Source organism: Streptomyces sp. NPDC048441, assembly GCF_043200235.1.
Classification (GTDB): domain Bacteria; phylum Actinomycetota; class Actinomycetes; order Streptomycetales; family Streptomycetaceae; genus Streptomyces.
This window is the reverse complement of record NZ_JBICXM010000024.1, coordinates 1-55,701: the sequence shown is the minus strand read 5'-3', so window position 1 is coordinate 55,701 and position 55,701 is coordinate 1. Positions and strand designations below refer to the sequence as shown.

The following is a 55,701-nucleotide window of genomic DNA, read 5'->3' as shown; positions in this document are numbered from 1 at the left end:
CCGGGTCACCGACCGGCTGGGGGAGCCCCGCGGCCGCGATCAGGTCCTCGTCGCACTCGATCAGATCGGCACGGTACAGCGGCCAGCGCGGATGCGCGTTCGGCAGGAACATCTGCCGTCCGAAGAACGTGTTGTGCATACCCCACCGAGCCGTCAGGAAGTGCTCGAAATCGTCGGGCTCCTCGACCCGCTCACCCACCCGGACGACGATGCGGCTGGCCACGCCCCGCGGGCCCGGCCAGCGTCTGGCACTCGTATACGTCACTGTGTCGCCGCTGCCGCTGTCGTCGCTGTGCCGGATGCTCATGCGCGACCACTGGTACGGCAGCCGGAAGGCGCCGCGCGCGACCGCGACCGGTATCAGGCGCGAGGCGTCGAGGGAGCGGAAGACGACACCGCGGCGACCGTGGGCGTCCACCGAGTAGAGGCGGACGTTGGTCTCGGGAAACGTACCCAGATAGGGGATGCCGGGGAGGCGGAACCAGCCGACCCGGTGCATACGGAACGCGACGAGGCCCACATAGGTCGCCCCGTCGTGAAGGTCGGGAACCGTCCCCGCCGGAAGGAGCGGCGCCACGTCCGCGGGATCGACCGCCCAGTGCAGGAAGGCGAGGTCCAGCCACGACTGCGTGAGCAGCGGATTCTCGGCGGACGTGGGCGGATCGGCGCTTATGGGTTCCGGGACGGACGGCGTGAGGACCACGGAATCAGGATCGCAGGACCCTTGGCCGGGCCGGGCATGGGGGTACGACGGGCGCAGGGCATGGCTGAGCCCCCGGTCACTGACAGGGTCAGCGATCGAGGGCTCAGGTCCGGGCGAGGTCAGGAACGCGGTCGGCGGTCCTGCTCCTGCTCGGCTCGCTCCGCGTTCTTCTCCTTGATGCGTACCGCTTCCTTGCGGACATCGGCCTGGGTGGCGCGTTCCTTCTGCAGCCACTCGGGGTTGTCCGTCTTCAGCGCGTCGATCTGCTCCGTGGTGAGGGCCTCGGTGACCCCGCCGCGCGCGAGACCGGCGATGGAGACGCCGAGCTTCGCCGCGACCACAGGCCGGGGGTGCGGGCCGGTGCGTCGAAGCTCCTGCAGCCACTCGGGCGGCTCGGTCTGAAGGGCGTTCAGCTCGGTGCGCGAGACGACACCCTCCTGGAACTCGGCGGGGGTGGCCTCGAGGTACACACCCAGCTTCTTCGCCGCGGTCGCGGGCTTCATGGTCTGGGCGGTCTGGTGCGACGTCATGGTCCCCAGGGTATCGAGCATGTGAGCTACCGCTGACCACGACCGGTAACCTGGCGAAGTGACAGACTCGCAAGAAACCCCTTCGTTCAGACTCGCGTACGTTCCGGGGGTGACCCCCACCAAATGGGTGCGGATCTGGAACGAACGGCGGCCGGACGTACCGCTGACCCTCGTCGCGGTGTCCCCGGGCGGAGCTTTCGGGCTGCTGCGGGGCGGCGACGCCGACGCGGGATTCGTACGCCTCCCGGTCGACCGTACGGACCTCAGTGCGATCCCCCTCTACACCGAGACGACGGTGGTCGTGGTCCCCAAGGACCACGCGGTAGCGGCGGTCGACGAGGTGTCCGCCGATGACCTGTCCGACGAGATCGTGCTGCATCCCCTCGACGACACCCTCGACTGGGAGAGCCTGCCGGGGTGCCCCGCGAACGAGCGCCCCGAGACGACGGAGGACGCCATCGAACTGGTCGCGGCGGGAGTGGGCGTCCTCGCCGTCCCCCAGTCGCTCGCCCGTCTGCACCACCGCAAGGACCTTACGTACCGGCCGCTCTCAGGAGCCCCCGAGTCGCGCGTCGCGCTGTCGTGGCCGGAGGACGCGACCACCGACCTGGTGGAGGACTTCATCGGCATCGTCCGAGGCCGCACCGTCAACAGCTCGCGAGGCCGCGCCCAGACTCCGGCGCAGACCCCGGCCTCGGACCAGCCGAAGCGCAAGCGCCCCGACGCGGGCGGCGGCGCACGGCGTAAACCGGCAGCCGGAGGAAAGCCGACCGGGAAGACCGGGAAGACCGGGAAGACCGCGAAAACCGGGAAGCCCGGCAAGAGCGCGCGGAGCGGTTCCGGCGGCGCCTCGAAGGGCGGCGGCAAGAAGGGCAAGCCCCGCCGTCGGCCGTAGCCACACGACCCTGCCCGCCGTCACACTGAGTAATGCTTGAGCAGGCGTGTTCAGTCTCTCCGACCTACGGTTGGCGAGGCAGGAGACCCCAGCTGAAACAAGGGAGTGACCATGGGTAACGACGGCGGCATGGACAAGCTCAAAGGCAAGGCCAAGGAGATGGCAGGAAAGGCCACCGGCAACGACCGTCGCGAGGCCGAGGGCAAGACGGACCAGGCCAAGGGCGAGGCCAAGAGCGCGATGGACTCCGCTCGCGACAAGGCCGAGGGCATGAAGGACTCCATGAAGGACTCCATGAAGCGCGACGGCTCCTGACGTTCGGCTCTCCAACGCCCCCGCCTGGTGCGGGGGCGTTTGTGCGTCACCTATGGGGCAGGCCGTGCCTTTGCGGACGGGAGGGAGTTGACCCCGATATGAAGAAGCGAAGCGTACTTGCCGTTGCCTCTCTGGCCGCCGGAGCCGTCATCGCCGTGATCAGTCCGCCCCAGGGAGCGGACACGGCGGAAACGAGGGAACCTGCCCAATCCGTGGGGATGCTGAGCGATTCCGGCGACGTCGACCCGCAGGTCGACAGTACGGTGCGGACGCCTGACACCGGCTTCGGTGTAAGCACCCCTGATGTCTCCGGTGACCGGACGCTCTGAGGTGACGGCGACGGTGACGGCGATGACTTGGAGGACCCGAATGCCCCGTACGCGACAAGCCCGGAAGAGAGCGGCCAGGCTCGCCGCAGTGCTGACACTGAGTCTGCTGACCATCCCGATGCTGGGCGGCACCGCCGCAGCCGGTGGTACGTGCTTCGCCACCCACGCCGATGCTCCGATCTACGCCGGGGACAACCCGTGGACGGAGATTGTCGGCTATCTCGATCCCGGCATCCCGGTGAACGGCACCCGCCAGGGCGCGGACGCCCTGTGGCAGGTCTCGGGCACCGACAACCACCAGCAGCTCGGCTTCATGAGGCCCGCCGACCTCACCTGCGACGGCGGCTGAGCGCGGCCGCATTTTCCGTCGACACCGGTGTGTGGATCTTCGGATCGAGAGCCGCTGTCGGGGCGTCAGTCGGCGAAGACCTGGGAGTCGTCGGCGAACGCCTTGAACTCCAGGGCGTTGCCCGCCGGGTCGTGGAGGAACATCGTCCACTGCTCCCCGGTTTCGCCTTCGAAGCGGACGTAGGGCTCTATGGCGAAGGCGGTGCCCGCGTCGCGGAGCCGGTGGGCGAGTTGGTGGAAGGCGGGGACGGCCAGGATCAGCCCGAAGTGCGGTACGGGAACGTCGTGGCCGTCGACCGGATTGTGGATGCGCCGGGGGCGGTCCGGCGCGAGATGGGTGACGAACTGGTGGCCATGGAGGTTCCAGTCCACCCAGGTGTCGGCGCTGCGGCCTTGTTCCAGGCCCAGGACTTCACCGTAGAAGTGCCGGGCGGCAGCCAGGTCGTCGACCGGCATGGCCAGGTGGAAGCGGGGGATCGACGAGTTGAGAACCGTCACGAGGGTCTCCTTCATCGGCGCGTGCTGTGTCGTCCTACGGTGACCGCCGCCTCAAGGGCTGGTCGTCGCTCCTGAGTTGGTCGCGCTGCAGCTGGTGGGCGAGTGTGCGGCGTACGGAGGGGGATGCCGGGGCGGGGGTGCTGATGGCGGCCTTGGCGGGGATGTCGAGAGCGCGGCCGATCTCGTCGTAGGCGCCCTGGTAGTCGGCGGGCAACTGGGTCCGGTGGAGCCTCAGGTCCTCTTCGAGGAGGCGTCGCAACGCGTCGACGTGCTCGGGTGCGAAGCGTTTCTTCCCCCGGGCGAGGGCGTGCACGTACCGAGTGCAGTGGGCGGTGTCGTCGAGGCGCTCGGAGACTTCCTCGGCCAGGCCCCACAGGCGTCCTTCGAGCCAAGGCGTGTCGTACTGGTGCAGGGAGAGCCCCATAGGGGGCTGCTGGTGCTGGTCGTCCGATCTGTACTTCGTCACCTGCTTCGACACGGCGGGCTGACTCATGTCGGTGAGCCTGGCGATTCTCTCCTGGGTCCAGCCGAAACCGACGAACAGTTTGATCATTTCGGCGCGCAGCTTGCGCATCTCGTCGCCCGCGCGGATGACGTCGTTCATGCCGGCGAGCATTCGCGCGGCCTGTTCCTCGGTCAGCGTCTCGGGGCTGCGGGGCATGCTCTCCTCATCAGCCATAACGCGGTTATATCTCGGAGCGGCCCGCCACCGCAACCAGTCCAAGGCGTGCCATAACCAAGTTGTATAACCTGGTTGTAAAGAAGGGTGGTGGCTGGCAAGATCCCCGCCATGCCTACCTTCTCCGCTCCTGACGGAACCCGGCTCGCCTACCGCACCCACGGTGCAGGCGACCCGCTCATCTGCATTCCCGGCGGCCCCGCGGACTCCGCCTACCTCGGCGACCTGGGCGGCCTTTCCGCGCATCGCCGGATGATCGTTCTGGACCTTCGCGGCACCGGCCGCTCCGCGCTGCCCGACGACACGTCCTCCTACCGCTGCGATCGACTTGTCGACGATGTCGAAGCCCTGCGCCACCACCTCGGACTCTCGCGCATGGACCTGCTCGCCCACTCCGCCGGCGCGAACATCGCGACGCAGTACGCGGCCCGACACCCCGGCAACATCGGCAGACTCGTCCTGATCACTCCCAGCACACGGTCAGTCGGCGTCGACATCACCGGACAGATGCGAAACGAGCTCGCCCAGCTACGAAGGGACGAGCAGTGGTTCCCGGCGGCGTCCGCCGCGCTGGAGGAGATCGCCCAGGGCACGGGCGGTGACTGGGAGGCCATCGCTCCCTTCTTCTACGGCCGATGGGACGCCGAGGCGCGTCGCCACCACGCGGCCGGGCAGCCGGACAACCAGGAAGCGGTCGCTCTCTTCGCGGCCGAAGGCGCCTTCACCCCGGACTCCACGCGTGCCGGGCTCGCCGCCTTCAAGGCCCCGGTGCTGCTGCTCGCGGGGGAGTGGGACCTGAACAGCCCTCCGCGAGCGTTGGCCGAGGTGGCGGGCCTGCTCCCTGCTGCCGCACTCGACGTGCAGCCGGGGGCAGGCCACTATCCCTGGCTCGACGACGCCGACCGGTTCGTGGCGAGCGTCGCCGCGTTCCTGGCGGAGGCGTAAGGAAGCTCAGCGCACCAGGCAGGGCCGCTTGTTGTCGAACTGCCAGTCCGGGATGAGGTAGCGCATCCCGGCCGCGTCGTCGCGCGCTCCCAGGGACTTCTGCCGGTACAGGTCGTGGGCCGCGAGAAGGCGGTCCATGTCGAGCTCGACACCCAGGCCGGGGGAGTCGGGGATCGCGATCTCCCCTCCGACGATGCGGGGCGGGTCGGTGGTGAGGCGTTCCAGGCCTTCCTGCCAGATCCAGTGCGTGTCCAGGGCGTTGTAGTCGCCGGGGGCCGCGGCCCCGCAGTGGGCGACCATGGCCAGGGAGATGTCGAAGTGGTTGTTGGAGTGGCAACCCCAGGTGAGACCCATCGCATTGCAGAGCTGCGCCACCCGTACGGAACCCTGCATGGTCCAGAAGTGCGGGTCGGCGAGGGGGATGGAGACCGACTGGAGGGCCAGGGCGTGGGTCAGCTGCCGCCAGTCGGTGGCGACCATGTTGGTGGCGGTCGGCAGCCCCGTGGCGCGGCGGAACTCGGCCAGGATCTCGCGGCCCGAGTAGCCTCCTTCCGCCCCGCAGGGGTCCTCGGCGTAGGCGAGCGTGTCGGTCAGGGGCGTGCACAGCTCGATCGCCTCGCGCAGGGACCACGCACCGTTGGGGTCGAGGGTGATGCGGGCCTGGGGGAAACGCTCCTTCAGCGCCCGTACGGCCGCGACTTCCTCGGCGCCCTCCAGGACACCGCCCTTGAGCTTGAAGTCCCGGAATCCGTAACGGTCGTACGCGGCTTCGGCCTGCCGGACGATCGCCTCGGGGGACAAGGCCTCTTCGTGCCGAATACGGTGCCAGTCGACAGGGGAGTCGGGTTCGCGGGCGTACTCCAGATCGGTGCGGTCGGGGTCACCGACGTAGAAGAGGTAGCCGAGTACGCGGACGGAGTCGCGTTGCTTGCCGTCGCCGAGCAGGGCCGCGACAGGAACGTCGAGATGCTGTCCCAGGAGGTCGAGCAGCGCCGATTCGACGGCGGTGACGGCGTGGACGGCGGTGCGCAGGTCGAAGGTCTGGGCGCCTCGGCCGCCCGCGTCGCGGTCGGCGAAACGGTCGCCGATCTCGCGCAGGACCCGCTTGTAGTCACCGACTCGGGCGCCGACGACGAGGGACTCGGCATCGCGCAGGGTCTGGGTGATCTTCTCGCCGCCCGGTACTTCGCCAACACCTGTACGGCCTTCGGAGTCCTGGATGACCACGATGTTGCGGGTGAAGTAGGGGCTGTGCGCGCCGGAGAGGTTCAGCTCCATGCAGTCCCGGCCTGCGACCGGGTAGACGGTGAACGCGGTGACGGTCGGCTGCCGTTTCATGATCACAGGTTCCTCAGATAGGGGAGGGCGGTAGGGAGGGGAAGGCGAGTGCTTCAGAGGCTGAGGACGTCCAGGGCCCATTCGACCGCGAGTACGCCGCCGAGGCCGAGGAGTGCGAGCACCGTCGTATACGTGGTGCGGACCTTGATCGCCTCGATGACCGAGAGGTTGAAGTACTCCTTGAACAGCCAGAATCCGGGGTCGTTGACGTGGGAGAACGCGATCGAGCCGCAGGACACGGCGAGCACCAGGATCTCGGGGTGGACGCCGCTGCCCGCCAGGAGGGGGAGCACCACACCTGAGGCAGTGACGACGGCGACCGTGGCGGAGCCGAGGGCGATGCGGAGGATGACCGCGATGAGCCAGGCGAGGATCAGCGGTGAGATGGTCCAGCCGTGGGTGACGTCCTTGATGTAGTCGGAGATGCCGCCTTCGACGAGTACGTTCTTGAAGGCGCCGCCCGCTCCGATCACCAGCAGGATCATCGCCATGGCCTGGGCCGCCGATGCGCAGGAGGCGCTGACGTCGGACAGGCTGCGGCCGATGCGCGGTCCGAACGCCCAGATCGCCAGGAGAAGCGTCAGCATCAGCGCGATCGGTGCCGAGCCGATGAAGGCGATGAAGTGGAGGAACGGGCTCTCTCCGGAGGTGACCATCTCGGTCACCGAAGCACCGGCGATCAGTACGACGGGGAAGAGGGTCACGGTGAGGGCCCAGCCCATGCCGGGCAGCTCCGCGTCGGCGAACTCGCGCTCGCTGACCAGGCCTTTGGGGATGGAGGGGTGCATCGCCTTGATGAACGGAAGACGCGGCCACACCAGGGCGATCAGCGCACCGGCCGGGATCGCGATGAACAGGCCGTAGAGCAGCGTCAGGCCGACGGATGCGTGGAATGTCGCGGCCACGGCGGTGGGGCCCGGGTGCGGCGGCAGGAAGCTGTGCATCGTGGAGAGGGTGATGGACATCGGGAGGCCGATCCACAGGAGGTTCGCCCCTGTGACGCGTACGAGGGTGAACGCGATCGGCACAATGATGATGAAGGCGACCTCGTAGAACATGGTGACGCCGATCAGCATGGACGTGACCACCATCGCCACCTGGACCCACCGTGGTCCGAAGGCGTCCAGCATCTTGTTGGCTATGCGCTGTGCGGCACCGGAGTCCCCCATGACGCGGCCGACCATGGCACCGAGCCCGATGGTCAGCATCGTGTCGCCGATCTGGTCGCCGATGCCTCCCGAGAGGACGTCCGGGATCGTCGCCACCGGAATCCCCTGTACCAGGGCGACACCGACCGCCACGAGCAGAAGAGCGGCGAAACCGTTCAGTTTCAGCCTGGTCATGAGGAACAAAAGGATCAAGACGCTGATCCCGACTACGACGAGCGGCATTTCAGTTCCCCTTTGAACTGTGGATCAAGTCGTCGGCGGACTCCGCCGGATCAAGCAGGGGGGACTCCGGGGCGAAGGCCCCTGGCGGCCGGTCAGACGGTGCGACGCAGGTCTGCGACCAGGTCAAGACCGGTGTGCAGCACCTTCTCGAGTACGGCGATGTCGGCCGGTCCGGGGTCGGTGAGGGGCGCGCGCACCGGTCCTACCGGCAGACCGCGCAGCCGGGCGGCGGCCTTGACCAGCGAGACGGCATAACCGGGCACGCGGTCGCGCAACTCGACCAGTGGGACGTAGAACTCCCGGAGCCAGGTGTCCACCGCCGCGTCGTCCCGCTCCCGCAGAGCGGTGAAGAAGGCGTGGGCGATCTCGGGGGCGAAGGCATGGACGGCCGATGAGTAGGCCGGGACGCCGACCGTGGCGTAGGCGCGGGCCTGGATCTCCGCGGTGGAGGCACCGTTGAAGAAGAGGAAGCCGTCGGGGGCGGCGAGCGTGAGGCGCTGAAGCCGGTCGAGGTCGCTGTGCCCGTCCTTGAGGCCGATGACGGTGGGGATCTCGGCGATCCGGCGCAGGGCGGCGGCGTCGAAAGTGACCTGGCCGCGCTGGTACGCGATGAGAGGCAGCCGGGTGCCGGCGGCGATCCGGCGCACCTGTTCCACCAGGCCGTCCTGCGGCGCCTCCACCAAGTAGTGGGGCATCACCAACAGGGCGTCCGCGCCCGCCTCTTCCGCGATCCGGGCGAACCGCACCGCCTGGGCCCAGCCGTACCCCACGCCCGCCACCACCGGCAGACGGCCGTCGGCGACCTCGACCGCGACGCCGACGACCGCGCGATACTCCTCCTCGTCGAGCGAGAAGAACTCGCCGGTGCCGCACGCGGGGAACACCGCGCCAGGCTCCGCCGCCAACTGCGCTGTCATATATGCCCGGTAGGACTCCAGGTCGAGGCTGCCGTCGCTCCGCAGACTCGTGAGCGGGAAGGACAGCACTCCACGTGCCATGCCCTCACGCAGCCGCTGGGCGATGTCCTCGGCCCTCGGCCTCGTACTGAACTTGTTCATGAATCTCATCTCTATATGCAGATGGCGTCCACGTATGAGAATGGAGGCTAGATTGATGAACCACCGGGGTCAATGGACAAAGTGCCGCGGATCTACGATGGGCCCATGGCGGAGAGCGGAAAGGACCGCGGGACCGGCTCGGGCGTCCGCGGGGTGAAGTCGGCGCTCCGCACAGTGGCGTTGCTGGAGCTGCTCGCGGCGCGTGGCGACCGGCCTGCCCGCCTGGACGAGCTCGCCGAAGAGTTGGATGTGCCGCGCAGCAGCATGTATCAACTGCTGCAGACGCTCGTCGACTGCGGCTGGGTGCGCGGCGACACCACCGGATCGCTCTACGGCATCGGTATTCGCACACTGCTCACGGGTACGAGCTACCTCGACAGTGACGTGAGCGTACGTACGGTCCGCCCGTACCTCGACGAGGCGTCCGATGCCCTCGGCGAGACGATCCACCTGGCACGGCTCGACGGCCCGCACGTCGTCTACCTCGCGACCCGCGAATCCCACGAGTACGCGCGCACCATCAGCCGGGTCGGCCGCCGCGTTCCCGCGCACGCCGGGGCCCTGGGCAAGGCGCTGCTCGCTGAGCGCCCGGACGCTGAACTTCCGCTACCGGACGGCCCGTTGGCCGCCTTCACGCCGAACACGCACACTGATGTCGCCGCGCTGCTAGCCGATCTCGAGGGGGTTCGTGAGCGCGGCTACGCCATCGACCGCGAGGAGACGGTGACCGGCCTCGCGGGCTTCGGCTTCGCCCTGCGGCATGAGGCACCGGCCACCGACGCCATCAGCTGCTCGGTTCCCGTGGCCAGGCTCACCGAAGAACACCAGGGCCGCGTCGTGTCCGTCATGCGGGAGATCCAGGCGAAGATCGAGACGCTTCTGTCACGCGCTTCGGGTGCGCCCGACTGGCGTTGACGGCGAGAACTCTTCCAGTTCCGCCGCGAACAGCAGGGCGGGGTCGAAACCCATGCCGGTGAAGTGTCCCGCGAGTTCCAGGGACAGGACGCCGTGCAGCCGGGTCCAGAAGGTCAGGGCACTGCGGAGGGTGGCGGGCGGGGCGGGATGGTCGCCTGCCCACTGTCGGTGGTCCTCGAGGTGCGCGTCGAGCGGCGTCACCGCGCTGTCCGGGGGCGTCACGGGGCAGGCGTCGAGCAAGGTCGCCATGATCTGCTGCGCGATGGCGGTGATGTCGTCGGGTGCGTGATAGCCGGGGACGGGCGTGCCGTAGATGAGGAAGTACCGCTGCGGATCATCCAGGGCCCAGCCCCGCAGGGCGTGCGCCAGCGTGGTCAGGTCCGGGCCTGGCGCGGAGCTTGCGCCGGCCTTGGACGCGTCGGAGGCCTCGGAAGCCTGGCGAAAAGTGTCGGCGAGGCTGCGGTAGGCATCCTTGATGAGCCCGGTGATCAGCTCGTCGCGGCCGGCGTAGTACCGGTAGAGGGCGGGCCCGCTCAGGCCCATCCGCTTGGCGATGGCATTGAGCGACAGTGCGGAGGCTCCGGCGGTGGCGATCTGCTCCCAGGCGTGGTCCTTGATCTCCGTGCGCACCTGGGCGCGGTAGCGCTCGCGCGGGGTGGTCGCGCCGGACTCCGCCATGGCGTGCCTCTTTCGAATCTTGTCAGCTACAGACTCAAGGTATAGTTAGAAGCTATCACGCAGCTCTTTGCGTTGCCTATTCGCGAGCATGAGGGCTTCATTAGGGCTTCTAACTAACGGCAAGACCATTAAGTATCGAGCTGGCGCTGTGTCATCGGTGGCCCAGCACATTGACCACCTTGCCGTTGGGGTCGCGGACGAAGAACCGGCGTACGCCCCACTCCTCGTCCTGCAAGGGGTGCACGATCTCCGCGCCGCTCGCTCGCATCACCGCGTAGGCCGCGTCCACGTCGTCCACCTCGACGCTCATGTCGGGCATGACTCGGCCGATGGAAATGAGCAACTCCTGACGACAGCATGACGGATGGGCGGAAGAACGGAAGGGCGGAAGGCGACGGGATGAGACGGGATGGCCGAGGTGTGAGTCAGGTGGTGGCCAGCACGAGGTCCTCCCCGGTCGACGGGCGGAGGCCGTCCGCCCGATGCGCGAAGTAGCGTTCGGCCAGTGCGGATCCCGATACGTGCTCGGCCTCCTTGAACCCCGCGTCACGAGCCAGTGCCACCATCTCCTGCGGCGTGTAGAAGCTGATGAACGGTGTTCCGGCTGCTTCCGCCTGTGGCTTGGTGGCCTCGAGTGCGGGACGGTCGGCGTCATCGAGGAGTTCTGCCGGAAGCATGAACGTCATGGCGAGCGTCGAGCCGGAAGCGAGCCCGGCGAGCCGCCGCAGGGTCGCCGTGGTGGCGTCTTTGGTGAGGTACATGGTGACGCCGGTGCAGACGACGACCGCGGGCCGGTCGGGATCGAAACCGGCGTCGGTCAGCTGCTTCCACCAGTCCCCGCCCGCCTCGAAGTCGACGGGCACCAGGCGCAGCCAGTCGGGGACGCCGTAGCCGAGCTCGATCAGCCGTCGGCGTTTCCAGGCCTGGGTGTCCGGCTGGTCGATCTCGAACACCCGCAGGTGGGAGGCGAACTCGGGCCTGCGCTGGGCGAAGGTGTCAAGTCCTGCCCCCAGGAGGACGTACTGGGCGACCCCGTGGCCGACCTGCTCGGCAACCAGATCCTCGACGAAACGAGCACGGGCGACAATGGCCGCCCGGAACCCGCTGGTGGTGCGGGGTTCCATGTCCGGGCGTCTCCGCCATCCCTCGCCAGGGGCCGCGAGCAGCAGGCCGATCTCGTCCTCGATCACGTGCGGCGGCGGGTCGGCCTGCACATGCAGTGCCCGCCAGAGGGCGACCCGCACCGCGGTGCTGTCCGGCACCTCGTTCCGCTCGCGGTTCTGCTCGTCCGCCACGATGTCCCCTCTCCTCACGGTCAGTTCTTGCTCGGAGCCTAGGGCCTGGCAGGCCCCCGTCGGGGCCATGAACACGGACACGGACACCGGCACGGACAGAGTCAGGGCGGGGGTCGCACCAGAGCCCTGACCGGTAGGCGAAGGCGACCAGTTGGTCGCGGGCGCGGGCACCGACCACCGGGCCCATGCGTTTGATCGTGTGCAGGCCGACGATGCGGTCGGTGACGGTCAGCGTGGGGAGGCGGGCGCAGAGCGCGGTCTCGCGGCGCTGGATGTCGGCGATGTCGTGCACCCAGAGAGTGGCGAGCACATTGGCGGTGCCGGTGACCCCCGCCACCAGCCGGCATTCGGAGAGTGCGGCGAGAGTTCGGTGGACGGCGCCCAGGTCGCGGGCCGGGGCCTGGGCGAGCAGGGTGACCGGGACCGGGTGGCCTGCCAGCGGGGCGGCGAGGTCGCAGCGGAAGGTGAGCACCCCCGAGTCCGTGAGGCGGCTCAGCCTGCGGCGGACGGTGGCGGAGCTGGTGCCGGTACGGTCGGCAAGATCGGTCAGAGCGAGGCGGCCGTCGTGGACCAACGCGTCGAGCAGGGAGCGGTCGACGGCGTCGAGACCGAGCGTGCGGACCTGATCGGCCACCGCGGAGGCGGAGTTGCCCAGGGCGGACAGCTGGGCGGGGTCCAGGGAGCGAAGCCGCCATCGGCTCCCCTCGACGTACAGCGAAGTGGCGATGAGGTACTGGACCGAGGTGATGCCGGGCAGCCGGTCCAGCGTCTCGGTCACGAAGCGACCGAGCGAGGCGAGGTCGGGGACAAGGACGTCGAGGAACAGGTCGGCGCTGCCGGGTGCGGTCACCTCGATGGTGGCGGCCTCCGGGAGCGCGCTGAGCGCGTCGGTCAGCCGGGACCGCGCTCCGGTTCGCCAGCAACTGCCGCCCGGCGCGCTGGTACACGGCATCGTCACGGAGGGCGGCCAGGCCGTGAACGTCATCCCGGCCCGCGCCCGCGCCCGTTACGAAGTCCGGGCCCCTTCCATGGAGTTGCTGTCCGACGTACGCGCGAGGGTGCGGGCCTGCTTCGAAGCAGGCGCCCTGGCCAGCGGCGCCGAACTCGAACTGAGCCGCCACGGGCAGGACTTCGCCGAGCTGCGCCAGGACCCGTACATGACGGAGGCGTACGTCGAGGCTGCCCGCACCCTTGGCCGTACGGTGACGTCCCGGCAGGGCGAGACCCTGGCCTCCACGGACATGGGCAACGTCTCGCGCCTGCTGCGGCGTGGCTCAGACGTCGCAGGCAGCACCTGATCGGTCATACTGACGCGCGGTATCCAACAGAAGGAGTGCGTGCGGCGTATGGCGTTCGGAGTTGGCTCAAGGCAGCCGGACAAGGACCAGTCCCGTTCGCAGGACGTCCTGTCCGGCGACCACCGCTCCGCGCACCTCCTCGCCGAGAACCTGCACTGCGTGCTCGGCGACCGGCTGGTGCTGCGCGATGTCTCGCTGAAGGTGTCCCGGGGCGAGCGGGTGGGCTTGATCGGCGAGAACGGCCGCGGCAAGTCGACGCTGCTGCGCGCCCTCGCCGGTGAACTGCCGCCGCAGCGCGGTGAGGTCGTGCGCGCGGTCGCGGGCCAGGTGGGGTTCCTGCCGCAGCAGCCTGACTTCCCGGCCGGTACGACGATCGAGGATGTGCTCGCGCGGGCGACCGCGGAGTTCGGCGAACTGGCCGAACGGATGCGTGCGGCCGAGGAGTTGATGTCGTCCGGCAAGGATGACGGCCACGATCTGAGCGAGGTGCTCGGCGAGTACGGTCGTCTCCAGGACGAGTTCGCCCGACGCGGCGGCTGGGAACTCGACGCCCGCGTCGGCGAGGTGCTCACGGTCTTCGGCCTCGGCGGTGTGGACCGGCTCCGGCCCACGCAGACGCTGTCCGGTGGTGAGCTGTCCCGCCTGGCACTCGCCGCGCTGGTCCTCACCGAACCCGCCGGGCTGCTGCTCGACGAGCCGACGAATCACCTGGACGACCGTGCGGTGGACTGGCTCGTCCAGTGGCTGACCCGGTATCAGGGACCTTGCCTCATCGCGTCGCACGATCGTGCGCTCCTCGACACCGCAGTCACCGCCATCGTCGATCTGGACGGCTCCCGCGGCTCCACCGTGCGTTACGGCGGCGGCTACCGCGACTATCTCGACGCACGCGCCGCGGCGCAAGCACGTTGGTGGCAGCAGTACCGCGACTGGCGCCAGGACCTCGCGGAGACCCGGCGGCGGATCGACAAGGCCGGTAGCTCCGGCCGCATCTTCAGCGGGATGCAGGACAGCGACAAGATGTCGTACAACCTCGCCGGTGGCGCTGCCCAGGCCGCCGCCGCCCGCGCCACTCGCGCGGCCCGGCAGCACCTGGGGCGGCTGCTCGACGAGGAAGTACTGCGCCCGCCCGAGCCGCTGGCCTTCCAGCCGCCGGAGAGCGCGGAGCTGCCCGACGGTGTGCTGATCAGGGCCGAGGGCCTGGTCGTTGGCGACGTGGTGCGCGGCGTGGACCTGGAACTCTCTCCCGGCTCGCTTTATGTGATCACCGGGCCGAACGGCGCGGGCAAGTCCACGCTGCTGTCCGTACTGGCGGGCAGACGGGAGCCTGACGCGGGTGTCGTCGTACGCGAACCGGGGCTACGCATCGGCTATCTGCCGCAGGAGAGTCACTTCTCCGAGGAGCGGCGCGGCGTCCTCGACGCCTTCGCCGCGCACCGCGCGGCCTACGTGGACGACGCGGCGAGGGAACTGACCAGGTTCGGCCTGTTCGGCACGGCGGAATTCAATGTGCCGGTGAACCGCCTTTCGGTAGGCCAGCTGCGACGACTCGAGCTCGCGATGCTCTTCTCGCAGCGCCCCCACCTGCTGCTGCTCGACGAGCCGAGCAACCATCTCAGCCTGAGCCTGGTCGAGCAGTTGCAGGAGGCGGTGGAGCGTTTCACCGGCCCGGTCGTGATGGTTACCCACGACCGCGCGCTGCGCGAACACCATCGGGACGGACTGCTGGAGCTGGCCGACGGGCAGCTGCTCAAGCCGGCCTGACCCCACAACCTCGGCACAACTTCGGCGCGCCCTCAGGAGTGTGGAACATGGTGACGGGGGAACGGTGCAGGCGGTTGTCGGGTATGACGGGCGGGTGCTGCTGATCGATCGGAAACGCCGACCCGAAGCGCCCGGCCGACGCCGGCGCGAGCGCCTGCTCCGCCCGCTCGGCAGCAGGTCGGAGGCGCGCCGGGCCATGGGACCGGCCGACGCGGCAGGGGCGTCCGCCTGTGACGCCGCACCTTTCCCGTGCCTGGCCGCCCTTGCCGGGGCCGGCTGCTCGGGCAGCACGGAGGGCGGCCGGCGGGCGGAGCCGATCAGCAGCGACCAGGACAGGTCGGTCAAATGTACGAATGTTCCGTCGCGGCCCGCTTGCCGCGCTTCGGTCGGCGGCGCTAGACCGAGGGAGCGGTAGGCGTGCAGGATCGCGACGGTCGCCCGGTGTCGCGTCTGCCGGGCGTCGTCCCGCGACGCAGGCGTCTCCAGCAGTTCCGCGAGCTCACGCAAGGCCGTGGCCACGGCGAATCGCTGTGGACGGTCCGGGTGCACGAGCCACCCCGAGACGCCGAGCAGCCAGGCGACCACGGCTCCAGCCCCGGCCACCACGACCACCGCGTCCAGCGCGAGAACGCGAGCGCGGCGCGGGTAGGGCAGGTTGCGCCCGAAGGTGGTGGTGAACGAGCCCAGCATGGAGACTGAGCCGCCGCACCGATAACGGGACGCCGCCGACCCTGCCAGGGCACGACAGAGAACGGGCGGCGCGAAAAGGGCATGTCCCGGTATATGTCACCTGAGTCCGGCGGTCCCTGATCAGCGGAGCGGGCGGCCCTTCACCAGGCTGACCAGCGGTGAAAGGACTACCGTCATGGTCTGTGAGTACCTTGTTGCCCCGTTCCGCCGTTCCGCGGCTGGGTGCCGCGGTGGTCGTCGGAGCGGTGGCTGGCGCAGTCGTGGGAGTGGTGAGCGACATCCTGCTGGGGGTTCTCGCCGGTATCGCCGCGACAGAACTCGCCTTCGTCGTGGCGGGCTGGATGGTGCTGTGGCCGATGGACGCCACAGCCACCCGCGCCAATGCCCGCCGTGAAGACTTCCGGCCCGTCACCGAGGAACTCGTGGTCGTCGCCGCCGCCTTGAGCGGACTGGTCGCCATCGTGCTGCTGCTTCTGCTCGGCGATTCCGATTCCGGCCACGTGGCGGCCGCGGCCGCGCTCGGCGGCGTATTCATGTCCTGGGCAGCGCTCCATCTGATGTATGCGGCCCGATATGCGTTCCTGTACTACACGGCTGCGGGAGGGATCGACTTCAACTCCGATGACCCGCCGGCGTACCGGGACTTCCTCTACTTCAGTTACAACCTCGGCATGACCTACCAGGTGTCCGACACGGATGTCTCGAGTTCGACGATCCGCTCGGTGGTCCTACGGCACTCGGTGCTGTCCTACGTCTTCGGCACCAGCATCCTCGCCACGACCATCAACCTCGTCACCGGAATCGTCACCGGCTGATCCGGGCAGGCCGGCAACGAGCGGAGGAGTCGGTCCCTCAGCCGAGCGCGTCATTGTCGGCGCCAAGGACAAGCACCCTTTCGCGGGGCAAGACGCTTTTCCCGTCTTCATTTCGCTCCACTTGCAGAGCAGTGGACATCGCGATTCAGTGGGACAGATCCCCTCGGCTCCAGGAGTTTCCATGTCGATGTCTTTCGGTTCAGGGTTCGGTTCCGCTGACCCGTTCAGTGAAATGCTGAACCGGTTCTTCGGAATGTCGCCGGCATCATCACCGCCGGCCGTCCAGCGAGTTCCCATCGGACGGCTCCTGACGGAGTCATCGCAGGAACTCCTCAATCTGGCCGCACAACGAGCGGTCAAGGACGGAACCTCCGACCTCGACACGGAACACCTGCTGTGGGCCTCCACCCAGGTCGACCCCGCGCGAAAGCTGCTTTCCCAGGTTGGCGTGAACCCCGACAAGCTGGCATCGGAGGTCGCCGATGTCCTTCCGCAGGAGTCCGGTGAGCCGTCCGCGGAACCGGGACTCACACCGGCGGCCAAGCGCACTCTGGCAACCGCCTACGCCCACTCGCAGGCGGCCGGAGTCTCGTACATCGGACCCGAGCACATTCTCAGTGCGCTGCTTGACGACGCCGACTCCGGCGCCACTCGACTGCTGCGCGCGGAGGGCCTTGACCCGGACCGGCTGTCGGGCCTCGCGGACCAGGCGGCTCGTACGGACGGACTGCCGGCCGACGGCAAGAAGGAGAAGCCTGCCACGACCTTGGACGAGTTCGGGCGGGACCTGACGGAAGAGGCGAAGGCCGGAAAGCTCGACCCGGTGGTCGGGCGGGCCGAGGAGATCGAGCAGACCGTCGAGATCCTCTCCCGGCGCTCCAAGAACAACCCCGTACTCATCGGCGAGCCCGGCGTCGGCAAGACCGCCATCGTCGAGGGCCTGGCGCAGCGGATCGTGGCGGGCGAAGTCCCGGAGACGCTGAAGGACAAGAGGGTCGTTTCGCTCGACATGTCCGGCATGGTGGCCGGCGCTCAGTACCGCGGTCAGTTCGAGGAGCGGCTGAAGAAGGTCATCGAGGAAGTCCAGGCGGCCGGCGGCAACATCATCCTGTTCATCGACGAGCTCCACACCGTCGTGGGCGCGGGGGCGACCGGCGAGGGGGCGATGGACGCGGGCAACATGCTCAAGCCCGCTCTCGCGCGCGGTGAGCTCCACGTCGTCGGCGCGACGACCATCGACGAGTACCGCAAGCACATCGAGAAGGACGCCGCACTCGAGCGCCGCTTCCAGCCCGTGCTGATCCCGGAGCCGACCGTCGAGCAGACCGTGCAGATCCTGGAGGGGCTGCGGGACACGTACGAAGCCCATCACCAGGTCCGCTTCGCCGACGGCGCCCTGGCGGCTGCCGCGGAACTGTCCGACCGGTACATCAGCGACCGGTTCCTGCCCGACAAGGCGATCGACCTGATCGACCAGGCAGGTGCCCGCGTCCGCCTGCGCAGCGCGAGCCGTTCCACCGAGGTCATCGGCCGCGAGGACCGCATGGCCACACTGCGCCGCGAGCAGGCCCATGCCGTGGCCAGTGAGGACTTCGAGAAGGCCTCGGACTTCAAGAGGCAGATCGCCGAGCTCGAGGGCGAGATCGCGGGCATCGAGGAGCGGCGCGAGGGCGTCGTCTCCGTCACGGCGGCCGACATCGCCGACGTCGTCTCCCGCCGTACGGGCATCCCTGTCTCCCAACTCACCGCCAGCGAGAAGGAGAAGCTCCTCAGGCTCGAGGAGGAGATGCACGACAGGATCGTGGGCCAGGACGAAGCGGTCACCGCCGTCTCGGAGGCCGTGCGCCGCAACCGGGCGGGCATGGGCGACCCGAACCGGCCCGTCGGCTCGTTCCTCTTCCTGGGCCCCACCGGTGTCGGCAAGACCGAACTCGCCAAGACACTCGCCGAGTTGCTGTTCGGCGACGACGATCACATGACCCGCTTCGACATGAGTGAGTTCCAGGAGAAGCACACCGTCGCCCGGCTCGTCGGTGCCCCTCCCGGATACGTCGGCTACGAAGAGGCCGGCCAGCTCACGGAGAAGGTTCGCCGGCAGCCCTACAGCGTGGTGCTGTTCGACGAGGTGGAAAAGGCGCACCCCGATGTCTTCAACACACTGCTGCAGATCCTTGACGACGGACGACTCACGGACGGTCAGGGCCGCACGGTCGATTTCCGGCACTGTGTCGTCATCATGACGTCGAACATCGGCGCCCACCGGATTCTCGACCACAAGGGCGACGTGTCCGAGATCAGGGACGAGCTGATGGAGGAACTGCGGGCACGATTCCTGCCCGAATTCCTCAACCGCATCGACGACATCATTATCTTCCACAGCCTCACCGAAGAAGACCTGTCGCAGATCGTCGACCATCTCCTGAACCAGAGCGAGCATCGGGTGCACGCACAGGGCATGAAGCTGGAAGTCACCGAAGCGGCCAAGAAACTTCTCGTCGCCCACGGTCACCAGCCGGAATTCGGCGCCCGTCCGTTGCGGCGCACGATTCAGACCGAACTCGACAACCGAATTGCCTCACTATTGCTGGGCGGTGAGGTCGATCCGGGAGACACCATCGTCGCCGACGTGGTGAACGACACCCTCCACTGCACTGTACGCAAGGACGGTGCCGCGGAGCCCCCGGCCACCGAGGCGGATGAGACCACCGGCGCCAATCGGTAAGCACACCCGGGCGCATACGTGCCCGGGGCGTTCCATCAAGGAGGACACATGTCGGGTCACCACAAGCCCAACCGCGAAGTCGAAGGCAACCCGGACACGGACCACAGCCGAGGAATGCCCCTGCGACCCGATGAGGAACAGCTCGAGCGTCGTACGCGGGAAGACGAGCGAGAGGCGGGAATTCCCGTGGAGAACCGGGAGAGTTCCGAGGCGCAGTACGAGGAGGCGCAGTCCGAGGTCGACCGCGAAGTCGACCAGGGCGAGATGGCGACGGGCAAGAAGACCCGTGCGCAGCGTGAGGCCTTTCCGCCGAGTGACTACGAAAACTGATGGGAAGCCACCCGCACGCATCGGTGGGCCGTTTGACCTCGAGCTCCGGACCTCCTTGCAGGGAGGCCGCGGCAAGTGGACACACGGCCTCCCTTGCGCTTGTCGTCGACCGAACCGCCCCCATCCAGCCGCACGGCAGCGCACGGGAGCAGTGATGACCGGAGATCCCCAACCGATCAGCGCCACCGCACGCAGCGCGCTCGAGAAGGAACTCGCCGACCTGCGCTCCGAACGGAACGCGGATGCCGCGACGCTTCAGGACACCGCCGAAACGGGCGACCGCGCCGACCAGGCCGACGAGTTGCGGCGCCTGGCTGTGATCGGACGCCTCGACGACCGCATCACCGAGATCACCCTACGGCTCCGCCAGGCCGATGACGCGGGTCCGCCCTCGACCGACGAGGTTGGCATGGGCAGCTCTGTCACCGTGCGGTTCTCGGACGGCACGATGGGGACCGTCCAGATCGACGAGGTCGCGGAGCCGCTGGACCCGACGATGGTCACGTACGACAGCCCCATCGGCCGCGCGCTGCTCGGCCACCGCGCGGGCGACAGCGTCAGCTATGACGCCCCCGACGGGGAGGCGACGGTGACGATCGTGTCGCTGGGCGAGACCGGCGGTTCTGGAGCTCTGGGCCGGGATGTCGGAAGCGGCCAGTAGCCTCAGGCAGCATGGGTCTCGAGATCGATGTAGTGGTGAGTTACCCGGTCAACGATGAGGTGGAGCGGGTGCTCGGGTTGGCCGAGACGGTCGATGAGCCCGTCACTGTCACGTTCCTGTGGGAGGGGCGTGCAGAGGCCGAACGCACGGTGCTGGTGCCCGCGGCCACGCGGGTAGTTGACCCTTCAGTGTCCGATCGTGAAGCACCGGCCGCGCAGACGGCGAGAGTTCACTGGGGGAGCGGATCCCCCGGGAGGCGTTCCAGGACGGCGGCGACATCGGTGTGCCGGGCGGTCTCCGTGAGGGCGCGGGCCATGACCGACACCGGCTCCCGCGCGGTGACGACAAGGCCCATCGGCACCGTCCGGTCGGGCTCGACCATCGGTACGGCCCGCATACCGTGCGGGACGCCGAAGACATGCAGCCAGGTGTGCGGCACGATGCTGGCCCACTGGCCCGTGCGGACATGGGCGAACAGGGCGGCCACCGAATCGGTCTCGACCTGGGGCGAGGGCTGCAAGCCCGCCTCGGCGAACAACTCGTCGAGGACCTGGCGCCCTTGCATGGCCCCGGTCAGCAGGCACAGTGGCAGCCGGGATGCCTCCGCCCAGGTCGCCGCCGTCCGCTGAGCGAGGCCGTCGGCGACATTGGTCAGCAGCACATACCGCTCCTGATACAGCGGAACCGACTGGAAGGTGTCCGGGAGTGCCTTGTGCAGATAGGTAACCCCGGCGTCGACCTCGAAATTCTGCAGCTGCCGGAGAATGTCTTCCGACTGAAGGTCCGCTATCACTTCCACGGTGACCAGCGGGTGCGCCGCGCAGAAGGGGGCTGTCAGCAGTGAGACGGCACCGGACGCGGTCGGGACCGCGCCGATACGCAGCCTGCCGCTCAGACCGGTGCGCAGGGCGCCGACCTCGTCCTTGAGCGCGTCGCGGTCGGCCAGGATCCGCTGTGCCCGTACGACGATGCGTTCACCCTCGGGCGTGAGCCCTTCGTACTTCCGGCCGCGGCGGACCAGCGGTACGTCCAGCTCTTCCTCCAGTTTCCGGATGGCCTCCGACAGGGCGGGCTGGGAGACGTAGCAGGCCTGGGCGGCACGGGCGAAATGACGCTCCCGGGAGAGGGCCACCAGGTATTCGAGTTGGCGAAAGAGCACGTCAAGGGTTTACCGGAAGGAGAGTTGGAATGCCAGTTTGGGCGGGCAGGCCGTCGCTGATGCCGCCCGCTCGCTCACTCGCCACACGGTGGGCGGCTCCCCTCAGGCGACGGGCAGCGGTTGCAGGCGCTCGGTGCCGGTGTAGACGTTCATCGAGGCGCCGCGCAGGAAGCCGACCAGGGTCAGACCGTTCTCGTCGGCGAGGTCGGCGGCGAGCGAGGACGGGGCGGAAACGGCCGCCAGCATGGGAATTCCGGCCATCAGGGCCTTCTGCACCAGCTCGAAGGAGGCCCGGCCGCTCACCATCAGGACCGTCCCGCGCAACGGCAGCAGCCCCGACCGCAGGGCGTGGCCGACGACCTTGTCCACAGCGTTGTGCCGGCCGACGTCCTCGCGCAGGCACAGCATTTCGCCGTCGGCCGTGAAGAGACCGGCGGCGTGCAGACCACCGGTGCTGTCGAACACCCGCTGGGCGGCCCGCAGCCGTTCGGGGAGGGCCGCAAGATCCTTCGCTCCGACGCGCAGCGGGTCATCAGCGACGGACCACGCCGCCGAGGTGCGCACCGCGTCCAGGCTGGCCTTGCCGCACAGACCGCACGAGGACGTGGTGTAGAAGTTCCGCTCCAATGACGCGTCGGGAGCGGCCACTCCGGGGGCAAGACCGACATCCACGACGTTGTAGGTATTGCCGCCGTCGGCGGTCGCGCCCGCGCAGTAGCGGATCCCCGCCACTTCGTCGGCGGCGTGCAGCACGCCCTCACTCACCAGGAATCCGGCCGCGAGGTCGAAGTCGTCACCAGGCGTACGCATGGTCACGGTGAGCGCGCGCCCGCCGACCCTGATCTCCATCGGCTCCTCGGCGGCCAGGGTGTCGGGCCGGTGTGAGGTCACCCCGTCGCGAATGCGCAGCACCCGACGGCGAGCGGTCACGCGTCCCATGATGTTTCTCCTCTTCTCGGAGCTGTACTCCGACGGTATGACTGCGGCAGAGCGGCGGTGTTCCCACGCACTCAGGGCAGGCCCGCTGAAGACCGGTGCGTATCCCGGCACTTGGTTGGCCGCGAGCGGGGGCAGAACGACGTACGCCACGGTCGCGGCGCCGCAGACCGCGGGGGTGGACGAGGCAGGGCACCACCATCGGCGGCGGCGGACAGGGCCAGCGCGGGCCGGACCACGCGCCGCCTCCCGAACCGGTCGGCAGCCGCGCCGCCGGGCAGCAGACCGTGGTGAACGCGGCTCAGTGCGGGGTGCGGGCGGGGTCCAGGCGCACCACGACCGCCTTGGAGGTGGGGCAGTTGCTGAAGTCGGCGACGCTGTCCAGCGGGACCAGGACGTTGGTCTCGGGGTAGTAGGCCGCGGCGGAGCCCCGGCTTGCGGGGTAGGAGACGGCCCGGAAGTCTTCCGCGCGGCGTTCCTTCCCGTCGTGCCAGATGCTCACCAGGTCCACCATGTCGCCGTCGGCGACCCCCAACTCCGCCAGGTCGGCGGGGTTGACGAGCACGACCCGGCGGGCGTTGTGGATACCGCGGTAGCGGTCGTTGGGGGCGTACCAGACGGTGTTCCACTGGTCGTGCGAGCGCAGCGTCTGCAGCAGCAGATGCCCCTTGGGGACGTGCGGCATCGTGAACTCGTTGCAGGTGAAGACGGCCTTGCCGCTGGGCGTGGGGTAGCTGCCCTGGTTCACCGGGTTGGCCAGATGGAAACCGCCGGGCTCGGACACCCGGGCGTTGAAGTCCTCAAAGCCCGGTATGACACGCGAGATCCGGTCGCGGATGGTGTCGTAGTCCGCCTCGAAATCCTCCCAGGGCAGCGGCGGCGTCGCCCCCAGGGTCCGGCGCGCCAACCGGCTGATGATGGCCACCTCGCTGAGCAGCTGCGGGGAGGCCGGCGGCAGCTTCCCGCGGGAGGCGTGCACATCGCTCATCGAGTCCTCGACGGTGATGAACTGTTCGACGCCGTTCTGTACGTCCTTGTCGCTGCGCCCCAGCGTCGGCAGGATCAGCGCGGTGTCACCGCACACCGTGTGCGACCGGTTGAGCTTGGTGGAGATGTGCGCGGTGAGCCGGCACTTGCGCATCGCTTCCTCGGTGACCGCGCTGTCGGGGCTGGCGCGTACGAAGTTCCCGGCGACGCCGAGGAAGACCTTGGCACGGTCCTCGTACATGGCGCGGATGCCGTTCACCGCGTCCAGGCCGTGCCGCGCGGGCGGGGTGAAGCCGAACTCGCCCTCCAGAGCGTCCAGGAACTCCTTCGGCATCTGCTCCCAGACACCCATGGTGCGGTCGCCCTGGACGTTGCTGTGGCCGCGGACCGGGCACACACCCGCGCCGGGCTTGCCGATGTTGCCGCGCAGCATCAGGAAGTTGATGACTTCCCGGATGGAGGGAACCCCGTGCTTCTGCTGGGTCAGCCCCATCGCCCAGCACACGATGATCTTCTTGGCGCCCAGGACCCGGTCGAAGACCTGGCCGATCTCGTCGCGGGACAGCCCTGTCGCCTCGTGGACGTGATCCCAGGAGACCTTCCGCGTGTGCTCGGCGAACGAGGCGAAGCCGGTGGAATAGGTGTCGATGTACCGGTGGTCGAGGACAGTGTCCGGGGCGGCGTCCTCGGCTTCGAGCAGCATCCGGTTCAGAGCCTGGAACAGGGCCAGGTCGCCGCCGGCGCGGATGTGCAGGAACTGGTCGGCGATCGCTGTGCCCTTGCCGATCACACCGCGCGGCACCTGCGGGTTCTTGAAGCGCATCAGCCCTGCCTCGGGCAGCGTGTTGACCGCGACGACCTGGCCACCGTTGCGCTTGGTCTGCTCGAGCGCCGAGAGCATCCGCGGATGGTTGGTGCCCGGGTTCTGCCCCACGACGAAGATCAGGTCGGAGTAGTGGATGTCGTCGAGAGAGACGCTGCCCTTGCCGGTGCCCAGCGTTTCCTTCATCGCGAATCCGCTGGACTCGTGACACATGTTGGAGCAGTCCGGCAGGTTGTTGGTGCCGTAGGCGCGAGCGAACAACTGGAGGAGGAAGGCTGCCTCGTTGTTCAGCCGCCCCGAGACGTAGAAGAGGGCCTCGTCGGGGGAGGCCAGCGCCTTGAGCTCCTGGGCGAGCAGGCCGAACGCCTCGTTCCAGTCGATCGGCTCGTAGTGGGTCGCGCCGGGCCGCTTGACCATCGGTTCGGTCAGCCGTCCCTGCTGGTTGAGCCAGTAGTCGGACTTGCCGTCGAGCTCGGCGATGGAGTGCTCGCGGAAGAAGTCCCGGGTGACACGCCGTGAGGTGGCCTCGTCGGTGATGTGCTTGGCGCCGTTCTCGCAGTACTCGTTCAGGTGGCGCTTGCCCGCCGCGGGCTCGGGCCAGGCACATCCCGGGCAGTCGATACCCTTGGCCTGGTTGATGTTCAGGAGAGTCAGAGCCGTGCGCCGCACCGATGTCTGCTCCAGTGAGTACTGCAGCGCGTGAGTCACCGCGGGGACACCGGCCGCCCAGGTCTTGGGCGGGGTGACCGACAGTTCGTCGCTGGGGTCCTCGATGCTGCTCATGATCTGGTCTGCCTCTTTCTGCGATGCGCCTGTCGACGAGCCAGGGCGATGCGCCGAATATTCTCCTGCGTTGTGTGCGGCTATCCGAATTCAGCTGAACATTCGACGCCCGCTGCGGAAGCAGCCTCCGCCCGGCCAGGGGGAATGTCAAAGAGGCCTTTTCGATGACGTGATAGGTGCCGCTTATTGCTCAGCCACTCCCCGTCCGCCGGTCGGTGACCGTCCGGTTGCGGGAATCCATCTTTGACTTCCCCGAAGAATTCTCGGACAACGATCGGTGAGTAAATAGTTCGATTCCGCAGATCAATCGCAGATCAATCGGGGATCAAGAGGCTGAAGCTTTGGCGCGGCGGCGCACCCTCACCGATGACGAGGTCGTGCGCCTGGTCTGTATCGGTGCCCAGTGCCTGGGGATCAGAGAGGTCGGGGTGACCGGTGGTGAGCTGCTGCTGCCTGGCTGCCGTACGCAGAATCGGCCACCTGTCGTGATCAAGTGGCGGGATTGATGGTGACCTTGACGTGCTTCATGATCGGCTGGTCGCTCTGGGTGCTGTAGTCGATCAGCGCGCACAGGACGTTCATCTCGGGCATGTAGCCGGCCGCGCAGCCGCGGGGGATGTCGTAGGGGATGGCGAGGTAGCCGTTGAGATGGCGCGTGCTGCCGTCCTTGGCGGTGCTGGTGATGTCGACGGGGTCGAACTCGTCGATCCCGCGTTCGCGCATGTCGGCCGCGTTCATGAAGACGAGGGTGCGCAGGTTCTTGATGCCGCGGTACCGGTCGTTGTCGGAGTAGATGGTGGTGTTCCACTGGTCGTGGGATCGCATCGTGCCGAGCGCCAGGGTGCCGGGGGCGGGCACGACGTCGGGCAGGGGGGCCGAGGAGAACTCGGCCGCTCCGGACGGGGTGAGGAAGACCAGTTCGCGGGCGGGCTGCTTGATACGGAAGCCGAGGGGCAGGCGCACCCGGCGGTTGAAGTCCTCGAAGCCTTCGAGGGCCTGGGCCATGGTGTCGCGGATGCGGTCGTAGTCCTCGATGTACGACTCCCAGGGGGTGTCGCTGGAGGGCAGTGCGGCGCGGGCCAGGCCGGCGACGATCGCGGGCTCGGACAGCAGGTGCGACGATGCGGGGCGCTTCATGCCGACCGACAGGTGCACCATGCTCATCGAGTCCTCGACGGATGTGCTCTGGATGCCGCCCTGCTGATGGTCCTTCTCGGTACGGCCCAGGCACGGCAGGATGAGCGCCTGGCGTCCGTGCACGATGTGACTGCGGTTCAGCTTGGTGCTGACCTGGACGGTGAGTTCGCAGTTGCTCAGCGCCTGGTAGGTGTACGGGGTGTCGGGCGCTGCCAGGGCGAAGTTGCCGCCCATCCCGACGAACACCTTCACATCGCCGCGGTTCATCGCCTGGATGGTGCCGATGGTGTCCAGGCCGTGCGCGCGGGGCGGGTCGATCTTGCAGACCTCGGCGAGGCGGTCCAGGAATTCCGGGGACGGGCGGTGGTCGATGCCGCAGGTGCGGTTGCCCTGGACGTTGCTGTGTCCGCGGACGGGGGAGGGGCCCGCTCCTTCCCGGCCCAGATTGCCGCGCAGCAGAAGGAGGTTGACGATTTCCCGGACGGTGTCGACACCGTGCTCGTGCTGGGTGACGCCCAGGCACCAGCTCACGATGCTGCGGTCGGCATCGCGATAGACACGCGCCATCTTGAGGATGTCGTCACGGCCAACCCCGGACTGGAGCTCGATCTCCTCCCAGGGCGTGGCCTGGCAGAGGTCCCGGTACTCCTCGAAGCCCGAGGTGTGGCGGCTGATGAACTCCGGGTCCAGCGCCTTGGGATCGGTCTTGGACTGCTCCAGGATCGCCTTCGCCACACCGCGCATCAGGGCCATGTCGCCGCCGATGCGGGGCTGCACGTTCAGCGTGCTCGTCCTGGTCGTCTTGAACAGGGCCATGTCCATGATGTCGTGCGGGACGATGGTGCGGGTGGCGGCTGCCTCGACCAGGGGGTTGATGTGCACGATCTGGGCGCCGCGGTGGTAGGCCTCGGCGAGCGCGGTGAGCATCCGGGGTGCGTTGGAGGCCACGTTGACGCCCATGATGAACAGCGCGTCGGTGGCCTCCCAGTCCTTGAGGTCGACGGTGCCCTTGCCGGTGCCCAGTGCCGCCTGCAGTGCGCGGCCGCTGGCCTCGTGGCACATGTTGGAGCAGTCGGGCAGGTTGTTGGTGCCCAGTTCACGGGCCATCAGCTGGTAGAGGAAAGTCGCTTCGTTGCCGAGTCGGCCGGAGGTGTAGAAGGAGGCCTGGTTCGGACTGTCGAGGCCGCGCAGCGCGCGGCCGACCGTCGCGAAGGCGTCCTTCCAGCTGATGGGTACGTAGTGGTCCGACTCGGGGTCGTACCGCATCGGCTCGGTGAGCCGGCCCTGGTCCTCCAGGGCGAAGTCGCTCCACTTGGACAGCTCGCTCACCGAGTGTCCGGCGAAGAACGTCCGGTCGACGCGCTTGCGGGTCATCTCCCAGGTGACGTGCTTGATCCCGTTCTCGCAGATGTCGAGTTTGAGGCCCTTGGTGTCGTCCGGCCACGCGCATCCCGGACAGTCGAAGCCCGACTTCTCGTGGTTCATCTTCATGATGGCCCGGGGGCCGTCCACCAGCTCACGCTCGCGCAGCAAGAACCGGGTCACGCTCTTGGCGGCACCCCATCCGGCGGCGGGGTGGTGGTAAGGGTGGAACTCCGGCTCAGCCTCTGGCGTGGGACCCACTCTGTGCTCCAGCTGTCCCTGGTCCTCATTCGACGGGCTCAAGACCTTCACCCTTCCGCGACGCGAACGTGCGCTGCGATGGACAACGCTCTGGTCAGGCTAGATCTGGCGATCACGCCCTGCCACCCGATCCTCACAGCCCGCAGCCGGGTGGCGGCGTACTCCATCGTGGCACTCGCCGGTGGATCGGCCAGGTCGGTGGTGCGATTCCGTGTCTTCGCCATGGTCTCCTGAACGCGTTTGACTGGAATGCCCCCGATCGCACGAGGAGCAGAGGCGCCCCATGAGTCTGAGCATCCGCAACCAGCTCCCCGGCACCGTCACCTCCGTCAAGGAGGGTGCGGTCATGGCCATCGTGAAGCTCGAGCTGGTGGAGGGCCAGGAAATGACGGCGGCGGTCACGGCGGACGCGGTCAAGGAGCTCGGCATCGCGACCGGCAGCCAGGTCCGCGCCCTGGTGAAATCCACCGAGGTCGCGCTGGCCACCGGCCCCGTGTCCGGGCTGAGCATCCGCAACCGACTGCGGGGGACCGTCACGGGGATCACCGCGGGCGGCGCGATGGCGGGTGTCAGGGTAGCCGTCGACGGCGCCGAACTGACCTCGGCCATCACCGCAGAGTCGGCCGCGGAACTGGGTCTGGCGACCGGTTCTCAGGTGGTCGCGCTGATCAAGTCGACCGAGGTCTCACTGGAAGCCCCGTGACCAGCGGGGTGAGGCCTCGCGGTGCGATGAATCAGTGGCATGACGGGACGTGCTGGACGCTGGTCCGCTTGCGGAAGACCCAGTACGTCCTGCTCTGGTAGCGCAGCACGATCGGCATGAACACCACGGCGACGACGGTCATGACCCTTAAGGTGCAATGCGCGAACGAGTCGTGGGAGACCGCCAGCGACCAGCGACCAGCGGGCATCGAGGGCCGAGGGCATGACGTTGGGGGAACGGCGACAGGAACAGCATCGCCACCAAGGCCGCGATAGTCGCGCCCGCCTGGACGAAGCCCGGCTCGCCTGCCCTGACACCGCCTCAGCCTGCGACTTCGCTCGGGTCTTCGCCGAACTCGTCCGCAACCGCTGCGGCCACCTTCTCCTCGACCGGATCCGCCGGGCCGAGCAAGACGGCCCGAAACCCATCCGGGGCGTCTCCCTGTCGTGGTAATCCGCACCTCGCCCCCGTCCTCCTGGTAGCAGAGCTGATCACTCAGTTGCACGGTCCGCCCAGCCGTGCAGGCGCATTGCCATGGGCAGAGCGGCACAGGCGAAGCCGCCGTGCGGGCGCGCATGGCCTTCAAGGATGCCGAGGGAGCCGTCCCGCCCGTGCAGCCGAGGGATTGACCCAGGCCGCATGGCGGCCTGCCCGGTAAGAGCGGCCCCGTTTCCCGGAGGCGTCCGATATCGATGACCAGGACGAACGGAACGGACTGCACTGGAAGACCCGTGCCCTTGTCGAATGGGCTGCGGGGCGCTCGTTCGCCTGGGTCGACGACGAGGTCACGGATACTGATCGGGCCTGGGTCGCTGCCCATCATCAGGGGCAAGCCCTGCTCCATCGTGTCGATCCCCGCCGTGGCCTCGCTGACAGCGACTATGCGGCTCTCGAGTCGTGGCTGCGCCAGTCGGTCTGACGCAGTTGGAGAACATGAAGAGGCCACGGGAACGACTGGTGGCGCTGTGGGACTCGTCGGTTTGTTCTTTGGCTCTGGGCTGGTGCGGAGTGCTGGTTGTCTCTCCGGGTGGCGGTGTTGTCTTCCTGCGGAGGGGTGTTCTGTTGGGGGGTATCGGGTGGGCGTTGCAGTTTGCGGGGTGGGTGTGTCTGGGGTGCGGGGCCCGGCGGCCTGCGGCCGCGCGGTGTTCGCGGTGTGGGTGCGAGTGACCAGATGGGCCGCCTCCGGCAGGCAGTGGCGGGGCTCGGGGGCCCCGGCTGGATGCCTGCCGGGATGGTGTGTCAGACCATGGCGAGCCGGTTCACCAGCAGTTCCACCCTCAGCTCGGTGTCCTGCGGCGGCAGCCGGCCCGTCCGGGTCAGGGTCGCAATACCGTGCAGGGACGCCCAGAACACCTCGGTGAACAGCCCCGGGGCGACGCCGTCCCCGGCGACCTCGCCGAGGCACTCCAGCAGCGCGGCGAAAGCGTCCTTGAGAGGTTCCGGGGTGTCCTCCTGTGCGAACGCCAGGCCGCCGTCCAGCTGGAACATGGCGTCGTAGACCGCCGGGTTGCGTGCGGCGAAGTCGAGGTAGGTGCGCGCGAGGGCGGCGACCCGCTCGCGCGGGCTGTTCGCGCTGGGGGCCGAGGCCCGCACCGCCGCGGCCATCTCCGCGGCGCCCTCGAGGGCGACGGCGCCGATGATCTCCCGCTTGCCGCGGAAGTGGCTGTAGAGGACGGGCTGACTGTATTCGATGCGCTCGGCGAGCCGACGGGTGGTGACCGCGTCCCAGCCCTGCTGCTCGGCGAGTTCGCGGGCCGTCGCCACGATGAGGCGCTCACGCCCCGCCCGTTCACGCTGCTTGCGTTCCTGTACCGACATAGTTAGATCCTAGCAGCGCTAGACAAGCAAGCGGCAGCAGTACTAGCGTTGCCTCGACAGCTAGCAACACTAGATGCCGAGAGGGTCGTCATGTTCAACGCACTTGAGGTCGTCACCATCGTGGTCGTCGGCGTGATGGTGGGTGTGGAGTTCTCCGTCGCCTTCGTCATGAAACCGATCCTCGACGCACTCCCCGAGGACAGCGGCCAACTCGGCCACGCCCACGGGGGCCGGATGCTCGGCGCCGTGATGCCGTTCTGGTACATCGGCTCACTCGTCCTCGTCGCGGTCTGGGCCGTCGCCGGATGGCACCACGACGGCGCCGGCCTCGTCGTCACCGCCGGCGCGCTGCTCATCCTCAGCGTGGTCATGTCGCTCCTGCTGCTCGTCCCGATCAACAACCAGAACAAGACGTGGACCCCTGACAGCCGGCCCGCCGACTGGAAGCAGCAGATGAACCGCTGGGACCGCTACCACTACGTCCGTGTCGCCGTCATCATCGCCGCCTTCGCCCTGCTGGTCGCCGCCCTCACCTGAGTCCGCGCTCTCACCCGCCCGCTCGTCAGCCGCAACTGCCCGGCCGTGCGCCCGAAGTGCGGCACCGCCACCTCCATCTCCATTCAGGACCCGGACACCAACACCCTCGAACTCCGTTGGTATCCCCAGGAAATGGGCCCCAGCGACACCCACCCACTGACCGATAGTGAGAGGAAGTACCGATAATGACCAAGCTGCAGAGTCTCGACCCGCACACGCCGATGTTCGCGCAGTTCAAGGAGAAGACCGGGCCCATCGTCCTGGCCAACACCTTCTTCGTCCCGAAGGAGAGGACTGAATCGTTCCTGGCCCTCTTTCAGAGGCAGGCCGAGTTCATGAAGGCTCAGCCGGGATTCGTCTCCCTGCAGATGCACAAGGGGACGGCGGACAGTCAGCTTCTGCTGAACGTCGCGGTCTGGGAGTCGACCGAGGCGCTCGCCACGGCGTTCGGCAGTCCGGAGTTCCAGCGCATGGCAGCCGAGTTCCCCGATGACATCGTGTCGTACCCGCACATCTTCGAGCAGATCGACGTATGACGACACGGCAGCTGTAGCCGGGGGAGGGCAGCCGGAGAAGCCCTGCGCGCCCCCGGGCGGTCACGCATCCATGCACCATGCCGGGTCGCCAAGGCGGCCGACCACCCCACCACGCGTAGCCCCGTCCCTGAGGAGGAGTCCCTATGGCCGTGGAACTGAATCACACCATCGTCCCCGCCCGTGACCCGCAAGCCTCGGCGCAGTTCCTGGCCGAAATCCTCGGCCTGAGTGTCGATCCGCCGGTGGCGCACTTCACGCCGGTCACGCTGGCCAACCAGGTCAGCCTGGACTACGACCAGGCAGACTTGATCGACTTTGAGCCACACCACTACGCGTTCATGGTCAGCGAGCAGGAGTTCGACGCCGCCCTCGCCCGCATCCAGCACGGTGGAATCACCCACTACGGCGATCCCACATGCCAAGAGGTTGGGCAGATCTATCACAGCAAGCGCACCAAGGGCCGCAGGGGCACTTACTTCCACGACCCCGACGGACATCTCATGGAAATCCTCACCCCGGGCGACGCAGGCTCGTGACGACGATAGCGACCCAGCGGATCATGGCTTCGCTGGTGGCGGGATCGTGTTCGTAGGCGCGACCGACGCGCGGTTTGGAAAGCGGTCGGCGGTGCGGACCGCGTAGCGGGCCTTCTACTCGGGCGTCAGTTGCTCGGTGCGGACACGGACTTGCAGGTCGCGGAGTCCTCGCGGGGGAAAGCCCACGTTCGGGGCGCTCTCGCGGGAGCTGGTGCACCGGGGGCGGTCCGGGCAGGGCTGGCACTGCCCCTTGGTGAACCGCGCCCTGACCAGGCCCCGCACGACTCACCAAGATCCACGAAGCTCCACCAAACTCACGAAGACTCGCAAGGAGAAGAACAATGTCGCTGAAGAAGATCAACACCGTCCTGGCCGCCTCCTTCATCCTCTTCATCCTCTGGTTCGGGATGGAGTTCATCCTGAGCCCGGAGACGACGGCGCCGGGCTTCGGCCTGCCGAGCTGGCCGTCCGGCGACGGCGACGGCTTCCTGATCATCAAGGGAATCCGCGACGTCGTCTTGGCTTTGGTCCTGGGCATCCTGCTGGTGACGGGCCACCGCCGGGCGCTGGGCTGGGCACTGCTGGTGGAGGCCATCGCCGCGTACGGCGACATGACCACGGTGCTGGCCCACCACGGCTCCGTGGCCACCGCGCTCGGTGTCCACGGCCTGACCGCGACGCTGATGGTGGTCAACGGCCTGCTGATGATGCGCGAGACCCGCCAGGCCGCGATCGTTCCGGCGACGCCCGCCCCGCAGCTCGCCTGACGCCATCGATCCAAGGCGGCCCGGCCCCGGGCGCCCCCCCCACGAGCGCTCCAGCGACCCAATTCATCCCCGCCTCGTCGTCACCGCTCGTGATGGGCCCGCACGGCGGCGGAGTCGATACGGGCCGGCGGCAGATCCACCTCACCCCGCTTCGCGGCCTCCGCGATCAGGACCTCCAACAGAGCCTGGTCGCTGATCGGCAGGGACGGCTCGATGAACTCCCACTCCACATCGGTCAGTTGCGTACGCGTCACGCAAAGACGATCTACCGGATCGAAGATCAGTACGAGGGGCGAAGCCGCTCATCGATCACGACCCGATACGCGTCCTGGAACCGCCCCCATGATCGATAAGAGTTGGGCTTCGTGCCCGGTCTGGGGCCTGGCCAGGGAGTTGAATGGGGAGTTGACCGGGTTCTCGCATTGTCGACAACGATGTTGATCGATTGCCAGTAGTCTCCTTCGATGCAGGCTTTGAGGAGAGGTTCCCTCGAGCCAGCTGGGTCGGCCCGACCACTGTGGGCAGAGCGTGTTGTGACCCCTTGATGATGGTGGTCGGGGCTCCGTGGCTGGCAAACCGGTCGGGGCCGACGAGTTGTCTCAATGCATGGATCATGCACACCCCTCGCTCCTCAACACGCCTTGGCCTGACGCCGCGTCCGCATCCCTTGCTGCACGACATGCGGCACGTGCACGGGCCCGGGGCCGCTCTGGCCGGAGCGCCACGATGACCGGCTCTGGCGCCGGATCGTCGCCGCCGCCTTCTGAACCTCCGCGGGCGCGGCATTCACCGGATCGGGCGTTTCTAAGCAGCGCCATATCAGGCCTGTTGGGCATCAAGTGCCTTGCTACGCATATCAGTTGATGCTCTGCAGCTATCACCAAATGGTATCGGTACGGACGAGTCCCGCCTTCTCGATACTCGTCCCGACCATAGGCCGCACCCGAAGGGCACCCGGTCCTGGGATCTGGGGCACTCCCGTGCCCCCAAGTTCCCGGCGGCCGCTCCGGCCCTGCAGCCACCGCGCATCCGGAAAGGGACACACCCCCATGAACAGACCCCGCACCAGCCTCTGCGCCATTCTTGGCGCCGCCGCTCTGGTCAGCTCGCTCGCCGCCGCCCCGACGGCGTTCGCGGCGCCCGCGCCCGAGACGGTCAAGCCCCTGTCCACGAACGCCACGTCGGCGTATGCGGGCTCCGCCGAGGATCAGGCCGCCAACCGGGAGTTCTTCGACGCCGTCATGAAGTCGGCGCTGAAGAAGCAGGCGGCGCAGCCGGGCATCCAGGTCGTCACCGTCCGCTACCGCACGAGCCGGGCGCCGAGTTTCCGCGGTCAGATATCGCAGAGCACGCAGATCTGGAACTCTTCCGTCGCCAATGTGAAGCTGCAGGAGACCAGCACGGGCGGCGACTTCGAGTACCGCGAGGGCAACGACTCGCGCGGCTCGTACGCCTCCACCGACGGCCACGGTCACGGCTACATCTTCCTGGACTACCGGCAAAACCAGCAGTACAACTCCACGCGGGTGACGGCCCACGAGACGGGTCACGTGCTCGGTCTGCCCGACCATTACTCGGGTCCGTGCAGCGAGCTGATGTCCGGCGGCGGCCCCGGCACATCCTGCACCAACGCCTACCCCAACGCGCAGGAGCGCCAGCGGGTCAACAGCCTCTGGGCCAGGGGCATCGACACCCTCCAGGACAAGGGCGTGCTGACGAAGGTCCGCTGATCTCGCAAGCCTCGCCGGGCGCGCTGTTACGTACCGCAAACAGTCTCCGTGCCAACCCGGCCGCGTGCGGCGCGCTCTTTCCCGACATGGGTACGCATACTCAGGGGAAGAAGTCGCGCCGCCGTAGCCGGGGCGGGCGCGCGGACCAGTCCGTGCGCTGCCCGGCGCGGTGTCCGGCGTTGACTCCCCTCGTGGCGCCGGCTCCTCGGCCCGGCCGGACTGTTTGTCACGCCGGTGCCGTGCTCTTCGTCTGCGTGGATATCCCCGACGAGAACGCCGCGGCCCGCCGCGAGGCCAACGTCTGCTGCTGGACGGAGGGCACCCAGATGGTCAGCACCGGTGAGGTCAACCGGCGGAACGTGGCGCTGGATCAGATCGCCCCGTCCGCGGTGAACGTGGTGATCGCCGCCGAGAGCGAGACGTGCTACGAGGACTCCGGGGTCTCCCCAGAGGCCTGGCGCGGGCGGCCGTGAACGCCCAGGTGATTGGCGAAGGCGGCGACATTCTTGGCCAGCTCCTCGCGGCTCTTGGCCTCGCCGTGGAGTGCGCCTGCTTGTTGTAGTCCAGGTCTTCTGCCTCAGCGGCGCCCGGATTGCCGAGCAGCCCAGCGATGTCGGCGTAGGCGATGGCGTCCAGGGTGCCGCCGCGCTCGTTGAAGACATCCGACTCTTGGCCGGCGGCCACCACACGAAGGCCATGCCCGTCACTGTGCTCGCCGATCTCTGCGTGAAATCGCTGCAGGCTTTGAGCCTGGGGGAGGTCGAGGCCCGCTTGGCCGCGCTCATCGAGGACGGGCAGCGCCGTACCCACCCTCCCCGACGTGGTGTGGCGGGATCGGCTCCTGGGCGCCATCCACAGGGTGGTTGGCGACTGCACGGCGCGTGTCTGCTCTGCGGTCTGCGGGGGAGTTGTTCGGCAGGGTCGTGTACTTTTCGGGCGGCTTCCCGGAGTCTGTTTTCGTGGATTCACCGCTGACCGCCTATCTGCTTCCCGCTGTCCTCGCTGTGATCATGTTCGGTCTCGGACTGGGGTTGAGCGTGGCCGATTTCCGCAGGGTTGCGGCGTATCCGCGGCCGGTGGCTTTCGCGCTGGCCTGCCAGCTGGTGCTGCTGCCCGCTGTCTGTCTGGGTTTGGTGCTCGCCTTCGGCCTGAGCCCCGCGCTGGCTGTGGGCATGATGCTGCTCGCCGCCTCTCCCGGCGGCACGATGGCGAACATCTTCAGCCATCTCTTCGGCGGTGATGTCGCCCTCAACGTCACGTTGACGGCCATCAACTCGGTCATCGCGGTTGTCACGTTGCCGGTCGTGGTGAATGTTTCCCTCGATTACTTCATGAGCGGCACGGATGAGGCGTTGGGGCTGCGTTTCGACAAGACGCTGCAGGTCTTCCTCGTGGTATTGGTGCCGGTCGTGGCGGGGATGCTGGTGCGCCACCGCCGGCCGGACTTCGCTGAGCGCTCTACCCGGGTGGTCAAGGTGACGGCGGTGACCGCGCTGGTCGGCATCATCATCGCGGCCCTCGCCGCCGAGCGGGAGAACGTGCTCGGCTATCTCACCGACGTCGGCCTCGTTGTCTTCCTCTTCGGCGCCGTCTCCCTCACCGTCGGCTACGGCGCGACGCGGCTGGCCCGTGGCGACCACCGACAGTCCGTCGCTACCTGCTTCGAGATCGGTATGCACAACACCACGCTGTCGATGGCGATTGCCCTGAGCCCCTCGCTCCTGGACAGCACCCGGATGGCGATCCCCTCGGCGGTGTACGCGGTGCTGATGTTCGTCATGGCCCTGGCCGCCGGCTTCTTGCTGCGCCGCATGGCCCCGGCCGATACCGTCGCAGCCTGCGCGAGCCGGAATCCGAGGAAGCCGGCGGGTCGGTGGTTCCCGTGGCCAGCACGGGGGCGGGCGGTGTCTGGCCGGGAGAGGCTGTGACCACCGCGCTCGGGCGCGGTACTTCGGGCGGATGGTGGATCACGGCCACAGGGGCCCCTGGCCCCTAGGCAGAGCACCTGTGCCGCTGCGAGACACCCTTCTGTCCGTGATCACGGGAGTTCCACGCTTGCAGACCACGCGGAACGGCCGCATGGGAACCTGGTGCTGGGTCTACCCCTGTGGTGGTGCTGGACCGCTGGCGGGCCGAGGGGGCCTTTCATAGCGTCGTGCTCATGATGAATGCGACGAACGAAGAACGAGCAGGTGCCACCCGGCGGACGGCTTTGCGTGGGCTGGGACTCGCGGTGGGGGGCACGGCACTGGCCACCGGGCTGGGAACCTCGCCGGCCGCAGCGGACCCGCGTCGCGGGCTCACCACCTACGTGCTGGTGCACGGTACCCACAGCGCCGGCGCGTTCTGGTTGCCGATCGCGCGTGAGCTGACGCTGCGCGGTCACCGCGTCGTCATGGTGGACCAGCCGCGGCATGGCGCGGAGGCTTTCGTGCCGGAGTCGTACCAGCGGCAGGACCTCAAAGCGATGGCGGCCGAGCCTTCCCCGCTGAAGGGCCTCGGGCTGGAGGACTATGAGGCGCGCGTCACGGGCATCGTGCGGCGGGCGGCACGGAACGGCCCAGTGGTGCTGGTCGGGCACAGCCTGGGTGGCGTATCGGTCAGCCGTGTCGGTGACGCCGTCCCGCATCTGCTGCACCACATTTGCTACATGGCGGCCTTCTGTCCCAGCCGTGTCCTGCCCACAGCGGACGCCTGCACGGCGGCACCCGAGAACGCGAACGCCGTCAGCCCGGTCGAGCTGACGGTGGGTGACCCGGAGCGGCTCGGTGTACTACGACTGAACTTCCGGACAGGTGACAGCCGTGAGCTGGCCCTCCTGAAGGAGATGATCTGCGCGGACTACCCCGATGCCGAATTCCGCCGGCTATTGGCCGGCATGCAGACCGACGAGCCCGTCGCCGCTTATGCGGGCCGAGCCGTCGGCCGGGCTGGTGGCTGGGGACGCATTCCCCGCACCTACCTGCGTTTCGGCAGGGACCGGACGATCGCCACCGCACTCCAGGACCGAATGATCGCGGAAGCCGACGCGTTCACGCCCGGCAACAGCTTCCGTGTGCACGATTTTCCCGGGGCGTCACACGTGGGCCCTCTGGATCCCGTCCCGGTCGCAGAAATCCTGGACACGCTCACAGGGTAGGGGGGTGGTCAGGGTCGGGTGAGGCACTGCGGATCCAAGCCTCATCGGCATCCCGCCCCTAATGCGGCGGACGTTCACTTGGGACCGCGGCCGGGAGATCACCGAGCACCAGACCATCGCCGCGGATGTTTCCGGCAGCACCGAGCGACCTCACACTTCGCGCTGAACGCGCAATGGCCTGACGGTCCGCTGAATCCAATTTTGCGAGAAGGCCTCGGCGCCGGATGTCTGAACGTTGGCCTGCCCACGCCCCTTTGCCGGCTCGGACACCCCCGCCGTGAGAGGCGCCCTCCGGTGGTTCTGCACATGCGGTGCGCGGCCGCTACGGCACCCCGTCCACCATCGGGCGATCTCCGCGCACCTGATCCCGATCCCCGGCGCCAAGGGCGCTGCCCGAAGCGCCAGGCGAGCGGGAGCTCTGCCCCCGCGCGTCAGGCGGTCTAGTGGAGGGTGTACTTGCACGCGTGTTTGCCGGTGGGGCCGCCGGGGTCCTCATCGACCTGCTTGCCGTCGACGGTGATCGAGCAGGGTGCCGCAGCGGCCTTTCCGTCGGGCAGGATCACCGGGCCCGGCACTACATGCACGGTGATACCGACCTTGCGTTCCGTGCTGTTCAGGGTGACCTTCTCGGTCTTCTTCCATGGGAGCTTGACCTGCTCGTTGCCATTGGATCCCGCGACGTAGAAGACGTTGGTCTTGCTCTTGCCCCCGACCTCAAGCGTGACCTCGTACGTCTTGTCCTGGCCCTTGGCGCCTGGCTTCGACGAAGCCGCGGCCGGAGCCTTGTCGGCATGCTCCTTCTTATCGCCGCCATCACTGCCGCCGCAGGCGGTCAGCAGCCCGGCCGCCGCGATGAGCGCCGCTATGGTCATTGTCCTGCGCATGAATGTGTTCTCCCAGCCGGGACGGATGTGACGTGACGTGTGCATGAGGCGCAGGAAGCATCGTAAGGGCGGCACATCAACAGGTTTGACGCCCCACTATCGATCATGCAAGCGACGCCACGTGGCATGAGCTCATGGCAGTTGGGCGGTGGGGCGCTCGCCGTCCTGGAGCTGGCGCATCCGTTCAACGAGCATGCGTGTGGCCGAGTTGAGCGCTTTGGGATCGGTCCTGGGGCCGTTCTCGGTGTTGAGGTTCACCCAGCCGACGATTGCACCCTCACGAACGATGATGATGGAAAAGCATCCGGTGTTCTGTCCCATACATCCCGAGCCGGCAACTGCCTCGTCTGCCGCGACGAGTGCGTACGACTCAAGACCAGGGTCGTAGTGGTCCTGCTCCTTGGCGAAACCGGCGGCAGCCGACCCACGGTCCTTGTAGGTGGTCACTGCAAAGCGGACCGGGCCTGCAAGATCTGGCACATCGTAGGCACGTGAGGCGAAGGCCGCCGACCCCTTGTCGAAGTCAGACCGCCGGTTCGCCCCCATCTTCTTCCAGCTCTGCGGCACATCCGATGGGCCAGGCAGTGCCGTCCACGCCAGCTGTTTACCCGAAGCCCTGGGCGTGTGCCTGGCAGCGGGGGGAGTCCTTTGCCGCGGAATCCCTCACCGAGTGCTCCCCGCCGCTGCAACTGACTGGAGCCAGCAGCAGAACCCCCGCCACGCTCCCTGCCCGTCCGCCCTCACGATGCCCTTCTTGATGTATCCCGGTGAGACCTGGTGATCATAGATGTCAGGGTCCAAGGAGCCCTGAACTTGCCGTGATAGCACGGGATTCACCTTGTGGATCCCGTGGCGAGACTGGGTCCGGGGGTTCTGTGTTCGGCTGTGGGCGTTCTGACAGGTGACGTGCCATCGGCGGCGCCGCGCCCAACGGTCACGGGCAGTGAGATCTGAACCGGCGCTTGCGGACATCGCGGTGCGACCGAGTGGGTGCCCCGGGCTGGTGTAGCTCGACGGGGGAGGACAGCGTGGTAGTGAGCCAGGGGAGTACCGCCGATGAGTTTCCGGCGGTCGTGCGGTCTACCCATCGACGAAAGGGAGCACACCATGCGCAAGATCATTATTTGTACGTTCCTGACGCTCGACGGCATCATGCAGGCGCCGGGCGGTCCGGATGAGGACGCGGAGAGCGGCTTCAAGCACGGGGGCTGGCAGAAAGCGGTGGCCGACGACGAGGTCGGCACGGCAATCGCGGGTTGGTACCAGCACTCCGACGCGATGCTGCTCGGTCGCAAGACGTACGAGATCTTCGCGTCGTACTGGCCAACCGCCGACCCCGACAACCCGTTCACCGATCGGATGAACAGCATGCACAAGTACGTGGCGTCTCGGACCCTGACGTCCGTCGAGTGGCAGAACTCCGCGCTGCTGGAAGGCGACATCGTCGATGCCGTGCGCATGCTGAAGGCATCCGACGGCGGCAACATCAACGTCGTTGGCAGCGGCGACCTCGCCCAAACCCTCATGCAGCACGACCTCGTCGACGAGTACCGACTGACCATCCACCCGGTGATCATCGGCACCGGCAAGCGACTGTTCGCCGACGGAGCGATTCCCACTGCGCTGGAGCCGGTCAGCGTCTCGACAACGAAGGGCGGCACCGTCCTCGGCATCTACCGGCCGAACGGCAAGCCCAGCTACGACAGCTACTAGTCGCGCGTCGCGGCCCGCTGACGACCGTCGGTGTAACTTCCGCGGCGCAGCAACAGGGCAGTGGTCCTGTCTCACTCTCCGCGCGCTATCCTCCGTGCATGCGCGGACAGTTCACCGGCTGGCCGGAGCAGGTCATGGACGTGTTGTGGCAGCTTCAGGGCGAGCCGACCCACGCGGACCGCGAGCGCTGCCGCGCGGACCGCGAACACCTGGTCCGGCAGCCGATGATCGCCCTGCTCAACGAGGTCGCGGACACCGACCCCCGCTACGAGGACTTCTCCGTCTGGCACTACCGCACCGACTCCTGGTGGTGGCAGCACCAGAGCGCGGTGATCCGGCTCGGCCGCAAGATCGAGATCAATCTCCGGTTCTCCTTGGACGGCCTGCGGATCCAGGGCGCCTGGTGGTACCCCGATCCCGGCCAAGTGGACATGTTCCGCAAAGCCGTGGCCTCCGAGGCGAGCGGCCGTGAACTGTCCGCCATTGTCGACGACGTACGCAAGAAGGGCTACGACATCTCCGGGGACGTGATGAAACGCCCCCCACGCGGCTATCCGACGGACCACTCCCGTGCGAACCTGCTGCGCCACCGCTCCTTGATCGCGGCCCGCCCCCTCGGCTGCGAGGAGTGGCTGCACACCCCCGAGGCGGTCGACCGGGTCCTCTCGGCCGCCGCCGACCTGGACGACCTGCTGGTGTGGCTGGTCCGCCACCTGAAGCGCGCCACCTGACAGCACAAGGGCGCCGCACAGCAGCGGAGGAACCACACCCGTGCCGTCGGCCCCGCCCTCAGAAGGTGAAGCGCACCCTTAGCATCGACCGGCCGCCAATCTCAGGGCTGTCACCCGTGAGACCGGTGGAGAGGCAGCGCTGCGGGCTGGGCGGCTGCTGCCGGCCTTCAGCTGTGTGCCTCCCCGGCCCCAGCCGTGGCGGCAGGCGGAGCCAGGGCGCCGGCCCTGCCAGGAGGGTGATGGTGTTGAGAACGGTGACATCGTTGGGCCAGAGCGAGACGCCGTTGGCGTCGATGTCTCGACGTGATGTGCAGTGTCACTCGAACAGGCCGTGCGAACCGACATCGGCGGCACCGCCGTGATGCGCGGCCAGCTCGCCCGCCTCGCCGAAGCCAGCGGCAATCCTCTTTCAGGGTTGTCAGCCGGTCCTCAGAGGCAAGGCGGGCGGGGTATCGCCGCTCTGGTCAGCCGTCTTGAGCATCGCGGGTACGCCGAGCAGACACAACGGGCAGACGTACATAGTCTTCGTCGCGCCGCCGCCCCCGCTGATACGCAGCCGCTATGGTCGCGTGGGCCTGTTCGGTCTTCACACCGGAGACGACCCGCACGGCCGTCAGCATGTCCCCGCACTCACCGGCCAAAATCAATGGCAGGTCGCTCCCATAGGTTCGCAGACATGACGACATCCCTTGCCAGCAGTGCATTCGACTCGCTCCGCCTCGACTCCGTGCGCGACCAGGAGGCGCTGCGTCGGGCCTACGGGCTCCCCAAGGACGCGGCATTGCGCAAGCAGATGACCGAACTCACCGAACAGACAAGGCAGTTGATCGGCTGCTCATCGCTGGTCCTGGTCGCCAGCCGGGACGCCGAGGGCAATTGTGACGTTTCCCCGCGCGGCGGTCCCGCCGGGTTCGTCGCCGTCGTGGACACACGGACGGTGGCAATACCGGACGCGACCGGCAACAAGCGTCTGGACACCCTGCAGAACGTCATCGCCACTGGACGGGCCGGGCTGCTGTTCATCATCCCGGGGCGCACCACGACGCTCAGGGTGAACGGCCTGTGAACGACGGCGATTCTGGTTCTGGCCGCGATTCCGTGAATCTCCAGGTCGTTGTCCGAGTGCGGGAACGTTTCTCGTGGGGATTGCCCTGGTATGGGGGTCGTGGCGGTCGAAGACGTGCTGTATCCCGGGATCGATGTGCGAGTCACGGCGGTGGACGTCGCCGCGGAGGCGATCGATGTCGCGGCCGCGTCGTGCGGGAGGCCGCCACGGTGTCCGGACTGCGGCTGTCCGGGGCGTCGTGTGCACTCGCGCTACGTGCGCCGGATAGCCGAACGTCTCACTGTCGGGCGGCCGTTGGTCATCTCGCTCAGCGTGCGCCGCTTCTTCTGTGAACGGGCCTCGTGTCGACGGCGGACGTTCGTCGAGCAGGTCGCGGACCTGAGCGAACGGTATCGGCGAAACAGCGTCGGGTTGCGGCGACGGATGCAGGCCATCGCGACGTTCCTGGGCGGACGCCCTGGTGAACGCCTGTGTCAGGTACTGCAGTTACCCACCCGGCGAACTCACCTGCTGGGCTTGCTCACTGCCCCGGCGGTGCCCGAGACGGCGCCTCGGGTGCTGGGTGTCGACGAGTTCGCCTTCCGCAAGAGGTGGCGCTACGGCACTGTCCTCGTCGACATCGAGGCAGGCCGAGTCGTGGACGTCCTGCCGGACCGGGACGCGGCGACGTTCGCTGCCTGGCTGCGTGAACACCCTGGAGCGGAGATCATTTGTAGAGACAGGGCCAGTGCCTACTCCAGTGCCGTCCGCGAAGCCGCCCCCGACGCTCAGGAGATCGCCGATCGGTGGCACCTGCTCCAAAACCTCTCCTCCGCAGTCGAGAAGACATGCCACCAGCACCGCCCCTGCCTGCGCAAACAGGCAGAAGCCGACCGCGACACAGGGCTGCGGCGAATCATCAATCCGCTGCCTCCGCCGACTCTGCCACCCACGAAGATGGCCGTCCGCACCGTCGACCGGTACTCGGACATCCACCGCCTGCTCGCGCAAGGGCAGAGCATCTCCGCGATCTCCCGGCGTCTGCACCTGGACCGCAAGACCGTCCGACACTTCCGCGACACCGGCCTCGACGAACTGCTGGCCTCCTCCCGCCGTGGGCGCCCCAAGGGAGGACTCGAGCCGTTCACCACCTACCTCACCGAACGGTTCAGCGACGGCGTCACCAGCCCGACCGACCTCTTCCGCGAGATCCGCCAACGCGGCTACCAGGGCAGCGATCTGCCCGTGCGCCGCTACCTGACCGGACTCAAGACCGGGACCATCGAACCCGCCCGCGGAGCCATCCCGACCCCGCGCAAGATCACCACCTGGATCATGCTGCCCCGGGCCGCTCTCAAGGCCCGCGAGGAAGACGAACTCCTGAAAGTACGGCTGGCCTGCCCAGACATCGCCCAGGGCCTGCGACCTCGCTTGGACCTTCCACGACCTGCTCCAACACCGGCGCGGCCACCAGCTCCTGGAATGGGTCCGCCAAGTCGAACACGACGCACCCGCCCCCATCTTGTCCTTCGCGCAGGGCCTGTGCCTCGACCTCGACGCCGTCACCGCCGGCCTCAGCCTGCCCTGGAGCTCAGGCATCGTCGAAGGCCACGTCAACTGCATCAAGACCATCAAGCGAGCCATGTACGGCAGAGCCACATTCCGCCTCCTCCGCACCCGCCTCCTCCGCACCCGCCTCCTCCGCACCCGCCTCCTCCGCACCCGCCTCCTCCGCACCCGCATCCTGCTCCGAGCATGAGCCGGAGGACGGCAAGCAGTTCTGCGTACTGACCATGGACGCGGTGAACGCGGGCAAGAGTTCGGCAAGCTGGGACGCCGGCGGCACCGTGAGCCTGAACGTCGAAGACACTCGCTACACCGAGTCGCAAAAGGATGCTGAGTACGCCTCTGGCTACGCTCAGTACTGGAATGGCAAGGGGCAGACGGCGCCGACCTTCGGCATCAACCCGGGCAGCAAGGGGCCAGTGCACGGAGTGTTCCAGATCCCCAAGAGTGAGAAGCCCACCAGTATCTGGGTCACGTCCGGCACGGCCATTACAACGATCGACGGCGCTGAACCGGGCTACCTCATACCCCTCACCTGAGCCGTGACTGAGCGTTCTTGCTGACGTCACTGGCCATAACAAGCGCTCAGCCGTCAGACGACGTGATCGTCTTCAGGGCTACCCACGCCGGCACTCGGCTGTTCCAGCAGCGTGACGAGGGCGTCGCCCCGGCCGCCGGACCTGCGGCCTGCCGCCTCGCTGCGGTGGGGGAGCACGGAGGGTGTTGTCCGTGCTCCCTGAGGAGGGCCATGATCCTCCGACAGCGCTCACCGTTTCTCGGCCCCTGCCGCCGGGGCGAGCGCTGGGGCTGGTCAGGAGTGCGGGCGCTGGGCGGCGAGGGCGGCGAGGGCGGCGGGTTTGACGGCGTGCCGGCCAAAGCGGGCGCGGGCCCCATCGGCGACGGAGTCAATCCGGCGCGCCCTGTCGTCGCCGACGTCCAGGCCCAGCCGGTGGTGAGCGGTGGCGGCCGGGACGAGGTCGGCGCGCAGGGACAGGGCGCGGACGCGGGCGCGCTGCAGGCCCAGCGTCTCGTACACGTCGTAGACGGTGCGGGCGAGCATGGGGGAGTGGCCGGGTGGGTGCGACTGCGGGTGGTGCTGGTGCGATCGGCATACCGGACGGTGAGTGTCAGCGTCCGGCAGGCTTCCTCGTTCGTGCGCAGCCGCAGACCGAGCTCGTCGGCCAGGGCGAGCAGAGCACAGTGGTGCGCGGCCGGATCCAGCTCGTCCTGGTCGAAGAGGTGGGTGGTGCTGGTGGAGCGGACCAGCGCGGTGCGCTGCACGGCCCGGTCGTCGTGGCCACGCGCCCGGGCATGCAGCTCACGGGCGGCATGCGCGCTCTAGGCCTTGTGAGTGCGCTGGTGAAGGTGTCGGCGAGCTGGCCTTCCCCGTCAAGTCATTGTGTTCAGTCTCGGCCGCCGGCTCCGCAAGGAGTGAGGCGAGACGTGCAGGAAGCCGACGCCGCCGCGCAGTGGGCGGGCGCGGCGCTAACAGGTCCCGTTTCGGCCGGGCCGACCTTCGGGAAGCGCGTCCACCGGATCCCGTATCGACCGGGCTGGCATGTCCTTCGACAGCGGACCTGGACGGCACCGGATGTCTCCGCTGAGACAGTCGTTGTGTTTGCCGGGCCTATTCGTTCCCGCGTCGATCAGTGCGGTACGGGTGTCCTGGTGGCTCAGCCGCAGGGCGGTTCCGCCGGGGTTCCCTCTGGCAACAGCTTCCGTTCGGCCCTGGTGTAGTCGCGTCCCGCCCCGGCGCACAGGACCCGGAACTGTTCCTCGGGGCGCAGGTCGAAGGCTTGGCGCAGGGCACCCGTTTCGATGGTGAGGCGGGAGCCGTGAATGAAGCCGCCGATCCAGTTTCCGTACATCGAGGGCGCATCCGCGATGGTCAGAGTGTCGACGGTTCCGTCGCCCGACAAGCGGTGGGACCGGACCCGTTGCTCGTCGGGATCGTAGGTGACGAGGCTGTCCTCGGGGCCGAGCCCGACCAGGGTGTCGCCGGTCGAGCTGGGCACGCTGCCGACCAGTCGCGGCCAACGGTCGACGTCCCGTACACGCACGCGGCCGTCGGAGTTCTGCGTGGCCAGGCGGGAGCCGTCCCTGTCGAAGGCGAGCGGTTGGGTCATCGAGCTGGGGCTGTACGGCACTTCGATGGCTGGTCCCGCCAATGTGGCGATGTGTCGGGGCGTACGGACGTCCCACAACAGGATCTCGCCTTGTTCGGTTCCCCTTCTGGTGACCACGGCAATGTGCCCGGGGTGGCCTGGGCGGGCGATGAGTTGGCCCTGTCCGCCGGCATCGGAGATGCCGAGGCCGTTCCAGTTCGGCGTGGGGTGCACGAGGAATGGTTTGGTCAGCACGGCACCGTCGGCTGCGTCGAGGCGTGTCAGCCTGCCGTCCACGGTCAGGACCGCGATCTCGGTGCCCCGCAGCGCGGCGACGCTGTCCACCTGGCCACCGCGCATCTCGTCGATACGGCCCTGCTCCTTCGCTTTCGGCAGGGCTTCGTCGAGCGGGACACTGTCGTTCAAGTCCCTTACGGAGTAGGACCGGTGGAGGTTGCCTTGGTCGCCCCACACCATGATCCGCCGTGAGTCGGCCGTCCACGTGCAGCGCCCTGGCTTCGTGCGCGGCGGCAGCAGCACAGACTGGTGGCGCGTGCGGGCGGCGTCGAGGATCTCAAGGCGCCTGCCGCACCTGGCGACGAGGCGCCCGTCCGGTGACACGGCGTGCAGCTCCGAGTCGTCCTGGAACCGTTTGTTGCCGACCGGTTCGGCGTGCACCGCCATCAGAGCCGTCCCGACGGGCACGAGGACGGTGAGGCCGCCGCCGGCCCGTGGCACCGCCGCGAAGCTCTCGTACGCGGATGGTGTCTTTCCGGAAGTCGGGATGCGGGTGCGGTAGCTGCGCCCGGTGCGCAGGTCCGTCAGGGTCGGCTCGGCGTAGCCTCCCCGCTCCGAGAGCCCTCCGTCGTATTCGATCGAGGTGTTGGCGATGACGTACCGCGCGGTGGCGTCCGGTTCGCTTGTTCCGTCGACGGGCAGCTCGGTCTTGCGGCCGGGTGCGTGGCCGAGCGGTTGTACATACGAGGTGTCCGACTCGGCGGACGAGGTGTCGGCGGCCTTCCACGCGACGACCTCGCCGCCTGCCCGCAGTTCCGCAGCGGTGGCTTTCTGCCGAGGGGCGGAGGCGTGCCGGAGGCGGCCGGTGGTGAGGTCTCTGACCTCGAGCCGCACGCGACTTTCCTTGCCGACGTAGCTGGTCGTCGCGACGGTGTCCGCGTCGGAAGTGAATGCGGCCTGCCGAAGTCTTGTCCTGGGGATGAGCTCGTCCGGTACGCGGATGCGGGCGCCCGAGGGGGCCTGCCACACCTCGGCGAACGCGGGAGTGCATCGCCGGGTGCCGTTCGCGCACTCAGGGGAATTGTCGTCCGTCGTCAGCAGCAGCCGTTTCCCGTCGCTGCTGAAGTCCAGGCTGCCACCGGCCTTTTCGGGTACTTTGTGATGCCCGAGCCTCAGGACGACGGGCCGCTCCGGATCGCTCAACCGCCACAGCCGCACCTCATCCTCCCCGCCGGTCGCAGCGAAGAAGCGGCCGTCCGGGCTCAAGGCGGTCAGCAGCTCTCCCTCCGCCTCCGGTGCACCGCTCAACTCCCGTGATGTGGGCTTTCCTTGGAGTGCCCCAGTCACCACGGTGATCGTGGGCCGCTCGCCGCCCCCGGGCTTCGACTGCATGACGAGGGCGCGGCCGTCCGGTGTGGCATCCATGCCGGTGACGCGTCCCCGCCACAGCGACGGGTAGCTGCCCATCAGATACTGCCCTCGCGTGTATTGGCGTAGCAGGGCCTGGCGGCTCTTGTCGGTGTGGCGGGTGTTCCACGCGGCGAGGGCGAGCTGCAACGCGGTGGCGGGGTCGCCGCCCGGGCGCTCCTCGGCGACCTGGGCGAGCAGGCCCGCCGCCTGGGTGCGCAACTGCCGCTCGCTCCGCCGGTAGTTCTGCCAGGTGGTCAGCGCCAGTACGACGGCGAGCACGGTGAGCACGGACAGTGTCCCGACGGCGACCTGCTTGATGCGGGTGCCCCGTCGCGTGTGGCGTCGGCTGAGCCGGATGTATCCGCACTCGTCGTCGGAGACATCCGCGGGCCGCTCGGCCAGTCTGCGCTCGGCCTCGACGAGATCGGTTCCGCTCAACAGCCGGGCAGGCTCCCGCTGTTGGTCCTGCCAGCGGCGCATGTCGGCCCGCAGCTGTTCCTGCCACACGCGGAAGTCGCGAGAGTCGATGAGCCATTGCCGCAGGCGGGGCCAGAGTGACGTGAGGGCCTCGTGTGCAAGGTCGACGATCTCGCCCTGCTCGGCGCTGCCCGGCGCCTGGGAGAGGACAACGAGCTTGCCGGGGGCGAGTTTCCGTGCCACGCCGAGGAGTTCGGGGGCGAGGTCGACGGCGCGGGTGGGCCTGCGGGAGAAGGAGCCGTTGTCGCCGGGCCGGGACAGCTGGATGAACAGCCGTTGCGCATACGCCTGTTGGGTCGGCGTGAGCTCGGCGAGGGCTTCGTCCGCGTAGGTGACGAGTGCGCCCGCCACGCCGCCCAGCGCGTCGTAGGCAGCGTGCGTGAGCATGGAGCGGGTGCGGTCATTCCACAGTTCGGTCAGGGTGAACTGGACCATGGGCATCCGCCCGGGCTCGTCGCCCGCGTCCGCGACAATCCGCTCCGGCAGCCCCGGTTCGAACCACAGCCCCGGCACCGCGTCGACGGGAGCGGTCACCGCGCGCCCCAGCTCGTCACCGGTCAGCGGTGCGAGGAACTGCACGGCGCCGCTGATCAGATCGGACGTCTCGGCCGTCACCAGGGCGTTGAGGGAGTCGGGGCGTGCGGTGGCGACCACCCTCAGTACACCGGCTCCCTCCGAGCCTGCCAGGGCGACGAGTAATCCCAACAAGGTGCGTGCGGCATCCGGCTGAGCGCCCGTGTACTCCTCGAGCTGGTCGACGAACAGGACGTGCCCAGGGCCGTCCCCGCGAGCGAGGACCCTTGCCCGCAGCTCCGCGGTCACATCGTCGCTGCTCTCGAGGAGTCCGGCGAGTTCCTCGGCCTTGGAGAGGCGGTCGACCTCGCCGAGCTCCGGCTCCAGCAGGCCGGTCAGCGCGCGGGCCAGCACAGAGGCCGCCCGCACCCCCGGCACGGGCCGCAGCTCGGACACGCTCATGCCCTCGTCCCGCAGCCGGGGTAACACCCCTGCCCGCACCAGGGACGACTTCCCGCATCCCGAAGGCCCCAACACCATGGTGAGGGGCCGCGTGCGCACGGCCCTGTGCACGCGGGCGGTGTCACCGTCGCGGCCGTGAAAGAACTCAGCGTCATCCCCCGTAAACGCCATAAGCCCGCGGAACGGACAGCGCGGCTGGAGCGTCTGTTCGTCGATCAGGTCGGCCGACGGCACCAGATACGCGGTGCGTTCACTCCGTTGTGCGGCGACCGCCATCCCCACCACGCCGTCCTGCGCGTCGTCCCAAACCGGCGCGCCGCTGAAGCCGTTCACGATGCGCGGACCGGGCTCCTGCGCCTCCATCTGCAGCCAGCCGACGCCCTGCCCCGCGCGCAGCGTGCCCGAGGCCCACACCCCGGCGTCCGCGCCGACCGGGTAGCCGAGCACCCGGAACGTGTGACCCCACACTCCAGTCCCGTCGACGAGCCCCGCCGGCCGAGCGCCCTCGACCGCCGCGTCCAGTCGTAACAGCGCGACATCAACCCCGCCGTGCCGCCAGGACACCACGGTCGCCCGCGTCCGGGGGTGGCCTCTGAGCAGCGGAAAGTCCAGATCCACCGGACCGCCCGGAGGTACTTCGGCGTCATCTGGTACCCCCGCTGCCCTGGCGACGACATGAGCACAGGTGCACACGACATCGGCGGCAACGAGGAACCCGGCGCCCATCACCGCGTCCGCGGCCGAGTAGATCCGCACCTGCGACGCCTCCAGGACATCGCTCCTTCGTATCGCCACCAAGGAATCCCCCCGCTGTCCGGCACGGATCAGAACTAGCATCATCCCGCCACAACAGCCTCCCGCACCACGCCCAGCACCGAAGCGTCCGGTTCTCTCGCCCAGGTTCGCATCAAGTTCCCCAACACTCACTCGTAGTCGCAGTCCCCGCGCCCGTAATGGCCACAGGGGAGCCGATCCTCGGCGGGAGGCCACGGAGGGTAGTTGGCACACACGTTGACCCGGTTGTCGGGCACCGTGACCTTCTTGCACCGCCCGCACAGCGGAGAGTGGCAGCGGGAGCAGAACCACGAGTTCTGTGTGCGGCTGTCCCCGGCGACGCATCCGTCTGGACAGATGTAGTGAATGACCACGCCCCCATCTTCGTGCGGCCGTTGGTGAACGCGGTCCCCGAACACGCCACCCCCTCTGACAGCGCCCTGAACGGCCGTGTCCATCAACCGATCGATTTCCGGGCAGTCGCTGGAAGCGGCTCCGGGGGCACCATCGACCGCGGGAAGGCGACGGCAACTCCGTCGCATCACGGGGCACGAGACAGCCGGAGTCCTCCACGCGGTCGGCAAGTTCATCCGTCGCCCGGCCGCGGGGGTGGCGCCGGGGGCGGCTCAAGGGGAGACGGTGGTGGCAGCCTCGTCGGTGGGCACGTTGTCCTTGAGCCGGTCCAGCCGCTCGTACAACGCGCGAAGCAGTCGGGCGCGGTTCTACACCCCGTGCAGGTTGCGGCACGCGGTCGAGAGACGGCCGTCGGCCTCCTGCAGCACGATCTCGGCGAACAGTCGTCGGCCGTCTTCCGTAGGGAGGAGGGCCGCGTGCTGGCGCACCTCGTCGGCGACCGCCCGGGCCGCCCCGGCGAGCAGGATTCCGACCTGGACGTAGTCGTCGATCGGCCGCGTCGGATCCGAGTCGGACCACGACAACGCGGCCCGTACCAGCTGCTCGTGCGTATGGCGGTCCAGCGGGAGCTCCGAGGTGATCCGCCCGTGCAGGTCGTACGGGACGTGATGGTTGCTCATGGGGTGGCAGCCGTCTCGTGCGGGGGCTTGGCAGGCTCCTGCAGGTGCTCCGCGAGCCGGTCGGCGGCGACGAGGGCGGGCGGCTGCTCGAGCGGGAAGGTGACCCAGTCGGCCACCGCCGCGCTGTCGAACTCCCTGGTCGGGACAAGCAGCTGGTGCCCCTTGGAGAGCACGCGGACACCGGGCACGTCACCCGTCTCCGAGTGGAGAAGCGATGAACACCCCCGTGCCTGCTGGCCTGTGCCCCTGCGGGTGTGAGTAGTTGACGTACAAGGAAATCCCGGTGAGAACGATCATGGTCGGCCAGCTGTGCCATCTCAGGAGATTGGTTCCACGCCGTACAGTCGAACATGTGCATGGAGCGGCGAAAGACGAAGAGAGCGCCCGCCGGCTGGTTGTGGTTACGGGAAGTTCGGGCCGGGTCGGAGCGGCTCTGGCTGCGGCACTCGACGCCGCAGGCTGGGTGGTCCGCGGCGTCGACCGGGTTCCCGGCCCCTGGACGAGTGTCGTCGGAGACCTGCGGAACCGACCCGTGCAGCTGGCTGCATTGCAGTCGGCCGATGTCCTGGTCCACACTGCCGCGCTGCACGCCCCGCACGTCGGCCGCCAGACCGATGAAGAATTCCGCGCCGTCAACGTCGATGTGACTGCGGGCCTGCTCGACGATGCTGCCCGCCTCGGCGTCCGGCGTGTTCTCTACATCAGCAGTACGAGTGTGTACGGACATGCCCTGGTTCCCACCGACCGTGCGGTCTGGGTGGACGAGCAGCTCACGCCGCTGCCCCGGGATATCTACGACGAAACCAAACTGGCTGCAGAGGAGTTGGTCGCATCCTCCGCTATTCCATCGGTCACGCTGCGCATAGCGCGATGCTTTCCGGAGCCATTGCCGGTGCGGGCCCGCCACCTGCTCCACCGGGCAGTCGACGTTGCCGACGTGGCAGCGGCGGGTACCCTCGCCGTGGCGCACCCCACCGTGACCGGCAGGTTCAACATCTCCGGGCCGCACCTGTTTCACCGAGGGGACTGCCGTGCCCTGCTTCATGACGCGGGTGCGCTGCTCGCCGTACGGGCTCCGGACGTCTTTCAGGCATTCAGCGACCGGGGGTGGCCCGTGCCCGATCGCCTGGACCGGGTATACGACTCGACGGCCGCCACAAACGCATTCGGGTACCAGCCTGTTAGCGGAGTTCGGCAACTACTGCGTGATGCTGGCGCCATGCCGCGCACATGAGCGCTCGGACAGCACAGCTCGCCCTCGACAACCTACGTGGAATCACGAGGACGCCCCGTGTGTGAAGCAGTGCCCGGAGCGCCGGTCGAAGGACGAGCTCGGGGACCTTCTGATCGCGGAGATTCGCCGAGACCTCGATGAGTGATCTGTGTTCATCTATCGACCGTTTACCGAACACCCGCCTCCGGCACCGCCGAACACGCGAACTTCCACCCCGGGCGTTCATTTTCCCGTTCATCGCTCGCCGTCGACGACAGGCCCGGCCTGACCGCTGCCCTCGACTACCTCCGCGACGGCGACATGCTCACCGTACGGGAAGTCGACCGCCTCGGCCGCAACCTCCTCGAAGGGCTGATCGTCCTCAACGACCTCTTCCAACGCGGCATCGCGGTCAAGGTGCTGGACGGCATCGCAACGGGCGAGCACACCGAGCGCTCGCTCATCCTCGATCTGGCCCTCGCCCTTGCCGAAGACCGGCGCCGCGACATCGTGAAGAAGACGAAGAACGGCCTGGAATCCGCCCGCGCACGCGGTCGCGTCGGCGGCCGACGCCCCGTCGTGGACGACGACAAGCGCCGCGTGATCCTCGCCCGCCGAGCCGAAGGCCAGTCAATCCGCGAGATCGCCACCGCCGTCAAGGTGTCCGTCGGCGTCGTACACAAGACCCTCAACCCAGCAGCGGCACCCGTCGGCAGCTGAACCCCAGGGGCGGATCGCTACTTTGCGGCTGGTGTCTGAGCTAGGACACCGGGGCCGTGATCCCCGTGAGTTCGCGGAAACTGAAGCTTCTTCAGCGGGAACCCGAGGGTCCAGGGAGGTCATTCTCAGGAGTTGACCCGTAAGTTCGCGACGAACACGCGGGATCGGTTTCCGGCCTCGGGACTGGTGGGCTCGCATGTTGAGGTGTCGCGTATTCCTCGTTGAGGCTGTGCCTGGTGTCACCGTGTGTGGTCGCCGGAGGTGTATCGGCTCCAGATTCCTCATCGACGATCAGGCGCTGGCAGAACGCGCGGCTGCTCGCGCGGAGCGGCATCTCCACCCCGATGCTCCTGGCCCGCTCCCTCCACGCCTCCGCCCCCTCCCTGGAGCGGTACGCCCACCCCGGCGTCGGGGCGGTCGCCCGGCACGTCGCCCAGCGCGACCCCGCCGACCGACGGAAGCGCTGACGCCTCAAGATCATCACATTGCCGGGCATGTCTGTGCCCGTCACAGCGTCATCCACCGGACGGGTGCAGGGCTCGACGCGCCGCGAGTCGCACTGACACAGATCGTCAACTGATTGATTCTCACGGGTCTGGCCGCTGTCCCGGTCCTGCGTAGGGTTCCAAGAAGGCGGCAGTGCGGCATTTGCGCACTCGATCTGTTGCCACGCCGAGTGTTCAGGCACGTCCACGAAAGAAGGAAGTACACCCCCTATGCGCGCCCTTGTGGTCGATCACAGTGACGCCGGACCCATCCGGTTCGCCGATGTCGATGAGCCCGTACCGTCCACCGGCGAGGCGTTGGTGGAGATACGACACATCGGTCTCAACTTCGGAGAGCTGAATTACGTGCACCAGTGGCCAGCCGGCGCTGTGCACGGTCACGACGCGGCCGGCGTCGTGGTACGCGACGCATCCGACGGCTCGGGGCCGCCCGAAGGTACGCGCGTCGCAGTGGGAATGGCTCCCCACGCGTGGGCGGAGCGGGTGGCAGTCAGCCCCGCCTCGCTCGGCACCGTCCCCGAGGGCGTGGACCTGGCCGACGCCGCCGCGCTGGGGATCGCCGGAGTCACCGCATTCCGGGTGCTGCGCAAGCGTTCCCTGCTGGCGCGCAACGTTCTGGTCACCGGCGCCAGCGGGGGCGTGGGGCACTTCGCCGTCCAGCTGGCGGCGCTGGCGGGCGCCCGGGTGACGGCACTCGTCGGTTCGCCGGAGCGGGCCGCCGGACTCCGTGAACTCGGCGCCGACAGGGTCCTGACCGACCTGGCCGAGACCGGGGACCGGTTCGACCTCGTCCTGGACACGGTCGGCGGGCCGCTGGTGGCCCAGGCGTGGAGTTCCCTCGCCGAGGGCGGCACCCTCCACCTGGTCGGTTACTCCTCGGGGCAAGACACCACGTTCCCGTCAGGGGCTTTGTTCGGCTTCGGCGAACCCCGCAGCATCGCCACCTACGGCGACATGACGCCGACCAGCGGGGAGCTGACGGAATTGCTGGGCCTCATGGCCGCCGGGAGGCTCTCGGCACCGGTCGGACTGCGAGGCGACTGGCAGGACGTGGGCGACGCCGTCCAGGCGCTGTTCGCGCGGAAGGTGCGCGGAAAGGTCGTTCTTGACGTGGTCTGAAGCTGTGGACGAGGACACATGCGCCTCGCCCGCCGGTGGGCGGTTCGCGGCGGTGGACGAGAATGGACCCATGGATGTGCTGGCGGAGGTCTTGCGTGTTTCGGGTGCGCGTGGGGCGCTCGGGGTCGTGCTGAAGGCCGGAGGAACCTGGGGCCTGTGGCTGGACTCCTATCCAGGAGCGGCACTGCACGTGGTGTCCCGCGGCACTGTGTGGCTCCATGTCACGGGCGAGAAACCTCTTCAGGTGCGGGCCGGAGATGCCGTCCTGGTGTCGCCGGGCACCGCACACGGGATAGCCGGCGGCGCCGGCGTGACGATGGGTTCCTGCGACCGTGAGGCGGCGGCACGGGCTTTTGACGATGGCCGAGCCCTGCGGCTGGGCTCGGCGCCGGTGCAGGCGGAAGTGATCGTCCTGCACTATGAGCAGGACCCGGAGGTGAGCACACCGGTGCTTACCTCCCTCGCTCGGCCGATGCACGTCACAGCCCGCCAGAACGCGCAGTTCGGAAGGACCGTCGAACTTCTCACTGCTGAGCTCGCACAGCCGCAGATCGGCACCACCGCCGCCATCAACAGCATCGTCGACCTTCTGCTCGTCCAGTTCGTACGGGCCTGGCTGGCCCGCCACCCGCAGGAGCAGTCCGGCTCATGGCTGGGAGCGATGCGTGATCCGGTCGTGCGCGACGCCCTGGCACGTGTCCACGCCCAACCGGAACATCCCTGGACCACGGAGACCCTGGCCGCCGCGACGAGCGTCTCCCGGGCGACGCTGTCCAGGCGTTTCCGGTCCGCCCTCGGACAGACGCCGGGTGCGTACGTGACGCAGTGGCGCATCGACCTGGCGTCCGTCCGGCTCCGCGATACCGATGAGCCGGTCGAGTCGATCTCCGGCGCGGTCGGATACGGCTCTCCGCACGCTTTCAGCCGTGCCTTCAGACGTGTCCGAGGCGCGGCCCCGGGCGAGTATCGTTCTCTACTTCGCAAGTGATCCGGCCTCGGGACTGATGGGTTCGCATGTTGAGGTGTCGCGTATTCCTCTTCCTCGGTGAGGCCGGTCTTGACGTCACCGTGTGTGGTCGCCGGGGGCGTATCGGGCCCAGGTGCCTCCGGCTTCGGTGACCAGTAGGGTGGCGGTCTTGTCGTGGTAATCGAGGGCCTTCGCGATGACGGGGGCCGGGGCCTGGAGGACGAGTTGGCGGATCGCGGAGGTCCTGCCGCGCTGCGGCGGGACGCCGATCTTCCGCAGGTGGACTTGGAGGCTGACCGGGTTCATCGGCTGGCCGGGCTGGCGGCCGGGGAAGAGCCACTGTGAGCTTCTGCTGCTGGCGTAGGGCAGGTGCCGGCAAGAGCGGATGTAGGCCCGCATGAGGTCAGCGACGGGCTCCGGCAGCGGGGACGGCGGATCTCCCAGCCGGACGGCGATGGTGGCCCCGTCGTCGAGGACGTCGTCGACCGTGAGGCGAATGATGCAGGCGACGGGTTGCGCGTAGAGGAGAACGAGCGCAGCGGCGACCCGGGTCCGCAGGGGCAGAGAGTCATCATTGAGGGCCCGCCGGAGAATGGCGAGTCGGCGATGCTGGTGCAGCGGCGCTTGGTCCTGGTTGATGACCTGGGGTGGCAGGGTGAGGCGGGGCATCCGGCTCGTCTTCATGCACCAGCGCAGGAACGTCTGGGCCGGGCGCCGGGTGGCCGGTTTCTATCCTGCTGTACGAGCCGCTCGACTGCCCCCCACTGAAGCGCTGGCCACCTCGTAGTCCCGCTGCTGTTCCGTCCCGGACCGC

54 protein-coding genes and 7 pseudogenes (1 of these 61 only partly in view) are annotated in these 55,701 nt (G+C 68.3%); 36 read left to right on the top strand and 25 right to left on the bottom strand.

Annotation, left to right across the window (positions count from 1 at the left end):
• Positions 1–703, bottom strand: the 5' portion of a protein-coding gene (locus tag ACGFSB_RS37090; RefSeq protein ID WP_393408894.1) for a YqjF family protein. 77 nt of this gene lie to the left of the window's left edge; only the first 703 of its 780 coding nucleotides appear in the window; its start codon is at positions 701–703; its stop codon lies beyond the left edge, outside the window.
• A gap of 119 nt (positions 704–822) precedes the next feature.
• The gene (locus tag ACGFSB_RS37085) at positions 823–1,233 is read right to left on the bottom strand and encodes a DUF5997 family protein (RefSeq protein WP_393408892.1); all 411 of its coding nucleotides are present in this window, start codon (positions 1,231–1,233) and stop codon (positions 823–825) included.
• 58 nt (positions 1,234–1,291) lie between these two features.
• On the opposite strand from ACGFSB_RS37085, the gene ACGFSB_RS37080 reads away from it, so the two are divergent.
• The 4 genes from ACGFSB_RS37080 to ACGFSB_RS37065 all read left to right on the top strand — a co-directional run bounded on the left by ACGFSB_RS37080 (position 1,292) and on the right by ACGFSB_RS37065 (position 3,121).
• The gene (locus tag ACGFSB_RS37080) at positions 1,292–2,128 is read left to right on the top strand and encodes a LysR family substrate-binding domain-containing protein (RefSeq protein ID WP_393408890.1); all 837 of its coding nucleotides are present in this window, start codon (positions 1,292–1,294) and stop codon (positions 2,126–2,128) included.
• Positions 2,129–2,239: 111 nt separating this feature from the next.
• The gene (locus tag ACGFSB_RS37075; RefSeq protein WP_393408888.1) at positions 2,240–2,443 is read left to right on the top strand and encodes a CsbD family protein; all 204 of its coding nucleotides are present in this window, start codon (positions 2,240–2,242) and stop codon (positions 2,441–2,443) included.
• A gap of 98 nt (positions 2,444–2,541) precedes the next feature.
• Entirely contained in the window at positions 2,542–2,772 is a 231-nt protein-coding gene (locus tag ACGFSB_RS37070) for a hypothetical protein (protein WP_393408885.1), read from the top strand.
• A gap of 88 nt (positions 2,773–2,860) precedes the next feature.
• Positions 2,861–3,121, top strand: a complete 261-nt coding sequence (locus tag ACGFSB_RS37065) for a hypothetical protein (protein ID WP_393408882.1) — start codon at positions 2,861–2,863, stop codon at positions 3,119–3,121.
• 65 nt (positions 3,122–3,186) lie between these two features.
• Here the strand turns inward: ACGFSB_RS37065 and ACGFSB_RS37060 are convergent, their stop codons facing one another.
• Both ACGFSB_RS37060 and ACGFSB_RS37055 read right to left on the bottom strand, forming a co-directional pair.
• Entirely contained in the window at positions 3,187–3,618 is a 432-nt protein-coding gene (locus ACGFSB_RS37060; RefSeq protein WP_393408879.1) for a VOC family protein, read from the bottom strand.
• Between the two features lie 34 nt (positions 3,619–3,652).
• Positions 3,653–4,279 carry a sigma-70 family RNA polymerase sigma factor gene (locus ACGFSB_RS37055; RefSeq protein WP_393408876.1) on the bottom strand — a complete coding sequence of 209 codons (627 nt, stop codon included), beginning with the start codon at positions 4,277–4,279 and terminating at the stop codon, positions 3,653–3,655.
• Positions 4,280–4,408: 129 nt separating this feature from the next.
• On the opposite strand from ACGFSB_RS37055, the gene ACGFSB_RS37050 reads away from it, so the two are divergent.
• A complete protein-coding gene (locus ACGFSB_RS37050; RefSeq protein WP_393408873.1) occupies positions 4,409–5,242 on the top strand; it encodes an alpha/beta fold hydrolase in 834 nt (277 codons plus the stop codon).
• A 6-nt stretch (positions 5,243–5,248) separates the two neighbouring features.
• On the opposite strand, the gene ACGFSB_RS37045 is transcribed toward ACGFSB_RS37050, so the two are convergent.
• The 3 genes from ACGFSB_RS37045 to ACGFSB_RS37035 all read right to left on the bottom strand — a co-directional run bounded on the left by ACGFSB_RS37045 (position 5,249) and on the right by ACGFSB_RS37035 (position 9,029).
• On the bottom strand, positions 5,249–6,580 hold the full coding sequence (locus tag ACGFSB_RS37045) for an enolase C-terminal domain-like protein (protein ID WP_393408870.1): 1,332 nt from the start codon (positions 6,578–6,580) through the stop codon (positions 5,249–5,251).
• A 53-nt stretch (positions 6,581–6,633) separates the two neighbouring features.
• Positions 6,634–7,971 (bottom strand): gluconate:H+ symporter, encoded by a 1,338-nt coding sequence (locus ACGFSB_RS37040; RefSeq protein ID WP_393408867.1) that lies wholly within the window; start codon positions 7,969–7,971, stop codon positions 6,634–6,636.
• Positions 7,972–8,063: 92 nt separating this feature from the next.
• The gene (locus tag ACGFSB_RS37035) at positions 8,064–9,029 is read right to left on the bottom strand and encodes a 5-dehydro-4-deoxyglucarate dehydratase (protein WP_393408865.1); all 966 of its coding nucleotides are present in this window, start codon (positions 9,027–9,029) and stop codon (positions 8,064–8,066) included.
• 105 nt (positions 9,030–9,134) lie between these two features.
• Here ACGFSB_RS37035 and ACGFSB_RS37030 point away from each other — a divergent pair, with 105 nt between their 5' ends.
• Complete coding sequence (locus ACGFSB_RS37030) at positions 9,135–9,944, top strand: IclR family transcriptional regulator (protein WP_393408862.1); 810 nt, start codon at positions 9,135–9,137, stop codon at positions 9,942–9,944.
• Here ACGFSB_RS37030 and ACGFSB_RS37025 read toward each other — a convergent pair.
• The 4 genes and pseudogenes from ACGFSB_RS37025 to ACGFSB_RS37010 all read right to left on the bottom strand — a co-directional run.
• Entirely contained in the window at positions 9,912–10,622 is a 711-nt protein-coding gene (locus tag ACGFSB_RS37025) for a TetR/AcrR family transcriptional regulator (protein WP_393408859.1), read from the bottom strand. The two genes, ACGFSB_RS37030 and ACGFSB_RS37025, sit on opposite strands and share 33 nt — an antisense overlap.
• A 151-nt stretch (positions 10,623–10,773) precedes the next feature.
• Positions 10,774–10,944 (bottom strand): annotated as a pseudogene (locus ACGFSB_RS37020) (VOC family protein); the annotation flags it as partial.
• A gap of 103 nt (positions 10,945–11,047) precedes the next feature.
• Positions 11,048–11,917 carry a class I SAM-dependent methyltransferase gene (locus ACGFSB_RS37015; RefSeq protein ID WP_393408856.1) on the bottom strand — a complete coding sequence of 290 codons (870 nt, stop codon included), beginning with the start codon at positions 11,915–11,917 and terminating at the stop codon, positions 11,048–11,050.
• 475 nt (positions 11,918–12,392) lie between these two features.
• Positions 12,393–12,869, bottom strand: a pseudogene (locus tag ACGFSB_RS37010) (AsnC family transcriptional regulator); the annotation flags it as partial.
• Between ACGFSB_RS37010 and ACGFSB_RS37005 the strand changes: the two are divergent.
• The 7 genes from ACGFSB_RS37005 to ACGFSB_RS36975 all read left to right on the top strand — a co-directional run bounded on the left by ACGFSB_RS37005 (position 12,772) and on the right by ACGFSB_RS36975 (position 20,197).
• Positions 12,772–13,215 (top strand): peptidase dimerization domain-containing protein, encoded by a 444-nt coding sequence (locus ACGFSB_RS37005; RefSeq protein ID WP_393408907.1) that lies wholly within the window; start codon positions 12,772–12,774, stop codon positions 13,213–13,215. The pseudogene ACGFSB_RS37010 and the gene ACGFSB_RS37005 overlap by 98 nt on opposite strands.
• A gap of 48 nt (positions 13,216–13,263) precedes the next feature.
• A complete protein-coding gene (locus ACGFSB_RS37000) occupies positions 13,264–14,979 on the top strand; it encodes an ABC-F family ATP-binding cassette domain-containing protein (RefSeq protein WP_393408853.1) in 1,716 nt (571 codons plus the stop codon).
• 417 nt (positions 14,980–15,396) lie between these two features.
• The gene (locus ACGFSB_RS36995; protein WP_393408850.1) at positions 15,397–15,678 is read left to right on the top strand and encodes a hypothetical protein; all 282 of its coding nucleotides are present in this window, start codon (positions 15,397–15,399) and stop codon (positions 15,676–15,678) included.
• A 173-nt stretch (positions 15,679–15,851) separates the two neighbouring features.
• Positions 15,852–16,484, top strand: a complete 633-nt coding sequence (locus ACGFSB_RS36990) for a DUF1345 domain-containing protein (protein ID WP_393408847.1) — start codon at positions 15,852–15,854, stop codon at positions 16,482–16,484.
• Positions 16,485–16,665: 181 nt separating this feature from the next.
• Positions 16,666–19,206: an ATP-dependent Clp protease ATP-binding subunit gene (locus ACGFSB_RS36985; RefSeq protein WP_393408844.1), complete on the top strand. Its 2,541-nt coding sequence runs from the start codon at positions 16,666–16,668 to the stop codon at positions 19,204–19,206.
• Between the two features lie 48 nt (positions 19,207–19,254).
• Positions 19,255–19,536 carry a hypothetical protein gene (locus ACGFSB_RS36980; protein ID WP_393408841.1) on the top strand — a complete coding sequence of 94 codons (282 nt, stop codon included), beginning with the start codon at positions 19,255–19,257 and terminating at the stop codon, positions 19,534–19,536.
• Between the two features lie 154 nt (positions 19,537–19,690).
• A complete protein-coding gene (locus tag ACGFSB_RS36975; protein WP_393408838.1) occupies positions 19,691–20,197 on the top strand; it encodes a GreA/GreB family elongation factor in 507 nt (168 codons plus the stop codon).
• Positions 20,198–20,426: 229 nt separating this feature from the next.
• Here the strand turns inward: ACGFSB_RS36975 and ACGFSB_RS36970 are convergent, their stop codons facing one another.
• The 3 genes from ACGFSB_RS36970 to ACGFSB_RS36960 form a co-directional block, all read right to left on the bottom strand.
• Positions 20,427–21,356, bottom strand: coding sequence for a LysR family transcriptional regulator (locus ACGFSB_RS36970; protein WP_393408834.1), 930 nt, complete (start codon positions 21,354–21,356; stop codon positions 20,427–20,429).
• 102 nt (positions 21,357–21,458) lie between these two features.
• Positions 21,459–22,295, bottom strand: coding sequence for a formate dehydrogenase accessory sulfurtransferase FdhD (gene fdhD, locus ACGFSB_RS36965; RefSeq protein WP_393408832.1), 837 nt, complete (start codon positions 22,293–22,295; stop codon positions 21,459–21,461).
• Positions 22,296–22,593: 298 nt separating this feature from the next.
• Positions 22,594–24,885: an FdhF/YdeP family oxidoreductase gene (locus tag ACGFSB_RS36960; protein ID WP_393408829.1), complete on the bottom strand. Its 2,292-nt coding sequence runs from the start codon at positions 24,883–24,885 to the stop codon at positions 22,594–22,596.
• Between the two features lie 341 nt (positions 24,886–25,226).
• Between ACGFSB_RS36960 and ACGFSB_RS36955 the strand changes: the two are divergent.
• Positions 25,227–25,343 (top strand): annotated as a pseudogene (locus ACGFSB_RS36955) (GTP 3',8-cyclase MoaA); the annotation flags it as partial.
• Positions 25,344–25,374: 31 nt separating this feature from the next.
• Here ACGFSB_RS36955 and ACGFSB_RS36950 read toward each other — a convergent pair.
• A complete protein-coding gene (locus ACGFSB_RS36950) occupies positions 25,375–27,687 on the bottom strand; it encodes an FdhF/YdeP family oxidoreductase (protein ID WP_393408826.1) in 2,313 nt (770 codons plus the stop codon).
• Positions 27,688–27,723: 36 nt separating this feature from the next.
• On the opposite strand from ACGFSB_RS36950, the gene ACGFSB_RS36945 reads away from it, so the two are divergent.
• From ACGFSB_RS36945 to ACGFSB_RS36935, 3 genes and pseudogenes are all read left to right on the top strand, one after another.
• A complete protein-coding gene (locus tag ACGFSB_RS36945; protein ID WP_393408823.1) occupies positions 27,724–27,879 on the top strand; it encodes a hypothetical protein in 156 nt (51 codons plus the stop codon).
• A gap of 49 nt (positions 27,880–27,928) precedes the next feature.
• Positions 27,929–28,348, top strand: a complete 420-nt coding sequence (locus tag ACGFSB_RS36940) for a molybdopterin-binding protein (RefSeq protein WP_393408820.1) — start codon at positions 27,929–27,931, stop codon at positions 28,346–28,348.
• 691 nt (positions 28,349–29,039) lie between these two features.
• Positions 29,040–29,267, top strand: a pseudogene (locus ACGFSB_RS36935) (hypothetical protein); the annotation flags it as partial.
• A gap of 320 nt (positions 29,268–29,587) precedes the next feature.
• Here the strand turns inward: ACGFSB_RS36935 and ACGFSB_RS36930 are convergent.
• Complete coding sequence (locus tag ACGFSB_RS36930) at positions 29,588–30,166, bottom strand: TetR/AcrR family transcriptional regulator (protein ID WP_393408817.1); 579 nt, start codon at positions 30,164–30,166, stop codon at positions 29,588–29,590.
• Between the two features lie 90 nt (positions 30,167–30,256).
• Here ACGFSB_RS36930 and ACGFSB_RS36925 point away from each other — a divergent pair, with 90 nt between their 5' ends.
• The 4 genes from ACGFSB_RS36925 (at position 30,257) to ACGFSB_RS36910 (ending at position 32,542) form a co-directional block, all read left to right on the top strand.
• A complete protein-coding gene (locus ACGFSB_RS36925; protein WP_393408814.1) occupies positions 30,257–30,703 on the top strand; it encodes an anthrone oxygenase family protein in 447 nt (148 codons plus the stop codon).
• A gap of 185 nt (positions 30,704–30,888) precedes the next feature.
• Positions 30,889–31,239, top strand: a complete 351-nt coding sequence (locus ACGFSB_RS36920) for an antibiotic biosynthesis monooxygenase family protein (RefSeq protein ID WP_393408811.1) — start codon at positions 30,889–30,891, stop codon at positions 31,237–31,239.
• Between the two features lie 143 nt (positions 31,240–31,382).
• A complete protein-coding gene (locus tag ACGFSB_RS36915; protein WP_393408808.1) occupies positions 31,383–31,775 on the top strand; it encodes a VOC family protein in 393 nt (130 codons plus the stop codon).
• A 341-nt stretch (positions 31,776–32,116) separates the two neighbouring features.
• Positions 32,117–32,542, top strand: coding sequence for a DUF4267 domain-containing protein (locus ACGFSB_RS36910; protein ID WP_393408805.1), 426 nt, complete (start codon positions 32,117–32,119; stop codon positions 32,540–32,542).
• Between the two features lie 80 nt (positions 32,543–32,622).
• On the opposite strand, the gene ACGFSB_RS36905 is transcribed toward ACGFSB_RS36910, so the two are convergent.
• Positions 32,623–32,796: a hypothetical protein gene (locus ACGFSB_RS36905; RefSeq protein WP_393408802.1), complete on the bottom strand. Its 174-nt coding sequence runs from the start codon at positions 32,794–32,796 to the stop codon at positions 32,623–32,625.
• Between the two features lie 795 nt (positions 32,797–33,591).
• Here ACGFSB_RS36905 and snpA point away from each other — a divergent pair.
• From snpA to ACGFSB_RS36885, 4 genes are all read left to right on the top strand, one after another.
• Complete coding sequence (gene snpA, locus ACGFSB_RS36900; protein WP_393408799.1) at positions 33,592–34,272, top strand: snapalysin; 681 nt, start codon at positions 33,592–33,594, stop codon at positions 34,270–34,272.
• A 191-nt stretch (positions 34,273–34,463) separates the two neighbouring features.
• Complete coding sequence (locus ACGFSB_RS36895; protein WP_393408796.1) at positions 34,464–34,745, top strand: hypothetical protein; 282 nt, start codon at positions 34,464–34,466, stop codon at positions 34,743–34,745.
• A 486-nt stretch (positions 34,746–35,231) separates the two neighbouring features.
• Positions 35,232–36,200, top strand: a complete 969-nt coding sequence (locus ACGFSB_RS36890) for a bile acid:sodium symporter family protein (protein ID WP_393408794.1) — start codon at positions 35,232–35,234, stop codon at positions 36,198–36,200.
• Between the two features lie 305 nt (positions 36,201–36,505).
• Positions 36,506–37,411 (top strand): alpha/beta hydrolase, encoded by a 906-nt coding sequence (locus ACGFSB_RS36885; RefSeq protein WP_393408904.1) that lies wholly within the window; start codon positions 36,506–36,508, stop codon positions 37,409–37,411.
• Between the two features lie 440 nt (positions 37,412–37,851).
• Here ACGFSB_RS36885 and ACGFSB_RS36880 read toward each other — a convergent pair whose 3' ends face one another.
• Positions 37,852–38,295 carry a hypothetical protein gene (locus ACGFSB_RS36880; RefSeq protein WP_393408791.1) on the bottom strand — a complete coding sequence of 148 codons (444 nt, stop codon included), beginning with the start codon at positions 38,293–38,295 and terminating at the stop codon, positions 37,852–37,854.
• A gap of 132 nt (positions 38,296–38,427) precedes the next feature.
• On the bottom strand, positions 38,428–38,742 hold the full coding sequence (locus ACGFSB_RS36875; RefSeq protein ID WP_393408788.1) for a hypothetical protein: 315 nt from the start codon (positions 38,740–38,742) through the stop codon (positions 38,428–38,430).
• Positions 38,743–39,402: 660 nt separating this feature from the next.
• On the opposite strand from ACGFSB_RS36875, the gene ACGFSB_RS36870 reads away from it, so the two are divergent.
• The 6 genes and pseudogenes from ACGFSB_RS36870 (at position 39,403) to ACGFSB_RS36845 (ending at position 43,889) form a co-directional block, all read left to right on the top strand.
• Positions 39,403–40,008, top strand: coding sequence for a dihydrofolate reductase family protein (locus ACGFSB_RS36870; RefSeq protein WP_393408786.1), 606 nt, complete (start codon positions 39,403–39,405; stop codon positions 40,006–40,008).
• 98 nt (positions 40,009–40,106) lie between these two features.
• On the top strand, positions 40,107–40,739 hold the full coding sequence (locus ACGFSB_RS36865; protein WP_393408784.1) for a DUF2461 family protein: 633 nt from the start codon (positions 40,107–40,109) through the stop codon (positions 40,737–40,739).
• A 676-nt stretch (positions 40,740–41,415) separates the two neighbouring features.
• Positions 41,416–41,799: pseudogene (locus ACGFSB_RS36860) on the top strand (pyridoxamine 5'-phosphate oxidase family protein); the annotation flags it as partial.
• A gap of 96 nt (positions 41,800–41,895) precedes the next feature.
• Positions 41,896–43,155 (top strand): annotated as a pseudogene (locus ACGFSB_RS36855) (ISL3 family transposase); the annotation flags it as partial.
• A 76-nt stretch (positions 43,156–43,231) separates the two neighbouring features.
• A complete protein-coding gene (locus ACGFSB_RS36850; RefSeq protein WP_393408902.1) occupies positions 43,232–43,543 on the top strand; it encodes a transposase in 312 nt (103 codons plus the stop codon).
• A gap of 34 nt (positions 43,544–43,577) precedes the next feature.
• Positions 43,578–43,889, top strand: coding sequence for a hypothetical protein (locus ACGFSB_RS36845; RefSeq protein WP_393408782.1), 312 nt, complete (start codon positions 43,578–43,580; stop codon positions 43,887–43,889).
• Between the two features lie 272 nt (positions 43,890–44,161).
• On the opposite strand, the gene ACGFSB_RS36840 is transcribed toward ACGFSB_RS36845, so the two are convergent.
• The 5 genes and pseudogenes from ACGFSB_RS36840 to ACGFSB_RS36820 all read right to left on the bottom strand — a co-directional run bounded on the left by ACGFSB_RS36840 (position 44,162) and on the right by ACGFSB_RS36820 (position 50,550).
• Positions 44,162–44,410 carry a hypothetical protein gene (locus ACGFSB_RS36840; protein WP_393408910.1) on the bottom strand — a complete coding sequence of 83 codons (249 nt, stop codon included), beginning with the start codon at positions 44,408–44,410 and terminating at the stop codon, positions 44,162–44,164.
• 20 nt (positions 44,411–44,430) lie between these two features.
• Positions 44,431–44,631 (bottom strand): annotated as a pseudogene (locus tag ACGFSB_RS36835) (hypothetical protein); the annotation flags it as partial.
• Positions 44,632–45,023: 392 nt separating this feature from the next.
• A complete protein-coding gene (locus ACGFSB_RS36830; RefSeq protein ID WP_393408780.1) occupies positions 45,024–49,349 on the bottom strand; it encodes a trypsin-like peptidase domain-containing protein in 4,326 nt (1,441 codons plus the stop codon).
• Between the two features lie 701 nt (positions 49,350–50,050).
• Positions 50,051–50,362, bottom strand: coding sequence for a restriction endonuclease (locus ACGFSB_RS36825; protein WP_393408778.1), 312 nt, complete (start codon positions 50,360–50,362; stop codon positions 50,051–50,053).
• On the bottom strand, positions 50,359–50,550 hold the full coding sequence (locus ACGFSB_RS36820) for a hypothetical protein (protein ID WP_393408776.1): 192 nt from the start codon (positions 50,548–50,550) through the stop codon (positions 50,359–50,361). Before ACGFSB_RS36820 ends, ACGFSB_RS36825 begins: the two co-directional genes overlap by 4 nt.
• A 74-nt stretch (positions 50,551–50,624) precedes the next feature.
• Here ACGFSB_RS36820 and ACGFSB_RS36815 point away from each other — a divergent pair, with 74 nt between their 5' ends.
• The 5 genes from ACGFSB_RS36815 (at position 50,625) to ACGFSB_RS36795 (ending at position 54,908) form a co-directional block, all read left to right on the top strand.
• Entirely contained in the window at positions 50,625–51,596 is a 972-nt protein-coding gene (locus ACGFSB_RS36815; RefSeq protein ID WP_393408773.1) for an NAD-dependent epimerase/dehydratase family protein, read from the top strand.
• Positions 51,597–51,737: 141 nt separating this feature from the next.
• Positions 51,738–52,295 (top strand): recombinase family protein, encoded by a 558-nt coding sequence (locus ACGFSB_RS36810; protein ID WP_393408771.1) that lies wholly within the window; start codon positions 51,738–51,740, stop codon positions 52,293–52,295.
• 236 nt (positions 52,296–52,531) lie between these two features.
• Complete coding sequence (locus tag ACGFSB_RS36805; protein ID WP_393408768.1) at positions 52,532–52,762, top strand: hypothetical protein; 231 nt, start codon at positions 52,532–52,534, stop codon at positions 52,760–52,762.
• A gap of 249 nt (positions 52,763–53,011) precedes the next feature.
• Positions 53,012–53,920, top strand: a complete 909-nt coding sequence (locus tag ACGFSB_RS36800) for a zinc-binding dehydrogenase (protein ID WP_393408765.1) — start codon at positions 53,012–53,014, stop codon at positions 53,918–53,920.
• Between the two features lie 70 nt (positions 53,921–53,990).
• Positions 53,991–54,908 (top strand): cupin domain-containing protein, encoded by a 918-nt coding sequence (locus ACGFSB_RS36795; RefSeq protein ID WP_393408763.1) that lies wholly within the window; start codon positions 53,991–53,993, stop codon positions 54,906–54,908.
• A 75-nt stretch (positions 54,909–54,983) separates the two neighbouring features.
• On the opposite strand, the gene ACGFSB_RS36790 is transcribed toward ACGFSB_RS36795, so the two are convergent.
• Complete coding sequence (locus ACGFSB_RS36790) at positions 54,984–55,556, bottom strand: hypothetical protein (protein ID WP_393408761.1); 573 nt, start codon at positions 55,554–55,556, stop codon at positions 54,984–54,986.
• Between the last annotated feature and the right edge of the window lie 145 nt (positions 55,557–55,701).

Coding starts and splice junctions, on each gene's coding strand:
- ACGFSB_RS37030 (WP_393408862.1), top strand. CDS start 9,135: ATGGCGGAGAGCGGAAAGGACCGCGGGACCGGCTCGGGCGTCCGCGGG.
- ACGFSB_RS36845 (WP_393408782.1), top strand. CDS start 43,578: ATGGACGCGGTGAACGCGGGCAAGAGTTCGGCAAGCTGGGACGCCGGC.
- ACGFSB_RS36940 (WP_393408820.1), top strand. CDS start 27,929: ATGAGTCTGAGCATCCGCAACCAGCTCCCCGGCACCGTCACCTCCGTC.
- ACGFSB_RS36840 (WP_393408910.1), bottom strand. CDS start 44,410: ATGCTCGCCCGCACCGTCTACGACGTGTACGAGACGCTGGGCCTGCAG.
- ACGFSB_RS36880 (WP_393408791.1), bottom strand. CDS start 38,295: ATGCGCAGGACAATGACCATAGCGGCGCTCATCGCGGCGGCCGGGCTG.
- ACGFSB_RS36790 (WP_393408761.1), bottom strand. CDS start 55,556: ATGCCCCGCCTCACCCTGCCACCCCAGGTCATCAACCAGGACCAAGCG.
- ACGFSB_RS37040 (WP_393408867.1), bottom strand. CDS start 7,971: ATGCCGCTCGTCGTAGTCGGGATCAGCGTCTTGATCCTTTTGTTCCTC.
- ACGFSB_RS37000 (WP_393408853.1), top strand. CDS start 13,264: ATGGCGTTCGGAGTTGGCTCAAGGCAGCCGGACAAGGACCAGTCCCGT.
- ACGFSB_RS37045 (WP_393408870.1), bottom strand. CDS start 6,580: ATGAAACGGCAGCCGACCGTCACCGCGTTCACCGTCTACCCGGTCGCA.
- ACGFSB_RS36795 (WP_393408763.1), top strand. CDS start 53,991: ATGGATGTGCTGGCGGAGGTCTTGCGTGTTTCGGGTGCGCGTGGGGCG.
- ACGFSB_RS36975 (WP_393408838.1), top strand. CDS start 19,691: ATGACCGGAGATCCCCAACCGATCAGCGCCACCGCACGCAGCGCGCTC.
- ACGFSB_RS37035 (WP_393408865.1), bottom strand. CDS start 9,029: ATGAACAAGTTCAGTACGAGGCCGAGGGCCGAGGACATCGCCCAGCGG.
- ACGFSB_RS36910 (WP_393408805.1), top strand. CDS start 32,117: ATGTCGCTGAAGAAGATCAACACCGTCCTGGCCGCCTCCTTCATCCTC.
- ACGFSB_RS37055 (WP_393408876.1), bottom strand. CDS start 4,279: ATGCCCCGCAGCCCCGAGACGCTGACCGAGGAACAGGCCGCGCGAATG.
- ACGFSB_RS36925 (WP_393408814.1), top strand. CDS start 30,257: ATGTTCAACGCACTTGAGGTCGTCACCATCGTGGTCGTCGGCGTGATG.
- ACGFSB_RS37050 (WP_393408873.1), top strand. CDS start 4,409: ATGCCTACCTTCTCCGCTCCTGACGGAACCCGGCTCGCCTACCGCACC.
- ACGFSB_RS37005 (WP_393408907.1), top strand. CDS start 12,772: ATGGTGGCGGCCTCCGGGAGCGCGCTGAGCGCGTCGGTCAGCCGGGAC.
- fdhD (WP_393408832.1), bottom strand. CDS start 22,295: ATGGGACGCGTGACCGCTCGCCGTCGGGTGCTGCGCATTCGCGACGGG.
- snpA (WP_393408799.1), top strand. CDS start 33,592: ATGAACAGACCCCGCACCAGCCTCTGCGCCATTCTTGGCGCCGCCGCT.
- ACGFSB_RS36945 (WP_393408823.1), top strand. CDS start 27,724: ATGGACAACGCTCTGGTCAGGCTAGATCTGGCGATCACGCCCTGCCAC.
- ACGFSB_RS37070 (WP_393408885.1), top strand. CDS start 2,542: ATGAAGAAGCGAAGCGTACTTGCCGTTGCCTCTCTGGCCGCCGGAGCC.
- ACGFSB_RS36800 (WP_393408765.1), top strand. CDS start 53,012: ATGCGCGCCCTTGTGGTCGATCACAGTGACGCCGGACCCATCCGGTTC.
- ACGFSB_RS36825 (WP_393408778.1), bottom strand. CDS start 50,362: ATGAGCAACCATCACGTCCCGTACGACCTGCACGGGCGGATCACCTCG.
- ACGFSB_RS36980 (WP_393408841.1), top strand. CDS start 19,255: ATGTCGGGTCACCACAAGCCCAACCGCGAAGTCGAAGGCAACCCGGAC.
- ACGFSB_RS36930 (WP_393408817.1), bottom strand. CDS start 30,166: ATGTCGGTACAGGAACGCAAGCAGCGTGAACGGGCGGGGCGTGAGCGC.
- ACGFSB_RS36960 (WP_393408829.1), bottom strand. CDS start 24,885: ATGAGCAGCATCGAGGACCCCAGCGACGAACTGTCGGTCACCCCGCCC.
- ACGFSB_RS37075 (WP_393408888.1), top strand. CDS start 2,240: ATGGGTAACGACGGCGGCATGGACAAGCTCAAAGGCAAGGCCAAGGAG.
- ACGFSB_RS36915 (WP_393408808.1), top strand. CDS start 31,383: ATGGCCGTGGAACTGAATCACACCATCGTCCCCGCCCGTGACCCGCAA.
- ACGFSB_RS36865 (WP_393408784.1), top strand. CDS start 40,107: ATGCGCGGACAGTTCACCGGCTGGCCGGAGCAGGTCATGGACGTGTTG.
- ACGFSB_RS36920 (WP_393408811.1), top strand. CDS start 30,889: ATGACCAAGCTGCAGAGTCTCGACCCGCACACGCCGATGTTCGCGCAG.
- ACGFSB_RS37025 (WP_393408859.1), bottom strand. CDS start 10,622: ATGGCGGAGTCCGGCGCGACCACCCCGCGCGAGCGCTACCGCGCCCAG.
- ACGFSB_RS36985 (WP_393408844.1), top strand. CDS start 16,666: ATGTCGATGTCTTTCGGTTCAGGGTTCGGTTCCGCTGACCCGTTCAGT.
- ACGFSB_RS37085 (WP_393408892.1), bottom strand. CDS start 1,233: ATGACGTCGCACCAGACCGCCCAGACCATGAAGCCCGCGACCGCGGCG.
- ACGFSB_RS36870 (WP_393408786.1), top strand. CDS start 39,403: ATGCGCAAGATCATTATTTGTACGTTCCTGACGCTCGACGGCATCATG.